We start from the raw sequence: 49,610 nt of genomic DNA on the forward strand, positions 1-49,610 counted from the left end.
AGGACGAACAGGATCATGAGTGGGACGGAGGCGACGAGCAGGCTCAGCGACAGCATGTCCCAGCCGCGTTCACGTCCCTGGATGAGCGGGAACATGAGGGCGAACATCGCCAGGCTGACGAGGACGATGCCGACCAGGTCGAGACGGAGCGGGTCGGTCGCCCTGTTCTCGGGCATGAGCCACAGGGCCAGGGCGATGGCGAGCGCGCCCAGCGGGACGTTGACGTAGAAGATGGCGCGCCAGCCCAGGCCGAAGATGTCGGCCTCGGTGAGGACCGCGCCCAGGAGCGGGCCGCTGACGTTGGCCAGGCTGAGTGTGATGCCGTAGAAGACGAAGGCCTTCGCCCGGTCCTTGTGGTCGAACAGCACGATGATGATCGACATCACCTGGGGCACCATCAGGGCCGCGGTGAGGCCCTGGACGAGCCGGCCGGCGATGAGCACCTCGGCCGTGGGCGCGGCGCCGCACACCACCGAGGCCACCGTGAAGCCGGCCATCCCGATGAGGAACATCCGCTTGCGGCCGAGGATGTCGCCGAGGCGCCCACCGGTGATCAGGGCCAGCGCGAAGGTCAGGGAGTAGCCCGCCAGGATCCACTGGGCCGCCGAGTACTCGGCGCCGAGGCTGCTCTGGAGACGGGGCAGGACGATGTTGACGATGGTCGCGTCGGCGAGGTCCATGAACAGGGCGAGGAGGACCACCCCCAGGACCACCCACCTCTTGCCGCTTCGGGCCATGGGTGGGGTGTGCACTTCCGTCATGGTGGGCTCCGCTACAGGAAGGTAGGATCAAAAATAAGGCAACTTAGAGAATGACTAATCTAGTGTCTCTCTATTTTAGAGAGACTATGGGAAGGGTGAGCGCAGTGTCAACGTCCCAGGACGACACCAAGGCCCTCTATAAGGAACTCCGTGTGGGAGCCTCCCTGGCCGTGCGGTTCCACTCGGCCCTCGCGGCGTACGCGGGCATCAACATCACCGACATCACCTGCCTGGGTGCCCTGGACAAGAACGGTCCGATGAGCCCCGGCGAGCTGGCCGGGCACGTGGGGCTGTCGCGCGGCGGAGCCATCACCGCCGTCATCGACCGATTGGAGAGGGCGGGGTTCGTCCGACGCGGCCGCGACGCGACGGATCGCAGGAAGGTCGTTGTCGAACTCGTCCGCGACGGCGCGTACGCGCGGCTGACCGCGACCTTCGACGCCCTCGGGCACTCCTACATCGAGACCATCGAGCAATACTCCGAGGAGGAGCGCGACCTGCTCCTGGAGTTCAACCGGCGGGTCAACGCCCGGCTCCAGGAACGGATCGGCGAGCTCCAGGAGCGCGCATGACCACCACGTTCCCCTCGGTGCCGTACCCCAGGACGTCCTGGGCGTACTGCTCGTCGTCGAAGGTCACCATGACCCAGTCGGCACCGGGTTCCGAGGAGACGGGAAACGCCTGGGGATGTGGTCCCCCCGAGACGTAGGGCGCGTCGATCTCCCCCAGCCTCCGCAGGTCCATGTCATAGACCTTGTACACGCGTTGGGCGTCGTCGGTGGCCAACGCCCACCACCTGCCACCCGCGCGCCGCAGCACGCAACCCTCCGTGCGCCGGGAGGCCGTGTCCACGGCGGCGACCGTCATGGGCGCGGACAGATCCGCCCCGGGTTCGGACACGGCGAGGACGGGGCGGAACTCCAGTTCGGGCACCAACCGGACGACGTCGGCGTAGAGCACGTGCCAGCGCCCGTCGATCCTGGCCAGCGACGGCTCCCAGGCGCTCAGGGTGGACGGCGCGGCCAACCGTGTGTTCGGGATGACGTGCACCCCCGTGAGCAGATCCGCGTCGGTACGCGCGCACCGTACGTGCACCCCCGGGGTGGGGAGGTCTCCTCCGCACACCACCAGGGAGAAGTAGCCAGAGGCCTCGTCGTATACCACGTGCCCGGCGTTGTCCCCGGTCACGATGCCGTCATGGGCGAAGAACAACTTGGCGGTCTGCCGCATCCGGTCCGGTGCGTCGGGGTCGAACTCCCACACCGCCCAGTGCGCCTCCTGCGCGAAGCCCATCCCGGCGCACCCGGCGGTGAGGAAGAACCGGCCGTCGCGTGTGTAGGGGCGCCCGTCGGCGTGGGTGATCAGCTGTGGATCGCGCAGGCCCACCTGACCGAAGTAGCCCGCGCGTACCCGCCGCAGCCCGGCGCCCGACGCTCCGAAGGCGCACTCCCACCGCCCCAGGAGCCCCGGGTCCCGTAGGTCCACCAGGGAGCGCACGTCGGCGCCCCTGCCCAGCAGCGGGTCGCCCCACTCCGCGCCCTCGTCACGGACCAGCGCGGTCACGACGTTGCCGGTGACGGTGACGGCCAGCTGGTGAGGCAGGACCGGACGGACCGGCGCGTCCGCCGCGACGGTCGTTGTGCCATCCACGGTCACTTCCAGCCGGACCTGTCCGACCCCGGCGTCGTAGACGACCACGACCCCGTCCTCCGAGCCCTCCTCACCGCTGCGAAGCCCTGCCGTCACCGTGCCCCCCGCCGTCGCGGCTCCCCCGATCGGGTCGGCACCGACGTCCACGAGAACGGTCGAGAAGGGGGCGACCGGTGCGTGCCCGGTGAGCACCGTTCGCCCGGCACCGCCCTTCAAGACCTCGGGATCGTCGGTGTCGAACACGACGAACCCCGGCGCGATGAGGTCGAAGGGGCGGAAGCGGTGGCTGATCTCGAAGCGCAGGTCGCTCAGGGGCGTCCGGATGGAACTCATACTCGTCCTCTCCATGGCGGTCCGGACACGTCCGCGCCCGGGCTCCGAGCCTCACACCCCACTGATCCGACGAACATCCCGAAACCTCGCCAGAGCCTCCCGGTCCGATGCGCCGCGTACGTGTCCGGCCGCCGGGGACCACGCGAAATGACGTGAACACGTGAGGTGCGCGGGCGGGACGCTCTGCGACGGTGATCGCGCCCGCCCGACGAGGAGAAGTGAGGAATCATGCGCCTGCGACCCTTGGGGAACACCGGAATCAGGGTGAGTCCGTTCTGCCTGGGCACGATGATGCTCGGGCCCTGGGGAGGAACCGACGACGAGGACGCCGCGCCCATCATCCACCGGGCCCTGGACGCCGGCATCAACTTCGTGGACACGGCCGACGTGTACGGCAACGGAGCGACCGAGGAGATCGTCGGTCGCGCGTTGAAGGGACGCCGCGACGACGTGGTACTGGTCGGCAAGGGCCACTACCCCATGTCCGAGGACGCGAACTCGTGGGGGAACTCGCGACGGTGGATCACCCGCGCCGTGGAGGACAGTCTGCGCCGCCTGGGTACCGATCACCTGGACCTGTACCTGCTGCACCGACCCGACCCCCACACCGATATCGACGAGACCCTCGGGGTCCTCAGCGACCTGGTGCGCGCGGGCAAGATCCGGAGCACGGGCACCTCGACCTTCCCCTCGGAACAGATCGTGGAGGCCCATTGGGCCTCCGAGCGACGGGGCCACGTCCGGCTCCGCACCGAGCAGTCGCCCTACTCGATCCTGAACCGCTCCGCCGAGGCCTCGCTCTTCCCGACCTGCGAGAAGTACGGCATGGGGGTGATGGTGTGGAGCCCGCTCAGCGAGGGGTGGCTGACCGGACGCTTCCAGGGCGAGATCGATCTCAGTCGGGGTCGTCAGGCGGCGCACAAGCTCAACTTCGATCCGGCCCTGCCCGGAAACGTCCGCAAGCGCGAGGCGGTCGCCGAACTGCTGGAGCTGGCCGAGGAGAGCGGTCTGTCCCTGGTCCACATGGCGATCGCCTTCGCCGGGAACCACCCGGGAGTCACCTCCGTGATTCTGGGCCCGCGCACTCCGGAGCAGTTGGAGGATCTGCTGGCGGCGGCCGAGACCACCTTGGACGACGACGTCCTGGATCGGATCGACGCGATCGTCCCTCCGGGCACGGTGCTCAACCCGGCCGACTCCCACCAGCGGCAGCCGTCCCTGCGCGACCCCCGGGCGCGTCGCCGGGCACACCACTTCGAACCCCTGGTCGAGACGCCGGGCCCGGCCACCTCATGACGGGTCCGCGGGATCCAGGGGCCGGCCACGCCCTGTCCGCACTGCGATCGGGATTCGTTGGCGAGGTGCACGAGGTCGCACCGGGCGAGGCGCCCTTCTGGCTGCCCTGGCGGCGCAACGTCGTCCCGAAACCCGGTGTGGTCGCCGACCCCGTATCCTCGGGGGACGTGGTCCGCGCGGTGGCCCACGCGCGCGATCGGGGGCTCGACCTGGACGTCCAGTGCGGCGGCCACGGAGCGGTCCGCGCCCTGCCCCATAACGGTCTACTGCTGCGTACCGGTGGCCTGGCCGCCGTGGAGATCGACCCTCGCCGTCGGACCGCGCGTGCGGGCGGCGGCACCCGGTGGGGCGACGTGGTCACGGCCGCGGCCGAGTACGGTCTGGCTCCGGTGTCGGGGACGTCGCCGGACGTCGGGGTCGCGGGCTACACCCTCGGTGGCGGACTCGGCTGGCTGACCCGGCGTCACGGGTTCGCGGCCGACAACCTGGTGTCGGCCGAGGTGGTCACCGCCGACGCCCGGGCCCTGCGGGTCTCGGCGGACGCCCACGAGGACCTCTTCTGGGCCTTACGGGGTGGCGGCGGAAATTTCGGTGTGGTGACCGAACTGGAGATGCGTTTGCACCCGATCGGACGGATCAGCGGCGGCGTGCTGTTCTTCCCCTTCGAACGCGCGCACGCGATCCTGGACGCCTACCGAAGCCTGGCTCACCGGGAACCCGAGGACGTGGTCACGGCCGTGGTCCTGGTTCGGCCGCCCGACTCCGACGAGGTGCCCGAGCCGTTGCGCGGACGCCCCGTCGTGGCCCTGCGCGTCTGCGTCCTTTCCGAGGCGCGGGACGCCGCCCGCCACGTCGACCGCCTGTTGTCCGCGACCGGGCCTCCACTGCTGGGTGGGTTGGGTCCCCTGCGGTTCCCTGAGCTGACCGCGCTCTCCGACCCGCAACCGCTCCCCCAGGTGTCCGAAGAGCACACCGACCTGTTCGACGCCCTCCCCGACGCGGTCGTGGACGAGCTCGTGTCCGTGTGCGAACACCCGGACTCGCCCGTCTCTGTCGTGGAGGTGCGCAACTGGACCGGGGCTCCCGGACGACCACCGGCGGACGCCGGGCCGGCGGGCCATCGGAACACGCCCTTCTCCGTGATCGCCATCGCCCCCGGCCTGAACGAACGGACCTTGGAAGGTGCCCGCTCGGCGATGGCCCGGCTGGCCGCACGCCTGGCTCCACACGCCACCGGTTCGGTGTTCCTGAACTTCCTCAGTGACCCGGGTCGGGTGGCGGCCGCCTACCCGCCCGAGCACCTGGGGCGGCTACGGGAGCTGAAACGGCGCTTCGATCCCGACAACGTGTTCCACCTCAACCACAACATTCGTCCCTGAGCCGGAGGACAAGCGAGGAGGGTGCGCGCACCCTCCTCGCCGTCACATCGATCCTGGGGCCGACACCGCTCAGCGGGGTTCGTCGCGCAGGGGTGGTACGGGCGGCAGCTCCACCGCGTCGCGGATGTCCTCCGGGGTGATCCGGAACTCCTCGGGAAACGACTCCCGGACGGACTGGCGCGGAGGTTCGGTGGTGCGCCAGGTGTAGTGGCAGATCGAGCACAGAACCACCTCCCACACCCCGGGCACCGGAGACACCGCGACGGTGGCGGCCCCCTCGTCACCACAACGGGGACAGATCATGGTCCTCACCTTTCCTTGGTCCGTTCACGGAGCCACCGCAGCCAACGGTCCGTGTCGGGGTGGTCCCGCACCGGATGGGCGTGCCGCCCTCGGACGTCGGGGGCGACGGGCGCGGTGGCGTCGATGACGACCTTGCCGCTGACGCCGACCGGCGACGATGACGGGTCCAACGGCAGAATGGACATGTTGGACAGGTGCACCATGTCCTCATCCGGGTTGACCTTGGTGGACAACGCCCACATCACCTGCGGGAGGTCGAAGGGATCGACGTCCTCGTCGACGACGATCACCACCTTGCAGTAGCCGAGCCCATGTCTGCTCGTCATCGCTCGCAGCCCCACCGCCCGGGCGAACCCGCCCTGGCGGGGCCGCACCGACACGATGGCGACCAGCCCATGGGTGTACATGGCGTTGACCGCGACGACCTCCGGGAAGTCCTCCTTGAGCTGCTGGTACAGGGGAACACAGGTGGCCGGCCCCATCAGATAGTCGATCTCCGTCCAGGCTCGCCCCAAGTGCAGGTGTTCGAACACCGGGTCGTCGCGGTACGAGATGCGGTCGATCCGGATCACGGCCATCGCCCGACCGCCGGAGTAGTGGCCGGTGAACTCACCGAAGGGTCCCTCGAACTCACGCACCCGACCCTCGATCACCCCCTCCAGTAGCACCTCCGTCCCCCATGGCACGTCCAGGCCGGTCAGCGGCCCCTTGGCCAGAGTGACCGGCGAACCTCGCAGGGCCCCCGCCATCTCGTACTCGGACTGGTCGTAGGCGATCGGAGCCGAAGCCACGATGGACACGACCGGGTCGTTGCCCACCGCGATCGCGACGGGCACGTCCTCTCCCCGTTCCTCGCCGATTCTCAGGTGGTGGGCGATGTCATGGATCGTCCCGGGCTGGAGGCCGAGTTTGTTCGGGCCCTTGACCTGGAGTCGGTAGATGCCGACGTTCTGGCGTCCGGTGTCGTCCCAGTGGTCGGGGTCGCGGCTGATGACGGAGGCCTTGTCCAGGAAGAAGCCGCCGTCCCCCTCGTTGACCCGGAACAGGGGGAGCACGCGGAACAGGTCCACGTCCGGGCCCTCCTGGACGTTCTCCAGGAAGGGAGGGTCCCCACGATGCACCGGTGCGACGGGGTGGTCGTCCCACCGACGGGTGAACTCCTGGATCTGCTCGCGTACCGGGGTGTCCCGGTCCATGCCCATCGCGATGGCGTGGTTGGGCCACGAACCGTGGGCGTTGAGCACGATCCGGGCGTTGGTGAACCCGTTCACCAACGTGAAGTACAGGGCGGGGGCCTTGTCCCCGAGTCGGGCGGCGGCGTTGGCGGCGGCGGCCAGATCGGGTTCGCAGTCGACGGGTTCGCCGACCCGTACGAGCTGGCCTTCGCGGTCCAGCGCGTCGAGGAAGCCCCGGAGGTCTTCGATAGCGGTCATGGTCGTCCTTTCCGCTGTCAGGGGGTGGTGGAAACGGCCCGGTCCCGGGGACCTCGGTCGAGTCGGGCCCGGCGCATCCCCTCCCATCGGTCGGCGGGGACGGTGATCTGGAACTGGTCGAGTACGCGCGCCACCACGTGGTCCACGATGTCCCCCACCGTGCCGGGGTGGTTGTAGAAGGCCGGTGTGGGAGGCAGGACCACGGCCCCCATCCGGGTGAGGGCGAGCATGTTGTCGAGGTGGATCTCGTTGAGCGGGGTCTCCCGTGTCACGAGCACCAGACGGCGTCGCTCCTTGAGGACCACGTCGGCCGCCCTCGGGATGAGGCCGTCCGCGTACCCGGTGCGGATACCGGCGAGCGTCTTCATGCTGCACGGCACGACGACCATGCCCTCGGTGAGGAAGGAGCCGCTGGAGATCGGTGCCCCTTGGTCCTCGGGCGAGTACACGAGGTCGGCCAGCTCCGTCAGGCGGGCCACCCCGTGGCCGCACTCCAGTTCGACGGTGGCACGGGCCCAGCGACTGACCACCAGGTGCGTCTCCACCTCGGGGATCGCCGCCAGCACCTCCAGGAGGCGCACACCGAACGGGGCGCCGGTGGCGCCGGTCATGGCGACGACCAGGCGGCGCCGTGCCCCGCCGGTCACCGTTCGCCCGCCGTCATCTGGAGGACCGCCGCGTCGAGGTCGGTGAGGACCCGATCGGTGGGGAGCACCGCCGCGCAGCGAAGGGCTCCGTAGTCCAGGGCCATCCGGTGCTCCTTCTCCGAGAAGTCGGCGACCGCGTCGGAGACCAGGAAGGGTTCGACATCGCGGGCGAAGGCGTCGGAGGCGGTCATCAGACAGCCCACATGGGCGTAGACCCCGCAGATGATGAGCTGGTCCCGGCCGGCGGCGCGCAGGCGCGCGTCCAGGTCGGAGCGGACGAAGGCGCTGTAGCGCCATTTGGTGAGCAGGGTGTCGCCGTCCCGAAGCGCGAGTTCGGGGATGACCGCGCGGGGTGTGCCGGGCCCGGTGCCCTCCGCGCTCATGCCGGGCCCCCAGAAGTCGTGCAGCAGTCCCCTCTCCTCGGAGGTCATGGAACCGGGCTGCGCGGTGTAGAACACCGGTATCCCCCAGCGGTCCGCCGCCTCGCGGAGCCGGACGCAATTGGCGACGAGTTCCGTGACGGGTGAGCTTCCCGCGCGGAAGAAGTCCACGAAGTAGTTCTGCATGTCGTGGATGAGCAGGGCGGCGCGCCGGGGGTCCGGGCTCCAGGACACCGTGTTGGTCGGTGGGTCGTCCGGCATCGGGTAGTGCAGCCCGCGTCGGATGGTCATGGTCCTCCGTAGGTCGTCGGGTGTGGGGTGTCAGGCGCCCAGCGCGGCGCCGCCGTCCACGTGCAGGTTCTGCATGGTGATGTGCCTGGCTCGGTCCGACACCAGAAAGAGGACGGCGTCGGCCACGTCCTCGGGCCGGGCGATTCGACCCAGGGGGATGCCGATCCGATGGTTCTCCAGCGAACCGTGAAGCGTCGCCCGTCGATCCTGTTCGGTCCGCCACATCGACCTGAGCATCGGGGTGTCGGTCGACCCGGGGCCGATCACGTTGCAGCGGATGCCGTACTCGGCCAGTTCCAGGCCCAGGCACCGGGTGAACATCGCGGAAGCCGCCTTGGACGCGGCGTAGGCGCCCATCCGCGCCCGGGGGACCTGGGCGGCGTTGGAGGCGACGGTGACGATGGAGCCACGGCTCCGGGGGATCATCCGTTCGGCGACCGCACGTGAGACGTGGAAGACACCGTGGGTGTTGACGTCGAAGACCGCCCGCCACTCACCGGTGTCCAGTTTGACCAGATCGTCGGTGTTGAGTATCCCCGCGACGTTGATCAGGGCGTCCAGGGGCCCGTATTCGCTCTCGGAGCGTTCCACGAGGCGTTCGACCGCGGGGGCGTCGGTGACGTCCACCGCGTGGGGATGGACGGCACCCCGTGCCCCGTCGAGTTCCGCGGCGAGGTGCCGCACGCCCTCACCGTCGATGTCGCAGGCGAGCACTCGGGTCCCCTGTTCGGCCAGTGAGCGGACGACCGCGGCGCCGATACCGCGCGCGGCGCCGGTCACCAGCGCCGTCTGCCCGTGGAGTTCCGGGTATCCCATGTCTTCTCCGTTCTTCCTCTCGGTGATGGGCGAGGTTCACGCACATGCGGTGAGGAACAGGTGGGCTTGTTCGGGGTTGAGCCGTGGGTCGCACAGGCTCGTGTAGCGTTTGCCGACCTCGGCGGGGTCGCCGACCGGCCCGCCCACGCACTCGGTGACGTCCGCCGCCGTGACCTCCAGGTGGAAGCCGCCCGGGTGCAGGCGATATCGGCGGAGGGTCCCGAGGAAACTCCTGGCCTCGGCCACGATGTCGGAGAGGTGACGGGTCTTGTGTCCTTCGTCGGTGCGCACGGTGTTGCCGTGCATGGGGTCGCACACCCACACGACCGGATGTCCGCTGTCGCGTACGGCCTCGATGATCCCCGGCAGGGCCGCGCTGATCCGGTCGTGACCCATGCGCGTGATCAGGACGAGGCGGCCGGGTCTACGGTCGGGGTCCAGGACCTGACACAGCCGGACGACCTGCTCCGGGGTGGCGGAGGGGCCGATCTTGCACGCCACCGGGTTGGCGATGGCGGCAAGGAGCGCGGTGTGGGCGGACTCGGGATCCCGGGTCCTCTCCCCCAGCCACGGTAGGTGCGTGGATCCGAGCAGGAGGCGACCGTCCACACCATCCCGACGCAGGTGGGGAACCTCGTAGTCGAGCACGAGGGCCTCGTGACTCACCCACGGACCCGCGTCGGTGTACCCCGTCGCCCGCCCCCGGTCGCGATGGCGTCGCACCTCTCGGACGACGATCTCGCTCGCCGCCCGGGCGTCGAGCATGCGCAGCGGGTCCGGGCGGCGTGCTGCGGGCGCGGGTTCCTCCGAGTTGACGAGGTGGCCCCGGAAGACGGGGAGCTCGGTTCCGTCGACGGTCTCGATCCCGTGGGAGCGGGGCTTGGCGAACTGGCCTCCCATCCGCCCGACCTGCACCACGTTCAGCCCGAATAACCGGCGCATGTGCCCGCCGAGGCCGGACAGGACCGCGATCTTGACCCGGGCGTGTTCGGCCGTGCACTCGCCCAGGTCTTCGGCGCAATCACCGGCCTGGAGCAGGGAGGCCCGCCCTTGTGCCACCTGGGCCAGGTCGGCCCTCAGGCGGTCGGTCTCGGCGATGTCGACCAGGGGCGGCAGCCGGGAGATCCGTTCCCTGGTCGAGGGCAGTGACTCGTGGTCGGCCCAGTCCGGTTGCTGGGCCGCCGGCAGCCGCGACCACGGTCCCCCGAACGGGGCGGTCGTGGCGTCCGCGGTGGCGATACCGGTGCCGGAGCTCCGGTGGAGACGGTCATGCACGGGGACCCCCCACGGGCGGTGTCAGGGAACGGACCGAGGCGGCGACGAGTTCCGGCCCACGGTGGGTGAGCAGGGACTCCGGGTGGAACTGCATGGAGGTGAAGTTGGATCCGCGCAGGGCGTGGACCTCACCGTTGGGGTCGCGGCTCACACGGACCGGGCCGCTGGGGCCCGCGACGCGTCTGACAGGGGACACCGCGACGTAGGTGTTGTAGAAGGCGACCGTGGTCCTGTCTCCGAAGAAGTCGATGTCGCGCCGGGTACCCTGGGCGGGCGCCGCGCGTCGGCGCAGGCGTAGTCCCAGTTCGGCGGCGAGCACCTGGTGCGACAGGCACACGGCGAGGAAGGGACGCCCCTCCTCCAGGAGGAGACGGTTCAGGCGGCTCAGGGCGGCCACGCGCGGGTCGGAGGTGTCCCTGGGGTCCCCGGGGCCGGGGCCCAGGACGACCAACCCGCCCTCGCCGAGGACCTCCTCGGCCTCGTGGTAGGGAACGACCTCGACCCGTCCGCCCAGGGCACGGAGCTGGTGGGCGAGCATGCCGGTGAAGGAGTCCTCGGCGTTGACCACCAGAACCCTCTGGTCGAGCAGCGGCGCGGGTGAGGGGAGCGCCTCTCCTTCCCCTCCGGCCAGCCAGAAGTCGGACAGTCCGGTGTTGCGCTCCCGGAGAGCCTCCAGCACCCGGGCGTGCCCAGTGATCGTCTCGGGAGCGCGTACCCCCGGCCGGTCGCCCCCTCCGGTCGCGCCCAGCAGTCCGGCCGCCTTGGCATGGGTCTCCGCCGTTTCCCTGGACGGGACGGAGTCACGGACCAGTGTCGCGCCCACCCTCAGGCTCATGCGGCCCGCGGGCGATATCTGCGCGGTGCGGATCATGATGGCCGAGTCCAGCGTGAGTTCGCCGGAGTCGGTGCCCAGGAGGGCGATGGCGCCGCTGTAGTACCCGCGTCCGGAGGACTCGCGTCGAGCGACGACGCGGCAGGCGTTCTCCAGCGGACTGCCGATGACCGTGGGCGCGAACATGGTCCGTTCCAACACGCGCCGGGGGTCGAGCGAGGTCGGCCCGCAGATGTCGTACTCGGTGTGCGCGAGGCGGGCCATCGAACGCAACCGGGGACCGTGGACGCGACCGCCCTCATGACAGACCTCGGCCATCATCTTCAGTTCCTCGTCCACGACCATGTACAGCTCGTCGATCTCCTTACGGTCCGTGACGAAGTCGAGGAGGCCTTCCAGGGCCGGCCCCTCCTCGGGATAGTGATAGGTCCCGCTGATCGGGTTCATCACCGCTGTTCCCCGATGGAGGCTCACATGACGCTCGGGGGTGGCCCCGACGAAGGTCCTCTCACCGGTGTGGACGACGAAGGTCCAGTACGCGCTGTTCTCCCGGTGCAGGAGCCGGTGGAAGAGGCCGAGGGCGAACCGAATGCGGTCCTCCCGGACCCGGGTGGTGAAGGTCCTGCTGATGACGAAGTTGGATCCGGCCCCCGAACCGATCTCGTCCGCGACCACCTCCTCGACCGTCTTCTCGTACTCCGCGTCGGAGACGTCGAAGGAGCCCTGGCCTTCGAGCTCCACGGGAAGGTCGGCGAGAACCTTCAGGTCGTCGTCGGAGACCACGCCCTGTTCGTCGACGTTCAACGCCAGGATCGGCTCGCCGTCGTCCTGGGCCGTGAAGCCGCGTTCGGTGATCTGCCGGTAGGGCAGGAGTACCAGGGAGTGCTGCCGGGTCCCCTCCTTCGGGTCGGGGAGGGGGACCCGCCTCAGGAGGTCGTACTCGCGCACCACGCCCTCGAAGGCCTCCACGCGGCGGGAGCCGCCGTGGACGTCCCTGGCCACCAGGGCGAACGGGCCGGGGGAGGAGGACAGCGCGCGGTCGAGGATGGTTCTGCCGATACGCTCTTCTGATCCGGATGTCATGTCCACCAGTCTTCGGACCCCACCTTCGCGCGTCATCACGAGATCTCGGATACCTGGGCCGGCCCCGGGGCGGCGGGACCGGTCCGGGCCGCGTCGATCCGGCGCAGCGCGTTGCCCCTGAGGACGCTCGCGTAGACCTTCGGCGCCAGGTCGAGCGCATCGAGCTTGGCCAGTTCCACCCCGGTGTCCTGAAGCGGGGACTCCGACCCGAACAGCACCCGGTCGGGGCCCAGGACCCAGATCGCCTCCGCGACCGCGCACGTGTACCCACCCGAGGTCTCGACGAGGATGTTGGGGAGCGGGGCGACCAGCGAGATGCCGTACAGGTCGATGTTGCCCACACCCGTGTGTCCCATCACGAAGACCACGTCGGGGTGCTCCCCGGCCAACCGGACCAGGTCCGCGACCCGGGCCCCGGCGCGTTCGAAGCACACGACGTACACGCTGTGGCCCCACCGCGCCGCGGTTCTGATCAGGTCGGCGAAGCCGGGGTCGCTCAGCGGTGGGCCGTGCACGGCGGGCGAGATCTCCAGCCCCCGGAAGCGGTGGGCCGACTCCCTGTAGGCGTCGGTCCCGCCGTGCGGGTTGCCGAAGTAGAAGGGCACCAGTCTCCCGCCGCTCTTCTCCGCCATGGCCAGGACGAAGTCGTTGTCGAGGTCGGCGGTGGTGCCGCCCCCCTCGACGAGTTGACGGGACAGCTCCGAGAGCGAGAGCGCTCCCCCGGCGCACGCGACGGCGGTCTCGACCCCGTGGGCGTCCATGGAGCGCAGGATCCGGTCGCGTGCCGAAGGTAGAGGGGGGAGGCGGACGTGGAAGTCGACGACCGGGAGGTCGGGATCGCGGCTCATGCGCGGCTCCCGTCATCCGACCCGATGGCGGACGCGCCGCGCACCGCGTCCAGGACGGTCCCCCAGTCCTCCGGCGGAGTGGCACCCCGCCAGGCCACGTGTTGGTCCGGCCGGACCAACACGAGGTCGTGGCCCCACACCGAGCGCGCCCACGGGTCGCTCACGGGCAGGTGGAGCAGTGGCATCCCCCGCTTCTCGGCGGCTTCCACCGCCGCGGTGCCGGCTCCGTCCGCGCCGAAGTCGACCAGTGTGAACTCCGCGCCCAGCAGATCGAAGAGGGGTGTCCCGTCCTGAAGGCGGACATGCGGGGGCCGACCACCCGGCCAGGTGGTGGGGGTGGTGCCGCGCCAGGACCACGGGGGTTCGGTACCCGCACCCGGGATCACGATCGGCGAGGAACCGTACCGGTAGTCGAAGTGGATCGCCAGGTTCTCGATCTGGTGTTCCTCTTCCCGAAGGAAACCGGCGAGCGTCTGGCGGGAGGCGCCGGAGGCGGCCAGCCGGGGGAAGCGCCCCCACACCTCCAGGAGGTTGGCGCACATCTCCAGGTTGAACAGCGCGACGGGCCTCCGCTCGGCCTCGTAGCCGTCCAACAGCCCCGGGCCGCCCCAGCCACGGACGAACGCCCCGAGTTTCCAGCCCAGGTCCACGGCGTCGCCGATGCCCGTGTTCGCTCCGTGTCCGCCCGTGGGGTAGAACTGGTGGGCCGAGTCGCCCGCGAGGAGGATCCTCCCCTGGCGGTACCGGGCCGCCACGGCCATGTTCCCCTTCCACGTCGCCGTGTGGACGACCTCGTCCACGTCCAGCTCCACACCGAGGCGGCGGCGCATGATCGTCACCGCGTCGTCCTCCTCGTGCTCGGCGACCGGGAAGAAGGCCGTCCAGGTGTCCTGCTCGTCACGGGAGACCAGCGTGATCCCCGTGGCGACGATGTTGAGGAAGTACCGGCCGTGACGGCGCAGCATGGGGTCGGAACTGCGGAAATAGACGTCGCGGTGGTCCCCGCTGGGCCCATGGGCCTCCGTCGGGATTCCCGCCTCACGGCGGACCGTGCTGCCGGCGCCGTCGCAGCCCACGACGTACCCGGCCCGCGATGCGTACTCGCCTCCGCCGTCGCGCAGGTGCACTGTGACGTGGTCCTCTCCCTGGTCGAGGCCCAGCACGGCGGTACCGGTGCGCAGGTCGACCAATGGGTGGGCGGCCGCCCGGTCGCGCAGGATCTCCTCAAGGATGTTCCCGGGCAACCGCTGGTAGGCCTCCAGCCCTGAGGTTCCGTCGTTGGTCGCCTCTCCCCTGCGATCGAGTTCGCTGACGGAGGCGTACTCCCAGGCCGCCACCGGAGCTTCGGAGAAGTCGGCGCTCCAGTGGAAGCGGCAGGCGTGCCCGGCCCCCACCCCCTTCGCCCGAATCTCGTCCACGACTCCCAGGCGTCGGAGCAGTTCCATGCTGCGTCCGTTGAGGAAGTCCATCTTCGGGTAGGGCGAGCGCCCGGTGTGGCGTTCCACCAAGGTGCTCGCCACCCCCTGACGTGCGAGCTCCAGCGCCAGCGTGGTCCCCACCGGCCCTGCTCCCACGATGAGGATCTCGGTCTCCGGTGTCCCACTGGTGTCGTGTCCGGTGCCCACAGCGGGCTCCTCTCTCACGGCATTGGATGTCCGGATACTTTCGGAAACCCCACCGAACACACATCACGCATTTCCGTGATCAGCCGCAAGCCGAGGATTCAATAGCATCCTGACCGATTGTGGACGGAATATATGAGAACCGAAGCCGATGCCCTAGTGTGATCAACCGTTTGAACCGGACCCGAGAACAAGAATGGAACCGACCGAGTACATGAACTCCGAGTGGAAGCACATCGAAACACAGAGTCCCGGAGTAGTCACCGTCTGGTCCGATATCGGATGCCCGTGGGCGAGCCTGGCCCTGCACGTCCTGCACGCCCGAGCCAGGGAAAGGGGCGTGGGATTGACCGTCGACCACAGGGCCTTCCCGCTGGAGCTGTTCAACCGGATACCGACACCGCGGTCGATCGTGGAGTCGGAGGTGGTGGCCATCGCGGGCGTCGCGCCCGACCTCGGCTGGAGACTGTGGCCGGGCCCGGAGTCCACCTACCCGGTGACCACACTCCCCGCCATGGAGGCGGTGCAGGCCGCGAAGGCACCTGACGTCGGTGGGCTCTCCGGCAGCGACGAGCTGGACGGCGCGTTGCGCAGGGCCTTCTACGAGCAGGGCCGGTGCGTGAGTATTCACCCGGTGATCCTGGAAGTCGCGGAGGAATGCCCGGGGGTGGACGCCGAGGCCCTGGAGCGGGCGCTGGCGACCGGACGGGGGCGTGCCGAGGTCTACTCGCAGTGGCGAACGGCGAGCGGTCCGGACGTCCAGGGCAGCCCGCACCTGTTCGCCCAGGGTTGGGCCGAGCACAATCCGGGCGTGCGCTACCACTGGACGGCACCGCCCCCGGAGGGCGGCTTCCCTCGTTTCGAGACCTACGATCCCATGTGGGCCGACACCCTCATCGACACCCTGTCGACCAAGGAATAGGACACGCACCGAAGGCGGGACGAACACCAGGGGTATTTCTCATTACGAGAATATCGCAATTCTACCCGCCCGCATCCGAACAACGACGTTCACCAATGAAAAGCACGACCGCGCCCTAATCCGCCGGGCAGTGACCCTGACCTGGAAAAAAGAAGGATCCGGGGGATTATTTCATGGAGAACTTGGTCGGTCACACCCGTGAGGTGGGACATCTGCTCGACCATCTGAAACGGATGGAGAAAGGAACCGGACACCACACCGTCATCGAGAGCCCTCCCGGAATGGGAAGGACGACGCTGCTGGACCGCTTGGCGGAGGAGGCCGAGTCGAGGGGGATGCGCGTCCTGTCCGGCCGGGGCACACGTTTGGACCGGTGCGTGCAATGGAGCACGCTGATGCGCCTGTTCCAGCACCCCCTCGGGCAGGGGATCTCGTTCCTGACGGACCACGGAACGGGGCACGTGTTCGATCTCGCGCTCCGCATGGGCAACCGCCTGACCGAGTACGCGAGTCGGCAGCCGGTGCTCGTCACCTTGGACGACGCGCACTGGAGCGATGAGATGACCGCGCTCCTCCTGCCGATGCTGGTCGAGCACACCCGGGAGCTACCCATCTTGTGGCTCATCGGATGCGGCCCCCTGCGCAACGGCGGACCGGTGTCGCAGGCGCTAGAACTCCTCACCGAGGAGCAGGGACACCTGCTGCGCCTGGGGCCACTCCTCGACGAGGAGGTCACGTCCCTGTACCAGGAGACCGTGGGCGAACCGCCCCGAGGCCACCTGCGCCTATTGGAGAAGTGCCGAGGCGTCCCCTCACTCGTCGTGTGGATGGTGAACGCTCTTCGCGAGTCCAGGAGTACCGACCCGACGAGGCTCTGCGAGGTGGCCGACCTTCCCGATGCCTTCCACCACCAGGTGGTGTCCCGGCTGGACAAACTCGACCCACGGATCAACCTCGTACTCCAGGTGAACGCGGTCCTGGACCGCCCCTTCACGCTCCACGAGGCCGCCCGTCTCCTCGACTCCACACCCACCAACCTCCTTCCCGTGATCGATGAGGCCCTGGCCAACGACATCCTGAAGGCCAGGGAGGGACGGTTGGAGTCCACCGACGACCTCACCCGAGAGTCGGTGTACCTGACGATGAGCCCGCACACCCGGCACGCGTTCCACCGGGAGGCGGCCGCCATGCTCGAGGAGCGGCCCTCGGGCACCAGGGCCGAGATCATCCGCCACCTGGTCGTCTGCTCCGAGAGCGACCGGGAACTGACCGACAATCTCTGCCACGCCATCGAGAGCGGCGACATGAGCGCCGACATGCTGGCGGAGACCACGCACCTGCTCCTCGCGAGCGGGAGAACGGCCAGGGCCCGCTCGGTCGTGCTGGCCGTCCTGGAGAGGATCTCCTACCCGTCCCTGCTCTACACGGCACTGGCGGGTTTCCAGGAGACTTCCAGCCAGCACAGTTCCTTCGTGGACGTGAGTCCACACGTCGAGCGCGCGCTGCGCACCGTAGAGCCGGGCTCCGAGGCCCGGGCCGGGCTCCTCGCCATCCGGGCGGGCTGCCTCCTGGAGCAGGGACGGCCCGATCAGGCCCTCGACTCGGTGGAGGAGGCGGTCACCCTGGGACTGGCCACCCGGCAGACGACCGCCATCGTCAGCGCCGAGGTGGTCCGCCTGCGCATCGCCTTCGGCCGCGGCGACCTCGATTTCGCCCGGGACCACGCGGGCGAGGTCCTCCAGCGCATCCCGGGGTCGGCAACCGCCACCAAGGCGCACCGTACGACCCGGCTGATCCTGGCCGTGGCCCTGGCCTCACAGGACCGGTTCGTGGAGGCCTCGTCCACCATCGACATGGCCCTTTGGGAGGAGGTGGCGGCGGACGCGTCGGCCGCACCGTTCTGGGAGGCCCACCGCGCCCTGCTGCTCCTATGGCGCGGCGAACTGGACCGGGCCGAGCAGGCCTGCCTTCGGGTGGACTGCGGAGTGGACCCGAGTGGGAACCTCGCCAGGGACGTGCGATCCGTCCTGGGCCACATCCACCTGCTGCGGGGTGAGGAGCACGTCGCACGGCAGTACTTCCACCGCATCCTGGCCGAGGACCGCTCCCTGAGCTGCCCCCGCCAGCAGGAGGCGACACTGGGCCTGGCTCGGGCCACCGGTGGTCTCCCCGCCGCGGAGATCTACGGCTCCTTGGAGGGAAACGCGACGCTTCTCCTCCGCAGTCCCGAGTCCGCCGCCCACCTGGTGCGCCTGGCCCTGAAAGCGAACCGGCCCGAGCAGGCGGAACGGGTCGTGCACACGAGCACCCGGCTCGCCCGGGAGAACCCGGGAACCGCCTCCCTCCTGGGCGCCGCACGGCACGCGTCCGGACTGTTCATGAACGACCCGGGACTGCTCCAGGCGGCGGTGGAGGCCTACGAGGACAGCCCGCGCCCGTTCCCCCGCGCACTGGCCCTTGAGGACGCGGGGCGAGCGGCGGCCCGCAAGGGCGACACGGCACGGTCCCGTCCCCGGCTTTCCAGGGCACACGAGATTTACGAGGGATGCGGAGCCCGGGGGCCCGCCGACCGGGTCGCCCGTGCCCTGCGCGACCTGACCAGGCGCTCCGAGGGCACACCTGCCGCCGCGACTCCGGCTCCCGACCGGGCCTGGAACGAGCTGAGCGACTCCGAACGTCGCGTCGCCCTCCTCGTGACCGACGGGCTGACCAACCGTGAGGTGGCCGACCGGATCTTCCTGTCCCCGCACACCGTGGACAGCCACCTGCGCAGCAGCTTCCGCAAGCTGGAAGTCCGCAATCGGGTGGAACTGGCGCGTCTGATGATCTCCCGCATCTCCTGAGCCGACGATCCCCTCCCCCGACGCGACCATTCACGTGTCCACGTGATGTCGGCAGCCGCCACCGCGCATGAGGATTGCGCTGTGTCGGCGGCTGCCGGGCGACGGACCTCACCCGCTCGGACCCGGCCGGCCGGAACGCGAGAGCGCCGAGGAGGCCCCGTGACCGTCAGAGCACCGTTCGAGATCCACTGGAACAGTCCCGAAGAACTCGCCGCCCTTCAGAGCAAGCGGCTGCCCCAGGTCCTGGAGTGGGCCTCCGCGTCGCCCTTCTATCAAGAACGACTCTTCGCCTCGGGTGCCCCGCCCACCTCCGTGGATCTGCCCTCCCTTCCCCTGACCACCAAGCAGGACCTCCGTGATCAGCGGCCCTTCGGCATGCTGGCGGTGCCCCGGCGCCGCGTCGCCACCTACCACGAGTCCAGCGGGAGCGCCGGTCAGGCGACACCGTCCTTCTACACCGAACAGGACTGGGAGGACCTGGTCGAGCGGTACGCCCGCAAATGGGTGGCCATCACCGCCGAAGACACCTTCCTGGTCCGCACGCCCTACGCACTGATGCTCACCGGCCACCTGGCCCACGCGGCCGCGCGCTCCCGAGGAGCCACCGTCGTCCCCGGCGACAACCGTTCACTCGCCACCCCCCTCTCCCGCATCGTCGAGGTGATCCGGGACCTGCGGGTGAGCCTGACCTGGTCCATGTCGACCGAGACGCTGTTGTGGGCGGCCGCGGCGCGGGCGACCGGGCTGGACCCGACCTCCGACTTCCCCGAACTGCGCGCGCTGTTCGTCGGCGGGGACCCGCTGACCCCCGAACGGCGACAGCGCATCGGCGAGATCTGGGGGGTGCCCGTGGTGGAGGAGTTCGGATCCACCGAGACCGGCAGTCTTGCCGGGCAGTGTCCCGCCGGGAGCATGCACCTGTGGGCGGATCGGGTCCTCTTCGAGGTACTCGACCCCGTGACCGGCACGTCGTCACCGGAGGGCCGCGGACGTCTGGTGGTGACCCCGCTCTACCGGGAGGCCATGCCCCTGCTCCGTTACGACCTGGAGGACGACGTCGAGGTGTCCTATACGGCGTGTATGTGCGGGTGGCCGCTGCCGACCGTACGGGTCCTCGGCCGCTCCGCCTGGGAGTACAGGGCGGATGGCAGACCCGTCACTCAGCACGATCTGGAGGCTGCGGTGTTCGGCCTGCCCGCGCGGTACGGCGTGCTGTTCTGGCGGGCTCGGGCCGGCAGGAACGGTCTGGTCATGGAGTTCGAGGTCGCGCCCGAGTACCGGGCGGATGCCGTGGCCCGGTTGCGCACGGCGGTCCAGGAGGCACTGGGGATCGTGCCGGACCTGCGCCCGGTGGCGCCGGGATCACTGGTCCCGCATGGTCTCCTGACCGCTTCCCAGGACGTGGTCAAGCCGCGGAGCCTCTTCGCCGAACATGAGGACTGGGATCGCGCCGTCCTCTACCACTGATTCCTCCCGGTTCGATATCCGAAGATAAACGCATCGATAACCCCTGGGCCGATGCTGAGGAGTGTCGGACCGACCGCTCGCGGGGTCCGGCCGACCCTGACCGAGTAGTGAAAGGCATGGGCGCATGCGCTGCGCACGGATCGAAGGCGGTGGCGATGGTGACATCAACCGTGACCGCCGTTGAGGCTCCTCTTCCCACGACGTCATCGCGGACCCGAGCAGGAAGCATCGAGGTCTGGAAGTTCGGTGGCAGCTCCCTGGCCTCCCCGGAGCAGGTGCGGGCGGTGGCCGAGCGGATCGGCCGGGAACGTCGACAGGGACGCTCCCTGGTCGTGGTGGTCTCCGCCAGAGGCGACACCACGGACGAACTCTTGGGCGCTGCGGCCTCGGTGGGCTCCACCGCACCCGGCCGCGAGATGGACCAGTTGCTGGCCACCGGTGAGAGTGCCAGTGCCGCCCTGACCGCCATGGCCCTCCAAGCCCGCGGGGTGGCGGCGACCTCCCTGTCCGGCCTTCGTGGGGGCATCCGGACCTCGGGCCGCCCCGGCGAGGGGAGCGTGACCGCCATCGACACCGAGTACGTGCTGCGCGCGCTGGACTCCGGGCACGTGGCGGTGGTGGCGGGTTTCCAGGGGGTCGGCCCCGAAGGCGACATCACCACCCTGGGCCGCGGCGGCTCCGACACCACCGCGGTGGCGCTCGCGGCCGCGTTCGGATCGGCGAGCTGCGACATCCACACCGACGTCGACGGGGTTCGCACCGCCGACCCCCGAGTCTGCCCGAACACCCGCCTCATCCCCGAGATCCACGCGTCGACCATGGCCGAGATGGCCTTCGCCGGGGCCCGGGTCATGCACTCCCGGGCCGTGGAGACGGCGGCACTGCACGGCGTGGAGATCCGGGTCAGGAACGCGTCCGAACAGCACGGGGGCACGCGAATCGTGCCTGAAGGGGACAAGGACATGGTCGAGACCGTTCCAGCGGTCCGGGCCGTCGCCCACGAACTGGGTGCCGTCCGAGCACAGCTCCGGATCGCCGAGGCCGACGGTGCCCTCACCGTCGAACTGTTCCGCGCACTCGCCGCGGCACCGGTCCCCGTGGACATGGTCTGGGCGGACCACCGCGATGACGGCGCTTTCCACTCCGGGATCACTCTCCGGGGATCGGACGCCGAGCGGCTGCGCCGTGTCCTGGCCGAGACGGTCGGCCGTGAGGGTGTCCACCTGGGGTTCGGACCCGCCGTCGGCAAGGTCTCCCTCGTCGGTTCCGGCCTGCTCAGCCGCCCCGAGTACACAGCACGCGCGCTCTCCGCCCTGGCCTCCGCGGAGATACCCGTGGGATCTCTGGCCACCTCGCAGTCACGGATCTGCGCCACCGTCCCCGAGCCCGAGACCCACCGGGCGGTCCGTGTCCTGCACGGCGCATTCGACCTCGACGCACGCCTGGGACACCAGCCCTCCGGAACCGCGTCCTGACCAGAAAGGCACACCAGCCATGCCCGACAACACTCCCTTCGCCCGGCGACTACGTCTCCAACGCATCTTCCGCCACGATGAACAACGCCTCCTGGTCGTCCCACTGGACCACTCCGTCACCAATGGCCCCGTCACCGGAGGCAACCGCCTCAACCTGCTGGTGGGGCAGCTCGCCACCAACCAGGTGGACGCGGTCGTCGTGCACAAGGGCGCCCTGCGCCACCTCGATTCGGACTGGTTCACCCGGACCTCGCTCATCGTGCACCTGAGCGCGAGCACCATGCACGCCGACGACCCGGACGCCAAGTACCTGGTGGCCGGGGTGGAGGAAGCCGTCCGCCTGGGAGCGGACGCGGTCAGCGTCCACGTCAACCTGGGCTCCCGTGAGGAGCGGCGCCAGATCGCGGACCTGGCCCTGGTGTCCGAGAGCTGCGACCGCTGGAACCTGCCCTTGCTGGCCATGGTCTACCCGCGGGGCCCCAAGGTCGCCGATCCCCAGGATCCGGAGCTGATCTCCCACGCGGTGTCGCTCGCCGCGGACCTGGGCGCCGACCTGGTCAAGACCGAGTACTCCGGTTCGGTCGAGAGCATGCGCGAGATCGTCGCCTCCGCCTCGATCCCCGTCATCCCCGTCGGTGGGCCCAAACACGAGGACGTCGAAGAGGTGCTGCGCTACGTCGACGACGTCATGTCCTGCGGCGCCGCCGGGATCGCCATGGGGCGCAACATCTTCCAGGCCCCGGACCCGGGATCGATGGCCGAGGCCGTCGCCCGGCGTGTCCACAACCGTTTCGACCTGGCTCAGGGCTCTATGGAGGGCCCCTCTCGGGCTCTCGCCGACTGACCCCGCCCCGACCATCCATGACCCATCCCCTTCCACCCCAAAAGTGCACGACCATTGAGGAGTTGTCCCGTGAAGCTGACCTGGCTCGACATCCGCGGTACCGGAGAGACCACCGCCGCCGTGGTCCAGGAGGCCCTGCACCACAGGGTCGACGGACTCGTCTCCGACGACCCGGCGGGCTTCGCCGACCTACCGCCGACCGTGACCAAGGTGTTGCTTTCGCTGAACGGCCCGCTGCCGGAGGACTTCGGGGGAGCCGACGTGGTCATCGTCGACCCCGAGCGGCACGGCACCCCGGCGGAGCTGTCCCTGCTCCACCCCGAGGTGGAGTTCGGCCGGTTCGTCGAGATCATCGACGCGGAGACCCTGGAGAAGGCCTGCCAGTCCGCCAGAACCGAGCCCTGGAGTGTCCTACTGTTCCGAGACCCGACCAAGATCCCGCTGGAGATCGTCATCGCCGCGGCCGCGGGCGCCTCGGGCAGCATCATCACGATCGCGCAGGACATCGAGGAGGCCGAGATCATCTTCGGTGTCCTCGAACTGGGTTCGGACGGGGTCATGATGGCGCCGCGTGCGGTGGGCGACGCCGCCGAGCTCCGGGCCTCCGCCGAGACCGAGACTCCCGACCTGGAGCTGGCGGAACTGGAGGTCACCGGCACGGAGCACATCGGTATGGGTGAGCGCGCGTGCGTGGATACCTGCACCCACTTCCGCGAGGACGAGGGCATTCTCGTCGGCTCGCACTCCAAGGGGATGATCCTGTGCGTGAGTGAGACCCACCCCCTGCCCTACATGCCGACCCGCCCCTTCCGGGTCAACGCGGGCGCGATCCACTCCTACACCCTGTCCAAGGACAGCCGCACCAACTACCTGAGCGAGCTGAAGGCGGGCAGCAAGGTGATGGCCGTGGACGTGGAGGGCCGCACCCGCCTGGTGACGGTCGGCCGGGTCAAGATCGAGTCACGTCCGCTGATCTCGGTCAACGCGGTGTCCACCGACGGACGGTCGGTGAACCTGATCCTTCAGGACGACTGGCACGTGCGTGTGCTGGGCCCGGGAGGAGCGGTGCTCAACAGCACCGAACTCAAGCCCGGGGACCGGGTGATGGGATACCTTCCGGTCCAAGACCGTCACGTCGGCTACCCGATCGACGAGTTCTGCCTGGAGAAGTAGGTCGCGGACGACGAGGCGCCGCCGGGACGGACGTCCCGGCGGCGCCGGCCCGTGTGCCGGGTGTTCCGGGTTCACACGTCGTAGGTGTAGAACGGGGTGTGGTCGACCAGGTCGGCCGGGGTCATCGTGTTCCAGGGCGCCAACAGGGTGTGCAGGGACGGCACCCCGGGGGTGGGTTCCACCGGCAGGTAGTGGGGGACACCCGGATGTTCCTCCTGCCAGAGCGCCCACAGCTTGTCGATGAACGCGTGGTGCAGGAAGAAGACGGGGTCGTTCGGCGAGCCGATGTAGAGCATATGGCCGCCCACCCACACGTGGACCGAACCGTGCAGCTTTCCGATGTTCTCCTCCCACGGGAACATCGCATAGCCCTCCACGTGGTTGCGGAAGCTCTCGAAGGGCGGCTCGTAGCCCGACGTGTGGTTCCAGGGTGGGGAATCGTAGACGGGCAGGGCCAGCGTCTCCTCCAGCTCCTCCGCGGTGGAAAGCTCACCGAGCCCACCCAGGTCGCGGATGAGGTAGGGGCGGTCATCGTGGGTGTAGTTGCCCTCCAGCCACGGGTCCTCGGGACCGTCGGGCACAACGCTGGTGTTGATCCGCCATCCGTTGGCGAAGGCGAACGGTCCGGTGGTGACCCTGCCGTCGCCGGGGCGGCCGTTCCCGCCCAGGAAGTCCTCACCCCACAGTGGTGAGTCGGTTCCGCGGTCCGTCGTCCAGTCCCAGTAGGGCAGGGTCACCGACGGGTCCACCCACCGGAGGGCCTTCTCGAACTCCAGCAGGTATTGGCGGTGCCAGGGCATCAGACCCGGGTTGATGTGGCCGTAGCGGGGCCCATCGTCCTTGTTGATGTAGTCGGACGAGTTCATCCGGATGTGCAGCCGTACGAACTCGTCATAGACGCCTCTGCGCTTGAGTTCGAGGACGGCGTCGATGAACGCGCGCCTCTCCCTGTCGGTCATGTCCAGGTGGTTCTTGCGAACGTGCGCCATGTCCGTCTCCCTCAGTTGTGGCCCGCGTGCCCGATCGGAAGCAGGTCGGCCCCGCGCAGCTCCCGTACCGCGGTACGCGCCGCGTCCAGCGGATTCGGCGCCATCCGGTAATGACACATGGAGCTGAGGTAGGCGTCGTCGGCGAACTTCATGAGGTGGAGTCGGCGCCCGTCGACGAAGACGGCGTCCTCCCCCGCCACCGTGGTGACACGGATCTCGCGCCCCTGGTAGGTCTCGGTGTACTCGCCGCTCTCGGCGCCGGCGAACAGTTCGGGGCCTCGCAGGACCAGGGCGACCGGTAACCCCGCCATCACCGTGGCTCCCGCCGTCCACTTCAGCAGCTCTCTCCGTCTCACGGAAAACCTCCTCGTCGTCGCGGGCAGGGTGCCCGCGGTCCCATGCTGGCCACCGCCCGTATCGCACCCGTATCGGCGGGATATGGCGTGCCCGGGAACGAGTCGGCCCGCGACCGCGGGTGGCGGTCACGGGCCGTGAGAACGCGATTCGGGGATTTCGGGGTCAGGCCTCCGGGTCACCGAAGCGGGTCAGAGCCAGGGCGAGCAGCCCCGACAGGAGGGGCAGGACCATCACCGCGGCCAGCCCCGGTGCCGGGCCGAGAACCCCGAAGAGGGCCCCCGCCGCGGCGGAGCCGACGGCCCCGCCCAGGAAGAAGGTGAGGTTGAGGAGGCCCATCCCCGCCCCCCGCTGGGGAAGCGGGACACGCGGCGACACGAACCCGGTCATCACCACCTGTGTGACGGCGAAGGCGGCCAGGGCCCCCGACGTCCCCAGTACCAGAAGCGCGGGGCCACCGCCGACCAGGGCGTACGCACCCAGCAGCAGGGCGCCCGCCAGGGCGGTACCGGTCACCAGGAAGACTCCGACCGAGGTTCCCCGGCGGCCCGCCATCCGGGACAGGACGGCCGCCACCACGGCACCCGGCAGCAGCCACAGACCGACCTCCAGGACGGACCAGTCGTAGTCATCGAACAGGATCCGGGGCACGCCGAACATCGCGGCGAACAGCCCCGCGTAGACCCCGGAGCCCACGGCGACGGCCAGGAGGTAGGGGCCGCTGGTCACCAGACTCGCGGGGATGAAACCATCCGTGCGCCGAACGGTGCGCGCGACGAGCAGCCCGGCACCGAGGAGGCCCAGCACCGCTGTCACCACCACCGCTGTGGGGGGCAGAACCAGCGCCGGAGCCTGAATGAGCACCAGCAGGGAGCCCGCCGCCAGGGTGAGCAACCCGGCACCGGCCAGGTCCATGGGCCTGCCGGACCCCGTACGGGCGGAGGCCAAGCGCAGGCACAGCGGTACCGCCGCCAGGGACAGCGCGGGCAGGACCAAGGTGACCCGCCAGGACAGCCCGGCGGTCACGACACCGCCCGCCAGGGTCGCCCCCGCGGCGAAGAACGCCATCGCGGCGCCGAAGATCATCAACACGGCGGGCCGTCGGTCCGGTGGCGAGGAGGCCGCCAGGGCCAAGGCGACGGCGCTCATCGCTCCGGATCCCGCCGCCAGCACGAAACGCCCGGCCACCACGACCCCGAGGGCGGGCGCCACCAGGCAGACCACCGTGCCCACGACGAGGAGCACCGCTCCGATGAGGAGGGTGCGCCGGGCCCCCAGGGAGTCGGCCAGGCGCCCGAACAGGGCCGTGCCCACACCAAGGGCGAGCGCGTGGGCGGTCAGGACCCAGACGACGGAGGAGGGCGGGGCCCCCAGCGCCGCTGAGACCTCGGGCAGCGCGACCCCCGCGGCGGTGACCCCGAACACGGCCGGGCCGAACAACAGGGCCAACCGCAGGCCCGCCGAACGGGCGCTGATTCCGGGATCGCCCCCGTCGGCGCGCCTCCCGGGGGCGCGGGGGGCGCGAGTGCGGTGTCGGGACGGCGGGGTGAGGTCTCAGACATGCTCGGGCTCCGGGGCGATGTTGTGGTTGGCTCGGAAGATGTTGTTCGGGTCGTAATGGGATTTCACGCGCACGAGCCGGGAGTAGGTGTCGGCGTCGAACGCCTCACGGGTGAGGTCGGAGGCGTCGGGACCGCTGAGGAAGTTGATGAACCGGCGGCCCGCGTAGTGGACGCGCATCCTCTCCAGTAGGGCGCCCTCACCCGGGTCCGCACCCGGCCCCGCACCCGCGGGGACCTCCGAGAGCGTGGTCAGTGTGAAGGTCGCGTCCCTGCGACCGACGGCGCTGGGGACCCTGGGCGGTCGGGACAGCGCACCGCCCAGGTGGCGCAGTTCGACGATCATGTCCGTGCAGTCGGAGTCCGGACCGGCCAGTTCCACCATGGTCCGGACCCCGTCGTCCCCGAGACCGTCGAGCATGATGCAGCGTTGGCGGTAGGGGGTGGGAGCGACCGGGTCGCTGTACACAGAGGCGATGTCGGTGTAGGACATCTCGCGGACGGTGTCGACGATCGGCTCCATCGCCCGGAACGGCGCCACCAGCCGCTCGCCGTGTTGGGGGGAGCCCAGGTGAACGAACCGAAGGGCGACGGAGAGCCGTCCCCGCAGCGGTTCCGGGATCGGCGGCGCGTCCGGGAGACGGAGCAGGGCCAGGGAGGAGGTCATCTCCTCTGGGCAGTCCGCGGTCCACGCCCGCCAGGCGAGCATGGCCTCCGACGCGGATCGACCGGGCAGGATCAGCGCCCCGGCGTACACGTTGGGCACGGGAAAGAGACCGAACTCCATGGCGGTGACCACCCCGAAGTTCCCCTTCCCCCCTCGCAGCGCCCAGAAGAGGTCGGGGTGCCGATCCGGCGTCGCGGTGGTCTCCTCCCCCGAGGCGGTGACCAGGTCGATGCTCAGGACGTGATCGGCGGCGTAGCCGTGGGTGCGGGACATCAGCCCCAGTCCGCCACCGAGTGTGTAACCCACGACGCCGACCCCGGGCGAGGACCCGTTGAGCGGGGCCAGTCCGTGCGGGGCCGCCGCGTCGATCACGTCCTGCCAGAGGGCACCCGCCTGGACGAGCGCCGTACGCCTGTCGGGGTCGATCTCCACCCCGCTCATTCGGCGGGTGCTGATCATGAGGGTGTCGATCGCGGGGGCGGCGGCCCCGTGGCCTGTCGCCTGGACCGCCACGGCCATGCCGTGTTCGGCCGCGAACGCGACGGCGGTCCGGACGTCCTCGGCCGAGGCGGCCGCCACAACGAGTGCGGGACGGTGCTCGAGGGCGGTGTTGTAGACCGCTTTCTCCTCCCGGTAGCCGCCCTGGCCCGGCAACAGCACGGACCCCTGGATCCGCTCCGCGAGTGAGGCCGTGCCGGCGGGCGCGACCCGGGGCGCCGTGCCGGAGGAGAGGGAACTGGACATGCTGGGACGTCCTCCTTCGGAAGGGTGTCATCGTGTGCCGACGAGTCTTCCGAGGCGGATGCGCCGATCCCATCCCTCACTTGAGGGGAGACAGGACCTTGGCGCGGAACCGGGTGTCGGGGAGCGGGGCGACCGCCCCGCTGAGAATGGCGTCCTCGATGTCGCGCAGGGCACGGCTCGGCTCCAGTCCGAGGTCGTCGACCAGACGTCTGCGCGTGCTCTGGAAGAGACTCAGTGCGTCGACCTGGCGATTGGAGAGGTAGAGGGCGAGCATCAGCTGCCCGCACATCCGTTCCCGGAAGGGGTTCTGGGAGACCTCTCGGGTGAGTTCACCGACGACCCGGCTGTGATTTCCCACGAGCAGTTCCAGGTCGAAGTACTCCTCCAGCACGGTGAGCCGGTCCTCCTCGTACCGTGCGGCCGCCGAGCGCACGAGCAGGCTCTCCACACCCGGGGCGATGGGGCCCTGCCACAGGTCCAGTGCGGCACGCAGGTCGGCGGCCGCGGACTCCGTGTGACCGACGTCCGCGGCACGCCGCCCCTCACGCACCAGACCGGTGAACCGAAACAGGTCGAACGTGCCGTCGGGCACGCACAGCAGGTAGCCGGAGGGGTGTGTCTCGATACCCGCCCACTCCCCGGACAGGGAAAATTTTCGACGCAGTTCGGAAACACATATTCTCACTTGACTCTTGGCCGTCATGGGGGGTGATTCACCCCACATCGCGTCGATGAGGGATTCGATGTCGACAACATTGTTGGCTTCCAGGAGGAGAACCGCCATGAGTGCCTTATGTCGTTTCCCCTTAATGGGCACTTCCTTTCCCTGCATCATCACGGAGAGTGGTCCGAGAAGTCGATAGTACGGAGTCGTGTTCATGACTGGTCCTCTCATGGCGGGACTGGGACGCATCGCTCACGCGCATTGACCCGAAGAACGGGGCTCCCCGTCGTCCGGCCCACCGTTTCCGATGGATCAGCACTTCAGTAGCGGAGGTCGACTCGCCTGGACATGAAGTGCGATGCCCCTCGGACCTGCTCTCCCCGAATCATGGCAACCGACCTCCGTTCGGTTCACCGACCAGAAGCTACCATCCGGGGCGGACACAGAAATGAACGGAATAATAATTGTCCGAATCCGGCCACGGCAAGCATCTCGGGGAATATCAACGGCATCCCCGAAGAACTCTGAGAACCACCCTCACCTGCACGTACACGACTTCTCGATATCCTTTATACGGAACCTCCTGGCAAGTCAATCCCGCAGATGGTGGATTCTGCGTATTGCAAGCTCACCGGCGACCGTGCGTGTTATTGTCGAAAGCGCCGTCCGGAACGGAAGGATCGAGAAATGCCTGCCCTCACCCCACCGGAGATCCAGCACCGGCACAGCGCCCTGCTCGACCTCATCGGTGCCGCACCCGACGCCCAGGCGCTGTTCGCGACGGTCTCCGCCCGACTGCGAAGACTCGTGCCCTTCGACGCCGCGGTGTGGCGGGCCACCGACCCGGACACCGGACTGGTGACCGCACCCATCCGGGTCGAGAACCTCCAGGAGGGCCAATGCGGCACCTACTGGCGCCTGGAACTCTTCGAGGAACGGGTCAACCGCTTCACCGACCTGGCGCGCTCCCCCGTCCCCGCCGCGGCCCTGCGTGAGAGCACCGGGGACGCGCCGGACCACAGTTCCGTGTACCGCCACTTCATGCGACCGCACGGGTACGGCGACGAGCTACGAGTGGTCCTGCGCGCCGGTGGACGCCCGCACGGACACATCAGCCTGCTGCGCGAGAGCGGTCGTCCCGCGTTCACACCCGCGGAGACCCTGCTGGCCGCCGGACTGTCGGTGCCGCTGGCCAAGCGCCTGCGCCGGACCCACACCGCCCCCGCCGGGGGCACGGACACGGACGGGGACACCGGCCCCGGTCTGCTGGTCTTCGACCCCTCGGGCGCCCTGCTCTCCGTCAACGACGAGGCCCGCCACCACCTCGCCACACTGCCCACCGGCCCCTCCACGGACACTTCTTGGGGACTGCGCCTGCCCGAGTGGATCCACAGCACCGCGGCACACGCCCAAGCGGTCGCCGAGCAGCGCGGCACGGGGGGCACACGAATCCGGACACGCACACGTTCGGGCGGCTGGCTGGTGTGCCACGCCTCGTGCCTGCGCTCGCCGGAGGGCCGCCGGGGCGGATCGGCCGTGGTCATCGAGAGGGCGAAGGCCTCCGAGATCGCCCCGCTGCTGTTGGAGGCCTACGAGCTCTCCCACCGGGAACTGGAGATCACCGGGTTCCTCTCCCGCGGCCTGCCCACGGCGGAGATCGCCACACGGCTCTACCTGTCACCCCACACGGTCCGGGACCACATCAAGGCGGTCCTGGCCAAGACCGGCGCCTCCAGCCGCGGCGAACTCGTCGGGAAGCTCTTCGCCGAACACTACGCCCCACTGGCCGAGGAGGGGACCGTGCGCGTCCTCGAAGAGTGACCCTGAGGTCGATATCGGTCGCTAAGGCGTCCGATAGCCGGGATCCCCATGCTGGAGGCCGATCCCGACGACCCCAGTGGAGGGTATGCATGCTGGCGAACGAGCATCCGGTTCTCGACTGCCCACCGGACCGGGTCCCCGAACCCGAGGAGCTGCTCAGAGCGGCATTGCGCTGGCACTTCGACCCCCGTACGGGATCGCCGTTCTGGCTGCGGCGCGCCCGCTCCCTGGACTTCGACCCGGTACGGGACGTGCACACCTTCGACGACCTGCGGTTGTTCCCCAACGTCGTGGACGAACTGCGTGAGACCCGCGTCGAGGACCTGGTCCCGCGGGGCTACGGGGACTCCTCCGGACGAGTACGGGTCTACGAGAGCGGGGGCACGACCGGGGCACCCAAGCGCGTCGTGTTCACGGACGACTGGCTGGAGCGGTCGGTCGCCTGGTCGCTGCGGAACATGAGCGAACGCGGACACCCGGAAGGCCTCAACTGGTTGGCCCTGGCACCGGCCGGACCCCACATGTTCGGCGAGATCATCGCCCGGCAGGCCCGGGCCCGAGGCGGTTTGCTGTTCACCGTGGACTTCGATCCACGGTGGGTCAAGAAATGTGTCGCGCAGGGGCGCACGGAGGAGGCCGCCCGCTATACGGAACACCTGCTCGAACAGGCCGGACACGTCCTCGCCACCCAGGACGTGGGGGTGCTGGTGGCCACCCCGCCGCTCCTGGAACGCATCGCCCGTGACGCCCGCCTGACCGCGCTGGTGAACAAGAACGTCCGGCTGATCCGATGGAGCGGGGCTCACATGGACCCCGACACCCGTGACCTTCTGCGCGACGAGGTCTTCCCCGAGGTGGAACTCTCGGGGGGCTATGGAAGCACGATGATCCTCGGTGGTGTGGACGAGCGCCCCGACACCGAAGGGGTGAGCGTCTTCGACCCCTTCTCCCCGTACATGTCCTTCCGGGTCGTCGACCCGGAGACGGGGGCCGAGGTCCCCTATGGCGAACGCGGCCAGGTGGTGATGAACCACGTCAGCAAGACGATGCTGCTGGTGAACAACCTCGAACGCGACACGGCCCTGCGGGTCCGGTCCCGGGAGGGACAGGTCGGCGACTCACTCGGCGACGTCGAGCCCTTGGCCTCCTTCGGTGGCCGGGCCGCGATCGAAGGGGTGTACTGATGTCCGGCACCCTCTACCTGGACGCCCTGGGCCCCTCCGGCCCCTACCGCCCCACCAGGCGCAGTGCCGTCGAGGACGTGACCGGAACCCGGGTCGCCGAACTCGCGCTGGTATCGGAACTGTTCGCGCACCGCGCCGTGAACGCCCTGCGCGCGGCCGTCCCGCTGCCGTCCGACGAACGGATCGCCGCCCTGGAGCGGGCGGGAAAGGCCTTCGCCTCGGCCCCGGTCGGCGGTGTCCCCACGCGGGAATACGAACGCCTCGTCGCCCGTGTCTCGGGAACCCCCCTACCGGCCGTGCGCGCGACCACTCGATCCATCGCGAACGCCGCGTTGGAGGCTCACCGGGCCGCCCACGCGGCCCGCCCCCAAGGAGCGGTGGACGACTGGCGCTCCCCTTCGGCCCGCGCGGGCGGGGCGCTGTGGTCCCGGCGCGGCGGCGTGCTGGCCGTTCACGCGCCGGGCAACCACCCGGGCGTGCATGCGCAGTGGTTGGAGGCCCTGGCCCTGGGCTACCGGGTCGCGGTGCGACCGTCCCGCCGGGAGCCGTTCACCCCGCGACGGCTCGTCCAGGCCCTGCGCACAGCGGGGTTCCCCCAGGACCACGTGGCTCTGCTCCCGTGCGAACACGGGGTCGCCGACACCTTGATCCGCGACACCGATCTGGCCATGGTCTACGGCGGCGACGACGTCGTGGACCGCCATCGCGCAGACCCCCGCGTGCTGGCCCAAGGGCCTGGTCGCTCCAAGATCCTCATCACCAAGGACCACTCGGCCGCGACCGTGTTGGACACGGTGGTGGACTCGGTCCTCCACCAGGGCGGAACCGCGTGCGTCAACGCCACCTCCGTGTTCGTCGAGGGCGACCCTCGCCCCCTGGCACGGATGATCGCCGATCGACTGCGCGGGCTCCCGGTGCTGCCGCCGGACGCCGAGGACGCGGTCCTGCCGGTCCGGCCGGTGGCCACCGCGCGGGCATTGGCCGGGCATCTGGCGGACAGGGCCGCCGACGCGGTCTCACATGGGGAGGACGTGGTCGCCGACATCGGCGACGGCAGCGCCTGCCTACGACCGGCGGTGCATAGCCTGGACGGTGCCGACGCCCCGCAGCACCGGACCGAACTGCCCTTCCCCTGCGTGTGGGTGGCGCCCTGGTCGTGCTCCGACGGCATGGCCCCGCTCCGCGACACCCTGGCGCTCACCGCCGTGACCGACGACGAACGGCTCATCGACCGACTGATGTCGGAGCCGACCGTCAGGAACGTCTACGTCGGGGCGCATCCGACCCACTGGACGGTGCCGGGCGTCCCGCACGACGGCTACCTGGGCGAGTTCCTGATGCGCAGCAAGGGCCTGCGCCGTGCCTGAGCCGATCGCCGGGACACGGCACGGCACCGGGTGGCGCGCGAACACGAAGGGACGAGAATGATCCACACGACCGGCTGGGGGGCGACCGCCCCCGGTGGCCCCCTGGAACCGATGGACGTACCGCGCCGTGACCCCGGCCCGGGGGACGTCGTCATCGACATCCTGTACTGCGGCGTCTGCCACACGGACATCCACCAGGTCGACGACGACTGGGGCAACTCCCACTACCCGATGGTCCCCGGCCACGAGATCGTGGGCCGGGTGCGCGAGGTCCGGTCCGGGTCCGGTGACCTCGCTCCCGGAGACCTGGTCGGCGTCGGATGCATGGTGGGGTCCTGCGGCGACTGCCCCTCCTGTTCCGAGGGGTTGGAGCAGTACTGCGCCCGGGGTCCCGTACTCACCTACAACTCCAAGGATCCGGCCACGGGCCAGATCACTCTAGGCGGTTATTCGGGGACCATCGTGGTCTCCGAAGGCTTCGTCCTCCCCCTCCCGGAGGGCCTCGACCCCGCCGGGACCGCGCCGCTGTTGTGCGCGGGGATCACCGTGTACTCGCCGCTGCGCCGCCATGGCGCCGGCCCGGGCACCCGCGTCGGGGTCATCGGTATCGGCGGTCTGGGGCACCTCGGCCTCCGGATGGCGTCGGCTCTGGGCGCGGAGACGGTGGCGATCACGAGTTCGCCCGACAAACGCGACGACGCCCTCCGGCTCGGCGCGGACGACGTGCTCGTGTCCACCGACCGGGAGGCGATGGGGCGCTGGTCCGGCGGTTTCGACCTGCTGCTGAGCACCATCGGCACGCCCCACGACCTGAACCCCTACCTGGAACTGTTGCGCCGCGACGGCACGTACTCGCTGATGGGCGCGCTCGGCCCGACCCCACCGGTGGTCGGTGTCCTCCTGGCCGGCCGCAGGGCCGCGCTGACCTCCTCGATGTTCGGCGGGATCGCCGAGACCCGGGAGATGCTCGACTTCTGCGCACGACATGGGATCACGGCCGAGGTGGAGACCGTGCCCGTGGAGCGGATCGGCGAGGCCTTCGCGCGAACGGCGGCCAAGAAGGCCCGGTACCGGTTCGTGCTCGACCTGACCTCCGCCCGAGGGAATGCGGGGGCACCGTGACCGGGAGGATCTTCGACGCGCACGCGCACCTGGCCCCCGTGCCGGGGGCCACCGAGCGGCTGCTGGCCACCATGGACTCCTGTGGGATCGACCGAACCATCGTGGTGGCGGGCGGCGTGGTCGACCCGGACGTGCTGTCCCGCCAGATCGCCCAGGGCGGGCAGAGCCTGAACGACGCCGACAACGAAACCGTCCTGTCCGCCGCGAAGACGGCGCGGGGGCGGCTCATCCCCCTCTTCTTCGCGAACCCGCACGGCGGCCCCGCGCCCTACCGTGAGGCGGCCTCCGGGTTCCGAGGGCTCAAACTCGCGCCGGGCGTACACGGGGTCGCTCTGGACGACCCTCGGACGGAGGCGCTGGTGGAGGTCGCCGCACGGGTCGGACACCACGTCTACCTGCACTGTCTGGGCCGCCCCGGGTTCGGCGTGGCGGACCTGGTCCGGTTGGCCGGGCGGTTCCCCGGGACGGTGTTCGTGCTCGGGCACGCGGGCGTCGGGGACATGGACCTGCACGGGATCGACCAGATCGCGCCCGATCCCGACATCCTCCTGGAGACCTCCGGCGGCTACACCGCGGTGATCCGAGCGGCGTTGGAGCGTCTGGGTCCCGACCGCGTGCTGTTCGGCAGTGAGTACCCGCTCCAGCACCCCGAAGCCGAACTGGTCAAATACCGGCTCCTGGACCTTCCCGAGGACGTGTCGCGCCGGGTGCTCTGGACCAACACCCACCGCCTGATCGACGAGGAGACCAAGTGAGGACCGCACTCGCACGCGACCTACCCGTTCTGGGGGACTGGCGCGGCTTCGACGAACTCCACCGGCTCCAAGAGGAACGGGTCGCGTGGACCCTGGAGCGGGCGCTCGGAACGCCTTTCCACCAAGGGCGACTCCGTGCCCCGTCCTCGATGACCGGGATCGACGCCCTCTCGGACCTACCGGTGACCCGCAAGTCGGACCTGCGCGACGCCTACCCCTTCGGTCTGCTGGCCGTGGAGCGGGAACGGCTGGCCACCTACCACGAGTCCAGCGGAACCTCCGGTGCTCCTACCGCCTCGTACTTCACCGACGGCGATTGGGAGGACGTGGCCGACCGATTCGCCCGCAGCCGGGTGGGCCTGGGCCCGGCCGACACCGTCATGGTGCGCACGCCCTACGCCATGCTCACCACCGGCCACCAGGCGCACCGGGCGGCCAGGGCACGGGGCGCGACCGTGGTGCCCGCCGACAACCGGACCCTCGTGGTGACCGGTGCCCGGGTCGTCCGCCTACTGCGCGACCTCGACGTCACCGTGGCCTGGAGCCTGCCCACCGAGTGCCTGTTGTGGGGCGCGGCGGCCCGATTCGCCGGGATGGACCCGGGACGGGACTTCCCGTCCCTGCGTTCCCTGCTCGTGGCCGGTGAGTCCTTGACCCCGGCCCGCCGCGCGGCCATCAGCCGTCTGTGGGGTGGGATCGCCGTGATCCAGGACTACGGGTCCACCGAGACCGGTTCTCTGGCGGGAGAGTGCCCCCAAGGGCGGTTGCACCTGTGGGCGGACCGGTTCGTCCCCCAGGTGTACGACCCGGCCACGGGGCGCAGCTCGCGCACCGGCACGGGCCACCTGGTCATCACCACGCTCTACCGCGAGGCGATGCCCCTGGTGCGCTACGACCTGGCGGACCGGGTGCGGATCCGCGAGGAGGCGTGCGAGTGCGGTTGGTGGCTGCCGACCGTCGAGGTGCTGGGCCGGGAGACCGAGGTGCGCGGCACCGGGACCACCCAGGTGTCCCAGTCCCGCTTGGAGGCCGCGGTCTTCTCGCTCCCGGAACGCTACGGTGTCCTCTTCTGGCGGGCCCGCACCCTGCCCGACCACCTGGAGGTGGAGGTGGAGGCGGTGCCCGAGCACGCGGAGCAGGCGGCCGCCGAATTGGAGAACGCCCTGCGCGCCACGCTGGGAGTGGAGTGCCGCGTGCGCGGCAGGGCCCAGGGAGAACTCGTGTCGGAGTCCGTCCTGAGCCGCACCGACGGTTTCGTCAAGCCGCGAAGCCTGTTCGGTGCCGACGAGGACTGGGACCGGGCCTTCGACTACCACTGACCGCGCGAGGGTTCTCGAAGGAACCTCCCGTTCCGCGTGGACGCCGGTCGGCGCAGGCTCACCCGGCCGCGTGACGCGGGCTGGCTCGATTCTCAGGGAAGATCGAGGTCTGGAGTGTCCACAGACCGCCGGTGTCGGCCTCGGTGACCTGGCGGCGGAAAACTGCTCTCGGCCACTGGTTGGCGGCGCCCGGACGACGGCGGATACCCGACCGGCCGTGAGTGGATCGACTCCTGAACTGGACCTAGGAGAGAAGTTCCAAGAGCTCGTGTGCTTTTCCCAGGATCTGTAGGGATTTGCGGTATTTGTCCAGTGCGGCTTTGAGGCGTTCGTTCTCTCTGGTCAGGCGTTCGGTTTCCTTGCCAGCGGTCGCTTTGGGGGCGGGGCCGGTGCGTTGGGGGTCAGTGCTTGTAGGGTGCCAGCCTCTCGTTTTGTTCTAGTTAATACTAGTTCATACCTTTTGTCTCACTTGAGTCTGACAGACAGGGCGGCCCCGGTGTTCCACTTGGGCCTGAGGCAGCGGATTCCTCGCGACCACTCGCGTGGGTTCTCGTACGAGGTCATCGGGGTAGACCCGACAGTACGCGCCGCGTGTATCCCCACTCACACCACGATCCGTGGGGCATCGATCACTACTCCTCCCAGCTGTCTCGATTGAGGTCGGTCACATGAAAAAGACGTGGAAGTTCGTGATGAGCCTGCTCGGGATGTCCGTATCGGCTTCCGTGTTGATTTTGCTTATCCCATCGCTCTTCCGCCCAGGTGAACAGGCGAACCTTTGGGTTTTCGGAGGCCTCGCGTGCCTCAGCTTGTGTCTCGCCGTAGGAACGTTGTACTGGCGCCCATCGACGTCAAACCCCTCCTCGGCGGGTTGAAGCCGAAAACCCGATCGTCTTGTATCTTTCGTCCCTATGGCCTGATCCCTGCCACGAGCAAGCTGATGAATAAGCCTCCGGAATACGGGTCCACTCCGGCTGGATCGGTCAGGTCCATCAACAGATCAACGGAGATGGGCCGGTCCAGATCCGCGTCATCGGCCAGGTGGTGTTCCGTGCCGGGTGCCGGCCCTGGCCCGCTCCTGTCTTGTACCGAGGTCGGTGGAGGCAGCGGCGTGTGACGGGTCATGGGTGACCTTCTGGATCGGACGGAACCTCGACGAACCGTATTGCGCCACTCTGACACGCGGTCGCCTCGCCCGATCCGGCCACTCACAATGCCCCAGGGCCCTCAGCGCCTCTCTCCCATGCCTTGGGGCACACGCCCGAGCGAGCGTGTGCCGTCACCAAGTTCGCCACCGAGTGGGCGCCCGGGGCCGGGCGTCACCGGCCCCGGGCGCCCGCACCCCCGACGAAAGTCGGTGCCGCGCATCGACCATGGCGACACGGCGGGCCGCAATCGCGCCGTCGAAGGCACAGGCGGGAACGTCCCGGCGGTGGATGTGGGGGCGGGTGCGGCGCTTCTAGCGTGGACAACGTCCCCGGCGGTCGCGGAATCGATCGCCGTCCCGCAGCAGAGAGGCAACGAACATGATCCCGGAGAACCTACTGGCCAACAGCTCCCCCGAGCTCCTCTTCGGCCTCGGATTCGCGGGGGTGTACCTGACCATCGCACTGGCGGTGGTCGTCCTGGTCGTCGCCGCGGTGTTCAGCGTCCTCTTCTCGCGGATCGGTTTCGGGATGAAGGTCGTCTGGTTGATCTTCGTCATCATCGCACCCGTCATCGGGGCGCTGCTGTGGTTCTTCATCGGCCGCAACCACACACCGGTCCGCTACTGGTGAGGGACCCGAGGGGAGGTCCCTCCGGGTCGTCGGGATGGGCGTACAGCGTCCGTCCGACCACGTTCATACCTCGCCACCGCCTCGTGCGGTGCCCGCATAGGAGAAACGCAGGTCGAAATGGTCGAGGGACGCGGGCAGTTCGTACGGCCGCAGTGGCGGTCCCTCGTCCACACGGTGCAGCGGACCGCCCCGGAGCAGCGCTCGCAGGAAGAGGGAGACGGTCAACGGAACCAGATCCCGCCCCGGGCACCCCGCCGGACCATGGCTGAAGGGCAGGATGCCGGGTTCGTGTTCGGCGCGTCCGTCCGTCCAGATGGTCGGCTCGAAGGCGTCCGCGTAGGACAGGCGGGAGGAATCCCGGTGGAAGTAGGAGCTCATCACCAGGAACGCCGTTCCCGGTTCGATGGTCCGCTCACGCCAGGTGGTCTCCCGCAGACTCTCCCGGATGACCACCAATGTGGTCGGCCACAGCCGGACGGATTCGCGCAGGGTCGCCCGCAACAGCGGCAGATCGACCCCGTCCTCGGTGAGACCCTCCGCGCGGGCGGATTCCGCCGCGGCGCCCGGGGACGTCAGCAGGGCCAGGGCGCGGTAGGTCGCGATGGCCGCCGCGTCGAAGGCGAAGAGCCAGTGGGCGACCTGGTCCTCCGGGCGTTCCTCGGACCCGGGCCGGCCCAGGCCCGCGGCGAGGGCGCCGGGCTCGGCACGGTCGATGTTCTCGCGCACCCGCTCCAGGAACGCGCTCCTGATGCTTCGGTCCACCGGCGCCAGGTACGACCAGTTGGCGCGTGCCCGTAGGCGTCGCAGGAGATCGGTGGTTCGGCGGTCCCGCGCCGCGAACGACCCGAAGACCACCCGGCGCGCGAGCGCGTCGAAGGTCTCGGAGAACCTGGCCCAGTCCAGGACACCGCCCCGAGACCCGGCGCCCCGCAGCGCCGCGACCAGGGCCCGCCCCTCCTCGTCCGCGTGCGCGGCGATGGTGCGGGCCTCGGGGTGGATCGGCCGGCCCAAGGCCAAGGCGTGCTCATTGGCCTCGCGCCTGTGGGGCCGGACGTCCTGGGCGGAGATCAGGGACCCGTGCGGTTCGAAGTGGGAGAGCGCCCCGTATTTCTCCGCGCCCGCGGGAGAGAACGGCTCCGGGGTGTCGCGCAGGAGCACGCGAACGTCCTCGGCCGCCAGGACCAGGGCGATGCGCCTGCCCGTGTACCGCAGGGGCAACGGGTCGTCACCGTGCCGTTCGCGGAGCGCGCGCAGGGTCGAGACGATCCTTCGGTCGCTGCCGGTGGCCGTGGCCAAGGCCTCTCCGACGGGGCGACGCACGATGGCGCCACGCGCGACGGTGGGCAACAGGACCGACGAGAGGACCCCCAGTGTCTCCTTGGCGCTCGTACCGTTCGCCTTGTGGTGCGGCTCGCTCTGCATGTGGGTCTCGGCTCTCCCTGGTTCGCCTTCGCTCGTCGCACACCGTCGCGCGGTCACACCCGGTGGCGCGGTCACACGTGGTCGCGGGGCAGGCTCTCGGTCCACTGCCGGGAGAAGATCCTCTCCCCGGACTCGTAGGCGTCGAGTGTGGCGTGCACGCGGAACTCCTCCTCGGTGCACTCCAAAGCCGTGTAGGTCTCGGTCCGGGCGTGCCAGTCCCCCCGGGAGAAACTCATCGTCCACGCCGTTTTGCCGCACGCCGACGTGAAGTCGTCCCCCACCGCCTCGTAGGTCTCGTGGGCCTTGCGGGTGACGTCGAGGTCGACGTCCTCCAGGTGCAGGACGCCTCCGTCCTTGATGATCCTCAGGGTGATGCGGTTGTCCGCCAGATTACGATGCACCGACCACTCGTGCTCGCCCGGGCTCGTGCGCGTGGTGGTGATCGAGGGCGTGGCCTCCGGCAGCTCGAACACCTCCTCGTGCGGGTCCTCGCCCGGGGCCTGCTGTCGCACCGGAAGGACGAGGGCGCTGTTCTCGGGGTGAACCGACATCAGCGCCGGTCGCGGCGGTGGCCAGGCCAGCGGCCAGTAGGAGGTGGACAGTGACAGGCGTATGCGGTGCCCGGGCGGGAAGGCCTGGGCGACACCGTTCAGGGTGACCTCCACACGGTAGGTCTCCCCCGGCACCAAGGACTCGGGACGCTGATGCCCGTTCCGGTGGGTCAGGTTGAGCAGACCGTAGGTCACCCGAGTGGCGCTGCCGTCGGGGGCCACGTCGCACAGCCGTGCCGCGACCATCGCGACCGGTTCGGTGACCGAGAGTTCGAGCTCGACCCGTGTGGGGCCCAGGATCTCGACCCGTTCCTCCAGGGGTTCGGTGTCGTAGACCAAGGAACCGCCGTCCTCCTCTCGTTGGTCGTAGGGCAGGTCCGGCGGTGCACTGTAGGAGGCCCACTTACCGGCGAACTGCCCCACGGACAGGGGCGAGAGGATGCTCTGCGGCGCGGTGCTCCTGCGTTCCTCGGCGACGCCGATCCGGTTCTCCGACAGCGGCAGGGAGCGGTGTTCGACGCGGTCGGAGGGCCAATGAGGTTCGTAGACCCAACGGCCGGGGCGTTCCTCGTAAGAGGTGGAGGGTGGGACGCTCTCCTGCATCCAGAGCCAGAGTCCGGTCTCCTTCTCGACCCCACTGCCCTCGCCCTTGGTCCAGTGGTCGAGCCAGCGCACCACCTCCTGGAGGTAACCGATGGCCGGTCCGGGGACCCCCATGTGCGGGTACCGGTGGGACCAGGGCCCCACCAGGCCCTTGACCGGGGTGTCGAGGTTCTCCATGAGGCGTAGGACGGCGTTGGAGTAGCCGTCCGCCCAGCCGCTGGAGGCCAGCACCGGGCACTGGACGCGGCTGTAGTCCTCTCCGACGGAGGCGTGCCTCCAGTAGCCGTCCCGGCGCTGGTGGCGGAGCCACTCGACGACCCAGGGGCCGTTGGCCTCCAACCTCTCCAGCCACATACGACGCCACTCCGGGCCGACGACCTCCGGGTCGGGCGGGCAGGTGCCGTAGGCGAAGGTCGTTCCGGCCTCGGCCAGGTTGTCCGAGAGCAGGCAGCCGCCCATGTAGTGGAAGTCGTCGGCGTACCGGTCGTCGGTGAACGAGCTGATGGCGATGGTCCGCAGGCTCTCGGGACGCCTGGCGGCGACCTGGAGCGCGGAGAACCCGCCCCACGACAAACCCATCATCGCGGTGTTGCCGTCGCACCAGGGTCGCTCGGCCAACCAGGCCAGGATCTCCTCGGCGTCCTGCTGTTCGCGCTCCAGGTATTCGTCGGTGAGCACGCCCTCGGAATCCCCCGTGCCCCGCAGGTCGACGCGTACGCATCCGTAGCCGTGTCCCGCGATGTAGGGGTGGTGCATGGAGTCGCGTACCGCCGTCAGGTCCCGCTTGCGGTAGGGGATGTACTCCAGCACCGCCGGTACGGGGTGGTGGTCCGCCGCCAGTGGTCGCCACAGTCGGCCCGACAGACGCACCCCGTCCGACATGGGAATCCAGAAGTGGTTCTCGGTCCGGATCTCATACGGCAGATCCTCGACTAGACGCATACGCACCTCCTCAGTTACCGGTGATGCCCTCGACCCGGTTGCCGCCGCTGCCACCTTCCTCGAACTCGAACCACAGGCCCTTCACACAGCGTTCGTACTTGGCCTGCATCTCGATCTCGCTCGCGGCGCCGATGACGATCTTGGCCAACTCGAAGCTGTAGCTGTCCTGGGCGAGCATCTCGGAGAGACGTTGGCCCACACTCGGGACGATGTGGATGCTCACGCCCGACAGCGACTTCTCCAGGGCCTCCACCTCCTCCGCGTCGGGCACCCGGGTGACGATTCCGTCCCGGAAGCGTCGGTGGTACCACTCCGCGGAGACGGAGAACTCTCCCTTGGACCTGTCGGCCAGCGCGGGGTCCTCGCTCAGCGCCATGCGGAGCATGCGTTCGTGGTTGGGCACGCCGTCCACGAGTTCGAAGAGGGGGGTGTGGCTCTGGGAATGCCGAGGGTTGATCTCCACGATGCCGAGGCTGTCCCCGATCGGGTCGTAGAAGAACTCGACACTGAACGTCGAATTGTCCAGTCCGTGCTGTTCGATGACGCGCACGGAGATGTCCCTGATGCGTTCCTGGACCTTCTCGGGAAGGCTGGAGGGGTACTGGTGGCGCAGGAAGGACGGGTTGCCCGGGAAGTCCACCGAGTCCAGCACCGCGTACACGTTGATGTCGCCGTTGTAGACGTAGCCCTCGGCGGCGGTCTGGAGTCCGTGCAGGGCACCCTCGGCCAGGCAGTGGTGTCGTCCCGCCTCCGCGACCTCCGAAGGCAGATCCACCCGTTCCAGGATGCTCTCGAAGGGGCGACCGATCCTGTCGATGCTTTCGCGGATGCGCGCCGCCGCCGCGTCGAAACCCTGGTCGTCCTCCACCCGGTAGGCCAGTTCGGAGGAGGCGGACTTGATGGGCTTGAGCCACAGCGGGTAGTCCAGGCCGTGTTCGGGGTTCTCCGTGTCCAGGTCGACCAGGGAGAAGGGAGGATGGGCCTCGGTCACCTGCGCCTGCAGGAACCTGCTCCAGTACTTGTGCTCGCACTTGACCACCGATGCCAGGGCCGGTGCGGGCAGTCCGCGCTCGGCGCACAGGATCGGTACGAGCAGGGTGATCGGAAAGTCGCGGTAGCCGATGATGGCGTCCACCGTGCCGTCGAACTCTTCGAGCACGGCCCGGGCCGCGGCGAGGGTCTCATCGATGTCGATCTCGCCTCGTTGCAACTCCTTGATGCCCAGGAGCTGATGGAACCGGCAGTCCCGCCCGGTGGGGGTCCTCGCCAGGAGTTCCCGGTTGCGGTCGTCCAAGCCCATCACGAACACGTTCTTCATGCTCTCGCACCGCCCTTCGCTCATAGATGCTGTGCTGGGGGATGTGAGAGGGATCGTCTCTATTGGCGCGCCTACCCGGGTCCCATCCGTCCCATACGTGCGCATGACCACGGTTTCCTCGGAGAGGGTTCCGGGTATCCGGTCCCTCGCCTCCCTCGGTAACGACCCGCCAGTCCGAGAGGACATCATGACGAGGCTGGGATACTTCCTCGCGACCGAGGAACACGGCCCCGAGGAGTCGGTGCGTCAAGCCAGGGCCGCGGAGGGCCTGCCAGAGGCGGGCGCAGGCCGGTCGCAGCCGGTCGACACCGCCACGGTGCTGAACACCGCCCTCCGCCTCCTGTCGGATCGTCCCCTCGATGCTCTCGGTGGCGTCGTTCTCGGTGGCGTCGTCCTTCCTCGTGCTCCCTCACGTTTCGTCACCTTCGGGCCTGCCCCGGGCCTTCGGCACGAGCCCTGTTGCGCGCCCAGCGGTGCAGCGCCTCCCCGTCGCCCGCGGTGTCGAGGTTGACGGCGGCCTCGATGAGCGCGAGCTGGGTGAAGGCCTGGGGGTAGTTGCCCGTCTGGGTGCCGTCGGCCGTCATCCCCTCCGCCTGAATCCCCAGTTCGCCGGTGCTCCCGCACAGTTCCTCGAACCTGCGTCGGGCCTCGTCGGTGCGCCCGGCGAGCACCAGGGCGGACACCATGTCGAACGAGCAGAGGAGGAAAGCGCCTTCCGGGGTTCCGATCCCGTCATCGGTCCGCTCGGGGTCATAACGGTGGACGAGACCGTTCCCCTCCCCCAGCTCGGCCTCCACCCGTTCCAAGGTGCGCCTCACCCGCGGGTCGGTTCCCTCCAGGAACCCCAGGAGCGGGATCCGCAACAGCGACCCGTCGACGTTGTTCGCTCCGTACGCCTGGACGAAGGACCCGCCGGCGGTGTCATAGCCGTGAACCAGAACGTCCTCGTGGATCTCCTCCGCCGCACGGCGCCACTCGGCCAGCGGAACCCGGTCCTCGCGGCCGGTGATCCGTGCGAGTTGGATACCGCGATCGAGACATCCCCAGGCGTAGACCTTGGAATTGGTCCAATGGCGCGGGGACGATCGCACCTCCCACGGGCCACTGTCGGGCTCACGCCACAGGGCGCGGGCCGCCTCGACCACGGAATCGAGCTGGGCCAGTTGATCCGGGCTCAGGCCGCCGGTGGCCTCCTCGTAGCACAGCGCCGCGTCGAGGATGTGCCCGTACACGTCCAGTTGGTGTTGTGCGTACGCGGCGTTACCGATCCTGACCGGGCGGGCACCGCCGTAGCCGTCCAGGTGGTCGAGGGTCTCCTCCTCGGGCGGCGGTCGCTCGTCGACGGCCTGCACGGGAGGGATCCAGCCGATGGGCCGCCCGCACATCCGCAGGAGGAAACGCAGGTAGCTCCCGGCCTCCTCCTCATGTCCCAGCCGGAGGAAGGCGAGGACCACCAGAGCCGCGTCACGGTGCCACACGTACCGGTAGTCCCAGTTGCGCACCCCTCCCGGGTCCTCGGGCAGGGAGGTGGTGGGGGCGGCGATCAGTCCGCCGCTCTCCTCGTGCAGGAGTCCGCGCAGTACGAGTGCGCTGCGACGCACGTGGGTGGCGCCGATACCGTCGTAGTGGGTCTTGTCGGACCAGTCACGCCAGGCGGCGAGGGTGCTCTTCAACAGCGCGCGCCCCTCCCTCGGGGCGATACGGCGTTCACCGCGCAGGTAGTCCAAGGCGAACACCGCCGTCTCTCCCTCGGACAGCTCCACCCTGGACTCGGGGTCCCCTTCGTCGAGGAGGTCGAGGACGTGGTCCCCCGACAACAAGGGCCCCGACTCCTCCTTCCAGGCTCCGTCCAGGTGGCGCCACGAGGCCGGCGCACGGCCGAAGTCGGGGCGGGCGCGGAGCCGGGAACGCACGGACGTGCTGCCCGACCGGCATTCGATGATCCTGAGCAGGAGCCCCTCCCGCCACAGGCCGGTGCCCTCCTCCGAGGGACGCACCGCGAGCAGGTCGTGGCCGACGAGCGTGAGGTCCTCCCCCTGCCAGTGGGTCTCCAGGACCAGGCTGTCCTCCACGTAGGCACGGCCGACCGGGCGCGCCCCCTGCACCTCCATCGTCCATCCGCCCCCGCGGTCGGGGTCCAGGATCCCCGAGAGGAACGCGGGCCCGTCGAACCGGGGCGCGCACAGCCAGGTGATCGTCCCATCCGGGGCGGTGAGCGCCGAGGTATGGCAGTCGGAGAGGAAACCGTGCTCCCCGATCGGTGTCGTCCGATCCCCCATCGGTGTCTCCTCCATCGTGCCGCTCGGGTCCCTTCCTGCCCGACTGCCCCGGCACGCACATGATGAAACGGCTGCTCAGCGGCCTTCAGTCCGGTACATCACGTCTTGGGGCCCCGACCAGGCGCGGCCCTTCGCCCGATGAAGGATGTGGGCAACCCGAGAGCAAGAGTCGGCCAAGTCCCCCGCGTCGGCGTTTCCCACGCCCATGGTCCAGGGCAGGGTCGCAACCGATGTGTTCTTCGCGGTCCGCCTCCCCCACGTCCATGCGGAGACACGGCGCCGGAGTCCGGACGCCGTTCACCCACGACACCGTCCGTACAGCGAACGGTCTGGAGGCCCATCTTGCATTCCTCCGTGACGACCTTGGTGCCCGTTCCTTCCACGCCTTGCGAGGAACTCTCCCCAGAGGCCTCCGCCGAGGAGTTGCTCTGGGCGCTTCAGGGCCTGGACCGGGACGGCCCCGGGGCCATACGGCTGCGAGAGCGTGTCCTGGCGCACTACAAACCGATGCTGAACCGCATCGCACGTCGTTACCGAGGCAGGGGCGAGAGCGTGGAGGACCTGTGCCAGACGGCCTACCTCGGGCTGTCCAAGGCCATCAACGGCTACCGGCCCGATCGGGGGAAGGCCTTCATCTCCTACCTCCTGCCCACCGTCACCGGGGAGATCAAACGCCACTTCCGTGACCACACCTGGGCGGTCCACACCCCACGAGGAGCCCAGTCGCAACGCCCCCGGTTGCGGCGGGCCAGACAAGACCTGGAACAGAGACTGTCCCGCACGCCCACCAACGACGAGATCGCCCGGGAGATGGAGGTGACGGTCAAGGAGGTCGAAGAGATCCTCCTGGTGTCGGAGGCCTACGACACCCTGTCCCTGAGCGCTCCCGGACCCCGCGGAGAGGAGTCCACCACCACCTGGGATCGGTACCTGGGGGTGGAGGACCACGCTCTGGACCTGGTCGTCCAACGCGAGGCCGCGCGGTCGGCCCTGCGAGGACTCCCCGACCGGGAGAAACTCATCCTGAAACGGAGCTTCTTCGACGAGTGGAAGCAGGAGCGCATCGCCAAGGAGGCGGGCTGCTCCCAGATGCACGTCTCCCGATTGCTCACCGCCTCGCTGGAGCGTCTGCGCAAGGAGTTGGCCGAAGACGACCCGCCCGGGAGCGCGCCCTGGAACCGGAGGGTCGGGCGTGGTTCGTGATCCCGGTCAGCCGGCGTCGACTCGGGTGCTGTTCTCCCGGCCCTCGTCGATCTCCTCCAAGAGTCGCTCGGTGTCGGTGAGCAGGGCGCCATAGATCGGCCACCGCTCGTCGTCCCAGGAGTGGAGCATGCGTTCACGTTGCTCCACGACCTTGTCCAGGGCCTCGTTGACCAGGGCCCTCAGGTCATCGGAGGGAACGTGGTGCTCCGGTTCCTCCGCGTCCCGGACGAGCGCGAAGGTCTTCGAGACTCGTTCCATCACGGTCGCCAGTTCCTGGAGGAAGGCGTCGTCGATCGCGGGAGAGCGGGTACCGGAGTCGAGGGCCGTCCGTAGGGTCCGCACGAGGGACCGCATGTGCTGGGAGGCGCGGCTCAGGGCGTAGATCCAGGTCCGGTAGGTCCTCAGCCGCCCGACCGGTATGGTCGGTCGCCGCACCAGACGTCGGGGGTTCAACCGAAAACGGTCCTCCTGACGGCCGACCGTCTCCAGGGCGTTGCGCACGGTCCCGTCGAGTCTCTCGGAGGCCTGGTCCCAACGGTCCAGATCGAGTCCCTCCTCCCCACCGCTCAGCCCTTGGGCGATGTCACCGCTGAGGGTGGACAACCCGTCCGCGAAGTCCAGCACGGCGTTCCCTGCGTCCCGGAAACGAATGGCGGGAGCCATAAGAATGTTGACGAGCAGGGCACTGACCGAGCCGACACAGACCATGAGCAGTAGCGAACCCAGCTCATCGAGGTTGGTCGCCGACCCGCTCGCCAGGGCGAACCCCGCGATCACCGCGAGCTGGCCGCTCTGGCCACCGAAGTACTTCACCTGTCCCATCAGCAACGCCACCACGATGGCCAGGGTGAACGACCACAGGTGCGTTCCCACAGTGAGGCCGATGACCCCGGCCAGCAACGCTCCGAGGAACACGGCCACCACGTAACGGCCGGAGCTCAACACCGACCCGTACACGGTGGGCCGGACCACCAGCAACGCCGCGAAGACCGCGAATCCCAGCTGGGTTTCCTCCCCCATCAGGACGCCCGCCCCGAAGGCGATGACGGAGGCCAACGCGGACTTGACGACGAAGACCAGGGTCTCCCGTTCGAAGCCGCGCCTACGGTAGGCGCGGCGCAGTGTTCTCGTCAGGCCCTCTTTGAACATCGTCCCCTCCGCAACGGCGTGCTCCGTACTACGCGGGAGAAAGCCGGACCCACAGTCTGCCGTCCACGATCGACGTCTCGAAGGGTTCCACGGGGGCGGTCGCGGGCCCATGGACGACCGTTCCGTCATCGAGTCGGAACTCGCTCCCGTGCCAGGGGCAGCGCAAGCACCCGTCCGCCAGTTCTCCCTCGGCCAAGGGGGCTCCCATGTGCGGGCAGGTGCCCATCAGCACGGACACCGCGTCTTTTGTGCGGGCCACCACGACCGGGACGCCGTCGACGTCGGCGCCGGCCGGGTTCCCTTCCGGGTATGCCTCCAGCTCTCCCAGGTCGTGCCACCCCTCGGGCACCAGGTCGACGAAGTGGTCGGCGCTGTTGGCTCCGCCCGCGCGGTGGTAGGCGATGTGTCCGCCCAGTGTGCCGCCGAGACCGATGGCGCCGAGTCCGGCCAGGGCCAGCCCCTTGCCCCAGCCCCACCTCCCCCGCGCACGTGCCAAGGAGGAGGCGCCGAACAGCAACGTTCCCATCCCGTTGGCGGCCACGTGCACCACTCCCACCCGCTGGTGGCGCTCGTGCTGCTGGGCCCAGTCGGCCAATCCGCTGAGCACGGCGGGCGAGACGGTCAACAGACCGATGTCGACCAGTGCGCGGGCCTCGCGACGGTGGTCTCCCGGCAACAGGTCGAGCAGGACGGCGGCCGTCCACGTGCCCATGGGCAGGTGGATCATGATCGGGTGGAGCGGGTGCCCCAGTTGAACGCCGTGCAGGACGTCGCGCGCGGTTCCCGAGGGCAACCGTTCGGCGAGACCCTTCAGGCGGGCGACCAGCGGGTCGAGACGGTCCTCGTGTTCGATCTCGCGGATGCGTTTACCGAGTCTCATGATCGCCCGGCTACCCGGACGGCCCGCCGTCAGTCCCTCTCCGGGCGACATTCCGGGAGCCTTGACCGGTTTTTTCCCGGCTCTCTCGGGCCGCGCACCGGGGGTGTGCGGTGCTCAGTCGGGGGTCTGGGTCTGTCCCTGGTAGACCAGGCTGCGATGGTCCACGACCGCGTATCGGGCACCCTCACCACCGTTGGTGTGCAGGACCAGAACCTCCGTGTCCGGGTCCACGGTGTTCACGGGCACCCGGGCTCCGTCCCAGGGGCCACCGATCACCTCGAACGGGACCTGCCCCCGTCCCCCCCAGGCAGAGCAGTGCGACGACCAGCACCGGGACGACGCTCGCGAGGAGGAACGCCGTGTCCCCGGTCCAGGTCCAGACCATCTTCAGCGCGGCCGTGCACAGCAGAAGGACGCAGACCGCGACGGCGCGGCCCTTCCGGGAGAGTCGTCGCCTCGCATGGGCGCTCATGTCCATGACGTTCTCTTCTCGTGGCGCACCGCGCGTCGTCCCGATCGCCTCTGTCGAGTCATCGACGTTCGGGATCGGTCCCGGAAGGCACCGCCGCGTACGGGTGGTGGAGATCGAAGGCCGGACGCTCGGACCGGATCCGCGGCAGCGCCGTGAAGTTGTGCCGCGGTGGCGGGCAGGACGTGGCCCACTCCAGGGAGCAGCCGTACCCCCACGGGTCGTCCACACCGACCATCGGCGCCTTCCTCGCGGTGATGAAGATGTTCCAGAAGAAGATGAGTGTGGAGGCCGCGAGCACGAACGAGGAGATCGAGGAGATCTGGTTCAGCTGAGTGAAGCCGTCGTCGGGCAGGTAGTCGGCGTAACGACGCGGGAAGCCCGCCACACCCAGCCAGTGCTGCACCAGGAAGGTGCCGTGGAAGCCCAGGAACAGCAACCAGAACTGGAACTTGCCCAATGTCTCGTTGAGCATCTTGCCGGTGAACTTGGGCCACCAGAAGTAGAAACCCGCGAACATCGCGAACACCACGGTGCCGAACACCACGTAGTGGAAGTGCGCCACCACGAAATAGGAGTCGGTGACGTGGAAGTCCAGCGGCGGCGACGCCAGGATGACGCCGGTGATGCCACCGAAGAGGAAGGTCGCCAGGAAACCGATCGTGAACAACATCGGCGTCTCGAAGGAGAGCTGCCCCCGCCACATCGTGCCGACCCAGTTGAAGAACTTCACACCGGTCGGAACCGCGATGAGGAAGGACATGAACGAGAAGAACGGCAACAACACCGCTCCGGTCG

Annotated in this window: 40 protein-coding genes and 2 pseudogenes (1 of these 42 only partly in view); 17 read left to right on the plus strand and 25 right to left on the minus strand. The window is 69.3% G+C overall.

The annotated features are described in order from the left end of the window. Positions 1 to 761, minus strand: partial view of an MFS transporter gene (locus BQ8420_RS19620; protein WP_200816000.1) — the 5' portion only. The gene continues 736 nt to the left of window position 1, outside the view; 761 of the gene's 1,497 nt are visible here — the first part of the coding sequence; its start codon is at positions 759 to 761; its stop codon lies beyond the left edge, outside the window. A 95-nt stretch (positions 762 to 856) separates the two neighbouring features. On the opposite strand from BQ8420_RS19620, the gene BQ8420_RS19625 reads away from it, so the two are divergent. After that, entirely contained in the window at positions 857 to 1,333 is a 477-nt protein-coding gene (locus BQ8420_RS19625) for a MarR family winged helix-turn-helix transcriptional regulator (protein ID WP_200816001.1), read from the plus strand. Here BQ8420_RS19625 and BQ8420_RS19630 read toward each other — a convergent pair. Then, positions 1,284 to 2,744, minus strand: coding sequence for a hypothetical protein (locus BQ8420_RS19630; RefSeq protein WP_087100593.1), 1,461 nt, complete (start codon positions 2,742 to 2,744; stop codon positions 1,284 to 1,286). The genes BQ8420_RS19625 and BQ8420_RS19630 overlap by 50 nt on opposite strands. Positions 2,745 to 2,972: 228 nt before the next feature. On the opposite strand from BQ8420_RS19630, the gene BQ8420_RS19635 reads away from it, so the two are divergent. Further along, complete coding sequence (locus BQ8420_RS19635) at positions 2,973 to 4,040, plus strand: aldo/keto reductase (protein ID WP_087100594.1); 1,068 nt, start codon at positions 2,973 to 2,975, stop codon at positions 4,038 to 4,040. A gap of 65 nt (positions 4,041 to 4,105) precedes the next feature. Beyond that, the gene (locus tag BQ8420_RS19640; RefSeq protein WP_160049373.1) at positions 4,106 to 5,419 is read left to right on the plus strand and encodes an FAD-binding oxidoreductase; all 1,314 of its coding nucleotides are present in this window, start codon (positions 4,106 to 4,108) and stop codon (positions 5,417 to 5,419) included. 69 nt (positions 5,420 to 5,488) lie between these two features. Here BQ8420_RS19640 and BQ8420_RS19645 read toward each other — a convergent pair whose 3' ends face one another. Genes BQ8420_RS19645 through BQ8420_RS19685 form a run of 9 tightly spaced genes read right to left on the minus strand, consistent with a single transcriptional unit; the run spans position 5,489 to position 14,952 of the window. Then, positions 5,489 to 5,722, minus strand: a complete 234-nt coding sequence (locus BQ8420_RS19645; RefSeq protein WP_087100596.1) for a non-oxidative hydroxyarylic acid decarboxylases subunit D — start codon at positions 5,720 to 5,722, stop codon at positions 5,489 to 5,491. Between the two features lie 5 nt (positions 5,723 to 5,727). Then, complete coding sequence (locus tag BQ8420_RS19650; protein ID WP_087100597.1) at positions 5,728 to 7,155, minus strand: non-oxidative hydroxyarylic acid decarboxylases subunit C; 1,428 nt, start codon at positions 7,153 to 7,155, stop codon at positions 5,728 to 5,730. 17 nt (positions 7,156 to 7,172) lie between these two features. Beyond that, a complete protein-coding gene (locus tag BQ8420_RS19655; protein WP_255404888.1) occupies positions 7,173 to 7,802 on the minus strand; it encodes a UbiX family flavin prenyltransferase in 630 nt (209 codons plus the stop codon). After that, positions 7,799 to 8,473, minus strand: coding sequence for an isochorismatase family protein (locus tag BQ8420_RS19660; RefSeq protein WP_087100598.1), 675 nt, complete (start codon positions 8,471 to 8,473; stop codon positions 7,799 to 7,801). Before BQ8420_RS19660 ends, BQ8420_RS19655 begins: the two co-directional genes overlap by 4 nt. Before the next feature lie 30 nt (positions 8,474 to 8,503). Next, the gene (locus BQ8420_RS19665; protein WP_087100599.1) at positions 8,504 to 9,289 is read right to left on the minus strand and encodes a 2,3-dihydro-2,3-dihydroxybenzoate dehydrogenase; all 786 of its coding nucleotides are present in this window, start codon (positions 9,287 to 9,289) and stop codon (positions 8,504 to 8,506) included. A gap of 36 nt (positions 9,290 to 9,325) precedes the next feature. Beyond that, the gene (locus tag BQ8420_RS19670; protein WP_235006374.1) at positions 9,326 to 10,564 is read right to left on the minus strand and encodes a 3-deoxy-7-phosphoheptulonate synthase; all 1,239 of its coding nucleotides are present in this window, start codon (positions 10,562 to 10,564) and stop codon (positions 9,326 to 9,328) included. Beyond that, a complete protein-coding gene (locus tag BQ8420_RS19675; RefSeq protein ID WP_087100642.1) occupies positions 10,557 to 12,479 on the minus strand; it encodes an anthranilate synthase family protein in 1,923 nt (640 codons plus the stop codon). The genes BQ8420_RS19670 and BQ8420_RS19675 overlap by 8 nt, the downstream gene beginning before the upstream one ends. Positions 12,480 to 12,514: 35 nt before the next feature. Then, entirely contained in the window at positions 12,515 to 13,327 is an 813-nt protein-coding gene (locus BQ8420_RS19680; RefSeq protein ID WP_087100600.1) for an amidohydrolase family protein, read from the minus strand. Beyond that, entirely contained in the window at positions 13,324 to 14,952 is a 1,629-nt protein-coding gene (locus BQ8420_RS19685) for an FAD-dependent monooxygenase (protein WP_200816002.1), read from the minus strand. Before BQ8420_RS19685 ends, BQ8420_RS19680 begins: the two co-directional genes overlap by 4 nt. Before the next feature lie 193 nt (positions 14,953 to 15,145). On the opposite strand from BQ8420_RS19685, the gene BQ8420_RS19690 reads away from it, so the two are divergent. The 6 genes and pseudogenes from BQ8420_RS19690 to BQ8420_RS19715 form a co-directional block, all read left to right on the plus strand. Further along, positions 15,146 to 15,871, plus strand: a complete 726-nt coding sequence (locus tag BQ8420_RS19690) for a DsbA family protein (protein ID WP_200816003.1) — start codon at positions 15,146 to 15,148, stop codon at positions 15,869 to 15,871. Positions 15,872 to 16,044: 173 nt separating this feature from the next. Further along, positions 16,045 to 18,714, plus strand: a complete 2,670-nt coding sequence (locus BQ8420_RS19695) for a LuxR family transcriptional regulator (protein WP_087100601.1) — start codon at positions 16,045 to 16,047, stop codon at positions 18,712 to 18,714. A 159-nt stretch (positions 18,715 to 18,873) separates the two neighbouring features. After that, positions 18,874 to 20,181: a phenylacetate--CoA ligase family protein gene (locus BQ8420_RS19700; protein WP_087100602.1), complete on the plus strand. Its 1,308-nt coding sequence runs from the start codon at positions 18,874 to 18,876 to the stop codon at positions 20,179 to 20,181. Positions 20,182 to 20,351: 170 nt separating this feature from the next. Next, positions 20,352 to 21,656 (plus strand): aspartate kinase, encoded by a 1,305-nt coding sequence (locus BQ8420_RS19705; protein WP_160049375.1) that lies wholly within the window; start codon positions 20,352 to 20,354, stop codon positions 21,654 to 21,656. Between the two features lie 19 nt (positions 21,657 to 21,675). Continuing rightward, positions 21,676 to 22,500 (plus strand): 2-amino-3,7-dideoxy-D-threo-hept-6-ulosonate synthase, encoded by an 825-nt coding sequence (locus BQ8420_RS19710; RefSeq protein WP_087100604.1) that lies wholly within the window; start codon positions 21,676 to 21,678, stop codon positions 22,498 to 22,500. Between the two features lie 66 nt (positions 22,501 to 22,566). Further along, positions 22,567 to 23,673 (plus strand): annotated as a pseudogene (locus BQ8420_RS19715) (3-dehydroquinate synthase II family protein); the annotation flags it as partial. Between the two features lie 71 nt (positions 23,674 to 23,744). On the opposite strand, the gene BQ8420_RS19720 reads toward BQ8420_RS19715, so the two are convergent. The 5 genes from BQ8420_RS19720 to BQ8420_RS19740 all read right to left on the minus strand — a co-directional run bounded on the left by BQ8420_RS19720 (position 23,745) and on the right by BQ8420_RS19740 (position 28,899). Beyond that, positions 23,745 to 24,662, minus strand: coding sequence for a tyrosinase family protein (locus BQ8420_RS19720; protein WP_087100606.1), 918 nt, complete (start codon positions 24,660 to 24,662; stop codon positions 23,745 to 23,747). Between the two features lie 11 nt (positions 24,663 to 24,673). Continuing rightward, positions 24,674 to 25,018 (minus strand): tyrosinase family oxidase copper chaperone, encoded by a 345-nt coding sequence (locus BQ8420_RS19725; protein ID WP_200816004.1) that lies wholly within the window; start codon positions 25,016 to 25,018, stop codon positions 24,674 to 24,676. Positions 25,019 to 25,181: 163 nt separating this feature from the next. Beyond that, entirely contained in the window at positions 25,182 to 26,465 is a 1,284-nt protein-coding gene (locus BQ8420_RS19730) for an MFS transporter (protein WP_235006375.1), read from the minus strand. 105 nt (positions 26,466 to 26,570) lie between these two features. Further along, positions 26,571 to 27,986 carry an FAD-binding oxidoreductase gene (locus BQ8420_RS19735; RefSeq protein WP_087100609.1) on the minus strand — a complete coding sequence of 472 codons (1,416 nt, stop codon included), beginning with the start codon at positions 27,984 to 27,986 and terminating at the stop codon, positions 26,571 to 26,573. A gap of 76 nt (positions 27,987 to 28,062) precedes the next feature. Next, positions 28,063 to 28,899 (minus strand): AfsR/SARP family transcriptional regulator, encoded by an 837-nt coding sequence (locus BQ8420_RS19740; protein ID WP_087100610.1) that lies wholly within the window; start codon positions 28,897 to 28,899, stop codon positions 28,063 to 28,065. Positions 28,900 to 29,337: 438 nt separating this feature from the next. Between BQ8420_RS19740 and BQ8420_RS19745 the strand changes: the two genes are divergently transcribed. The 6 genes from BQ8420_RS19745 (at position 29,338) to BQ8420_RS19770 (ending at position 36,218) form a co-directional block, all read left to right on the plus strand. Further along, positions 29,338 to 30,471, plus strand: a complete 1,134-nt coding sequence (locus BQ8420_RS19745; RefSeq protein WP_087100611.1) for a response regulator transcription factor — start codon at positions 29,338 to 29,340, stop codon at positions 30,469 to 30,471. A gap of 89 nt (positions 30,472 to 30,560) precedes the next feature. After that, positions 30,561 to 31,655 (plus strand): AMP-binding protein, encoded by a 1,095-nt coding sequence (locus BQ8420_RS19750; protein ID WP_087100612.1) that lies wholly within the window; start codon positions 30,561 to 30,563, stop codon positions 31,653 to 31,655. Beyond that, a complete protein-coding gene (locus BQ8420_RS19755) occupies positions 31,655 to 33,022 on the plus strand; it encodes an aldehyde dehydrogenase family protein (RefSeq protein ID WP_087100613.1) in 1,368 nt (455 codons plus the stop codon). The genes BQ8420_RS19750 and BQ8420_RS19755 overlap by 1 nt, the downstream gene beginning before the upstream one ends. 57 nt (positions 33,023 to 33,079) lie before the next feature. Further along, complete coding sequence (locus tag BQ8420_RS19760) at positions 33,080 to 34,144, plus strand: NAD(P)-dependent alcohol dehydrogenase (protein WP_087100614.1); 1,065 nt, start codon at positions 33,080 to 33,082, stop codon at positions 34,142 to 34,144. Then, positions 34,141 to 34,899, plus strand: coding sequence for an amidohydrolase family protein (locus BQ8420_RS19765; protein ID WP_087100615.1), 759 nt, complete (start codon positions 34,141 to 34,143; stop codon positions 34,897 to 34,899). The genes BQ8420_RS19760 and BQ8420_RS19765 overlap by 4 nt, the downstream gene beginning before the upstream one ends. After that, entirely contained in the window at positions 34,896 to 36,218 is a 1,323-nt protein-coding gene (locus BQ8420_RS19770; protein WP_200816005.1) for a phenylacetate--CoA ligase family protein, read from the plus strand. The genes BQ8420_RS19765 and BQ8420_RS19770 overlap by 4 nt, the downstream gene beginning before the upstream one ends. Before the next feature lie 61 nt (positions 36,219 to 36,279). Here the strand turns inward: BQ8420_RS19770 and BQ8420_RS32855 are convergent. Further along, positions 36,280 to 36,387, minus strand: a pseudogene (locus BQ8420_RS32855) (ArsR family transcriptional regulator); the annotation flags it as partial. A 1,357-nt stretch (positions 36,388 to 37,744) separates the two neighbouring features. Here BQ8420_RS32855 and BQ8420_RS19780 point away from each other — a divergent pair. Continuing rightward, a complete protein-coding gene (locus BQ8420_RS19780) occupies positions 37,745 to 37,996 on the plus strand; it encodes a PLDc N-terminal domain-containing protein (RefSeq protein WP_087100617.1) in 252 nt (83 codons plus the stop codon). Between the two features lie 63 nt (positions 37,997 to 38,059). Here the strand turns inward: BQ8420_RS19780 and BQ8420_RS19785 are convergent, their stop codons facing one another. The 4 genes from BQ8420_RS19785 to BQ8420_RS19805 all read right to left on the minus strand — a co-directional run bounded on the left by BQ8420_RS19785 (position 38,060) and on the right by BQ8420_RS19805 (position 45,111). Further along, the gene (locus BQ8420_RS19785) at positions 38,060 to 39,418 is read right to left on the minus strand and encodes a cytochrome P450 (protein WP_087100618.1); all 1,359 of its coding nucleotides are present in this window, start codon (positions 39,416 to 39,418) and stop codon (positions 38,060 to 38,062) included. Between the two features lie 71 nt (positions 39,419 to 39,489). Continuing rightward, positions 39,490 to 41,514, minus strand: a complete 2,025-nt coding sequence (locus BQ8420_RS19790; RefSeq protein ID WP_087100619.1) for a CocE/NonD family hydrolase — start codon at positions 41,512 to 41,514, stop codon at positions 39,490 to 39,492. Between the two features lie 10 nt (positions 41,515 to 41,524). Beyond that, entirely contained in the window at positions 41,525 to 42,832 is a 1,308-nt protein-coding gene (locus BQ8420_RS19795; RefSeq protein WP_087100620.1) for an acetyl-CoA carboxylase biotin carboxylase subunit family protein, read from the minus strand. Between the two features lie 419 nt (positions 42,833 to 43,251). Continuing rightward, positions 43,252 to 45,111, minus strand: coding sequence for a glycoside hydrolase family 15 protein (locus BQ8420_RS19805; protein WP_087100646.1), 1,860 nt, complete (start codon positions 45,109 to 45,111; stop codon positions 43,252 to 43,254). 354 nt (positions 45,112 to 45,465) lie between these two features. Between BQ8420_RS19805 and BQ8420_RS19810 the strand changes: the two genes are divergently transcribed. Continuing rightward, positions 45,466 to 46,314, plus strand: coding sequence for a sigma-70 family RNA polymerase sigma factor (locus tag BQ8420_RS19810; protein ID WP_235006376.1), 849 nt, complete (start codon positions 45,466 to 45,468; stop codon positions 46,312 to 46,314). 6 nt (positions 46,315 to 46,320) lie between these two features. Here the strand turns inward: BQ8420_RS19810 and BQ8420_RS19815 are convergent, their stop codons facing one another. From BQ8420_RS19815 to BQ8420_RS19830, 4 genes are all read right to left on the minus strand, one after another. Then, complete coding sequence (locus BQ8420_RS19815) at positions 46,321 to 47,463, minus strand: aromatic acid exporter family protein (protein WP_087100623.1); 1,143 nt, start codon at positions 47,461 to 47,463, stop codon at positions 46,321 to 46,323. 28 nt (positions 47,464 to 47,491) lie between these two features. Beyond that, positions 47,492 to 48,343: a Rieske (2Fe-2S) protein gene (locus tag BQ8420_RS19820; RefSeq protein ID WP_087100624.1), complete on the minus strand. Its 852-nt coding sequence runs from the start codon at positions 48,341 to 48,343 to the stop codon at positions 47,492 to 47,494. A gap of 114 nt (positions 48,344 to 48,457) precedes the next feature. Further along, on the minus strand, positions 48,458 to 48,589 hold the full coding sequence (locus tag BQ8420_RS33065) for a hypothetical protein (RefSeq protein ID WP_255404889.1): 132 nt from the start codon (positions 48,587 to 48,589) through the stop codon (positions 48,458 to 48,460). 284 nt (positions 48,590 to 48,873) lie between these two features. Continuing rightward, on the minus strand, positions 48,874 to 49,610 hold a 737-nt coding region (locus BQ8420_RS19830; protein WP_200816006.1), incomplete at its 5' end, for a cbb3-type cytochrome c oxidase subunit I.

Source organism: Nocardiopsis sp. JB363 (assembly GCF_900143625.1).
Taxonomy (GTDB): Bacteria; Actinomycetota; Actinomycetes; order Streptosporangiales; family Streptosporangiaceae; genus Nocardiopsis.

Excerpts from the sequence above, each read along its gene's own strand:
- BQ8420_RS19630 (WP_087100593.1), bottom strand. The coding sequence starts at position 2,744 with ATGAGTTCCATCCGGACGCCCCTGAGCGACCTGCGCTTCGAGATCAGC.
- BQ8420_RS19635 (WP_087100594.1), top strand. The coding sequence starts at position 2,973 with ATGCGCCTGCGACCCTTGGGGAACACCGGAATCAGGGTGAGTCCGTTC.
- BQ8420_RS19645 (WP_087100596.1), bottom strand. The coding sequence starts at position 5,722 with ATGATCTGTCCCCGTTGTGGTGACGAGGGGGCCGCCACCGTCGCGGTG.
- BQ8420_RS19650 (WP_087100597.1), bottom strand. The coding sequence starts at position 7,155 with ATGACCGCTATCGAAGACCTCCGGGGCTTCCTCGACGCGCTGGACCGC.
- BQ8420_RS19660 (WP_087100598.1), bottom strand. The coding sequence starts at position 8,473 with ATGACCATCCGACGCGGGCTGCACTACCCGATGCCGGACGACCCACCG.
- BQ8420_RS19665 (WP_087100599.1), bottom strand. The coding sequence starts at position 9,289 with ATGGGATACCCGGAACTCCACGGGCAGACGGCGCTGGTGACCGGCGCC.
- BQ8420_RS19675 (WP_087100642.1), bottom strand. The coding sequence starts at position 12,479 with ATGACATCCGGATCAGAAGAGCGTATCGGCAGAACCATCCTCGACCGC.
- BQ8420_RS19680 (WP_087100600.1), bottom strand. The coding sequence starts at position 13,327 with ATGAGCCGCGATCCCGACCTCCCGGTCGTCGACTTCCACGTCCGCCTC.
- BQ8420_RS19690 (WP_200816003.1), top strand. The coding sequence starts at position 15,146 with ATGGAACCGACCGAGTACATGAACTCCGAGTGGAAGCACATCGAAACA.
- BQ8420_RS19695 (WP_087100601.1), top strand. The coding sequence starts at position 16,045 with ATGGAGAACTTGGTCGGTCACACCCGTGAGGTGGGACATCTGCTCGAC.
- BQ8420_RS19710 (WP_087100604.1), top strand. The coding sequence starts at position 21,676 with ATGCCCGACAACACTCCCTTCGCCCGGCGACTACGTCTCCAACGCATC.
- BQ8420_RS19720 (WP_087100606.1), bottom strand. The coding sequence starts at position 24,662 with ATGGCGCACGTTCGCAAGAACCACCTGGACATGACCGACAGGGAGAGG.
- BQ8420_RS19735 (WP_087100609.1), bottom strand. The coding sequence starts at position 27,986 with ATGTCCAGTTCCCTCTCCTCCGGCACGGCGCCCCGGGTCGCGCCCGCC.
- BQ8420_RS19740 (WP_087100610.1), bottom strand. The coding sequence starts at position 28,899 with ATGCGTCCCAGTCCCGCCATGAGAGGACCAGTCATGAACACGACTCCG.
- BQ8420_RS19745 (WP_087100611.1), top strand. The coding sequence starts at position 29,338 with ATGCCTGCCCTCACCCCACCGGAGATCCAGCACCGGCACAGCGCCCTG.
- BQ8420_RS19750 (WP_087100612.1), top strand. The coding sequence starts at position 30,561 with ATGCTGGCGAACGAGCATCCGGTTCTCGACTGCCCACCGGACCGGGTC.
- BQ8420_RS19755 (WP_087100613.1), top strand. The coding sequence starts at position 31,655 with ATGTCCGGCACCCTCTACCTGGACGCCCTGGGCCCCTCCGGCCCCTAC.
- BQ8420_RS19760 (WP_087100614.1), top strand. The coding sequence starts at position 33,080 with ATGATCCACACGACCGGCTGGGGGGCGACCGCCCCCGGTGGCCCCCTG.
- BQ8420_RS19780 (WP_087100617.1), top strand. The coding sequence starts at position 37,745 with ATGATCCCGGAGAACCTACTGGCCAACAGCTCCCCCGAGCTCCTCTTC.
- BQ8420_RS19785 (WP_087100618.1), bottom strand. The coding sequence starts at position 39,418 with ATGCAGAGCGAGCCGCACCACAAGGCGAACGGTACGAGCGCCAAGGAG.
- BQ8420_RS19790 (WP_087100619.1), bottom strand. The coding sequence starts at position 41,514 with ATGCGTCTAGTCGAGGATCTGCCGTATGAGATCCGGACCGAGAACCAC.
- BQ8420_RS19795 (WP_087100620.1), bottom strand. The coding sequence starts at position 42,832 with ATGAAGAACGTGTTCGTGATGGGCTTGGACGACCGCAACCGGGAACTC.
- BQ8420_RS19805 (WP_087100646.1), bottom strand. The coding sequence starts at position 45,111 with ATGGGGGATCGGACGACACCGATCGGGGAGCACGGTTTCCTCTCCGAC.
- BQ8420_RS19815 (WP_087100623.1), bottom strand. The coding sequence starts at position 47,463 with ATGTTCAAAGAGGGCCTGACGAGAACACTGCGCCGCGCCTACCGTAGG.
- BQ8420_RS19820 (WP_087100624.1), bottom strand. The coding sequence starts at position 48,343 with ATGAGACTCGGTAAACGCATCCGCGAGATCGAACACGAGGACCGTCTC.